Annotated in this window: 55 protein-coding genes and 1 other RNA gene (1 of these 56 running past the window's edge); 34 read left to right on the plus strand and 22 right to left on the minus strand. The window is 68.5% G+C overall.

Features of this window, described 5'->3' with window-relative positions; all coding sequences use genetic code 11:
* Both AC4NMM_RS01440 and AC4NMM_RS01445 read left to right on the plus strand, forming a co-directional pair.
* A partial coding sequence (locus AC4NMM_RS01440) for an HVO_2922 family protein (RefSeq protein ID WP_491923349.1) occupies positions 1-398 on the plus strand: 398 nt, incomplete at its 5' end.
* Between the two features lie 88 nt (positions 399-486).
* Positions 487-1,668 (plus strand): DNA primase, encoded by a 1,182-nt coding sequence (locus tag AC4NMM_RS01445; RefSeq protein ID WP_491923350.1) that lies wholly within the window; start codon positions 487-489, stop codon positions 1,666-1,668.
* 39 nt (positions 1,669-1,707) lie between these two features.
* Here the strand turns inward: AC4NMM_RS01445 and AC4NMM_RS01450 are convergent, their stop codons facing one another.
* From AC4NMM_RS01450 to AC4NMM_RS01470, 5 genes are all read right to left on the minus strand, one after another.
* Positions 1,708-1,923 (minus strand): DUF7472 family protein, encoded by a 216-nt coding sequence (locus tag AC4NMM_RS01450; RefSeq protein ID WP_096394406.1) that lies wholly within the window; start codon positions 1,921-1,923, stop codon positions 1,708-1,710.
* A gap of 61 nt (positions 1,924-1,984) precedes the next feature.
* Positions 1,985-2,176, minus strand: a complete 192-nt coding sequence (locus AC4NMM_RS01455) for a hypothetical protein (protein ID WP_096394407.1) — start codon at positions 2,174-2,176, stop codon at positions 1,985-1,987.
* 123 nt (positions 2,177-2,299) lie between these two features.
* Positions 2,300-2,644 (minus strand): 50S ribosomal protein P1, encoded by a 345-nt coding sequence (gene rpl12p, locus AC4NMM_RS01460; protein WP_096394408.1) that lies wholly within the window; start codon positions 2,642-2,644, stop codon positions 2,300-2,302.
* 16 nt (positions 2,645-2,660) lie between these two features.
* Entirely contained in the window at positions 2,661-3,707 is a 1,047-nt protein-coding gene (locus AC4NMM_RS01465) for a 50S ribosomal protein L10 (protein WP_491923351.1), read from the minus strand.
* Positions 3,704-4,342: a 50S ribosomal protein L1 gene (locus tag AC4NMM_RS01470; protein WP_096394410.1), complete on the minus strand. Its 639-nt coding sequence runs from the start codon at positions 4,340-4,342 to the stop codon at positions 3,704-3,706. The genes AC4NMM_RS01465 and AC4NMM_RS01470 overlap by 4 nt, the downstream gene beginning before the upstream one ends.
* Before the next feature lie 318 nt (positions 4,343-4,660).
* Between AC4NMM_RS01470 and AC4NMM_RS01475 the strand changes: the two genes are divergently transcribed.
* Together AC4NMM_RS01475 and AC4NMM_RS01480 are read left to right on the plus strand one after the other, a co-directional pair.
* Positions 4,661-6,205, plus strand: coding sequence for an acyl-CoA carboxylase subunit beta (locus AC4NMM_RS01475; RefSeq protein ID WP_096394411.1), 1,545 nt, complete (start codon positions 4,661-4,663; stop codon positions 6,203-6,205).
* Entirely contained in the window at positions 6,205-6,540 is a 336-nt protein-coding gene (locus AC4NMM_RS01480; RefSeq protein ID WP_231899163.1) for a DUF8022 family protein, read from the plus strand. Before AC4NMM_RS01475 ends, AC4NMM_RS01480 begins: the two co-directional genes overlap by 1 nt.
* A 227-nt stretch (positions 6,541-6,767) precedes the next feature.
* Here the strand turns inward: AC4NMM_RS01480 and AC4NMM_RS01485 are convergent, their stop codons facing one another.
* Complete coding sequence (locus AC4NMM_RS01485) at positions 6,768-7,019, minus strand: DUF7987 family protein (RefSeq protein WP_491923352.1); 252 nt, start codon at positions 7,017-7,019, stop codon at positions 6,768-6,770.
* Positions 7,020-7,277: 258 nt separating this feature from the next.
* On the opposite strand from AC4NMM_RS01485, the gene AC4NMM_RS01490 reads away from it, so the two are divergent.
* The 3 genes from AC4NMM_RS01490 to AC4NMM_RS01500 all read left to right on the plus strand — a co-directional run bounded on the left by AC4NMM_RS01490 (position 7,278) and on the right by AC4NMM_RS01500 (position 10,618).
* On the plus strand, positions 7,278-7,403 hold the full coding sequence (locus AC4NMM_RS01490) for a hypothetical protein (protein WP_004597641.1): 126 nt from the start codon (positions 7,278-7,280) through the stop codon (positions 7,401-7,403).
* Positions 7,404-8,636 carry an RNA-guided endonuclease InsQ/TnpB family protein gene (locus AC4NMM_RS01495; RefSeq protein WP_096394413.1) on the plus strand — a complete coding sequence of 411 codons (1,233 nt, stop codon included), beginning with the start codon at positions 7,404-7,406 and terminating at the stop codon, positions 8,634-8,636. It begins immediately after the preceding gene.
* A 71-nt stretch (positions 8,637-8,707) separates the two neighbouring features.
* On the plus strand, positions 8,708-10,618 hold the full coding sequence (locus AC4NMM_RS01500; RefSeq protein ID WP_491923353.1) for an acetyl-CoA carboxylase biotin carboxylase subunit: 1,911 nt from the start codon (positions 8,708-8,710) through the stop codon (positions 10,616-10,618).
* A gap of 770 nt (positions 10,619-11,388) precedes the next feature.
* On the opposite strand, the gene AC4NMM_RS01505 is transcribed toward AC4NMM_RS01500, so the two are convergent.
* The 3 genes from AC4NMM_RS01505 to AC4NMM_RS01515 form a co-directional block, all read right to left on the minus strand.
* Positions 11,389-11,805, minus strand: coding sequence for a hypothetical protein (locus AC4NMM_RS01505; RefSeq protein WP_491923354.1), 417 nt, complete (start codon positions 11,803-11,805; stop codon positions 11,389-11,391).
* A 533-nt stretch (positions 11,806-12,338) separates the two neighbouring features.
* On the minus strand, positions 12,339-13,181 hold the full coding sequence (locus AC4NMM_RS01510) for a beta-keto acid cleavage family enzyme (protein WP_491923355.1): 843 nt from the start codon (positions 13,179-13,181) through the stop codon (positions 12,339-12,341).
* Positions 13,178-13,411 (minus strand): hypothetical protein, encoded by a 234-nt coding sequence (locus AC4NMM_RS01515; RefSeq protein ID WP_491923356.1) that lies wholly within the window; start codon positions 13,409-13,411, stop codon positions 13,178-13,180. The genes AC4NMM_RS01510 and AC4NMM_RS01515 overlap by 4 nt, the downstream gene beginning before the upstream one ends.
* 128 nt (positions 13,412-13,539) lie before the next feature.
* Here AC4NMM_RS01515 and AC4NMM_RS01520 point away from each other — a divergent pair, with 128 nt between their 5' ends.
* The 3 genes from AC4NMM_RS01520 to AC4NMM_RS01530 all read left to right on the plus strand — a co-directional run bounded on the left by AC4NMM_RS01520 (position 13,540) and on the right by AC4NMM_RS01530 (position 15,103).
* A complete protein-coding gene (locus AC4NMM_RS01520) occupies positions 13,540-13,887 on the plus strand; it encodes a hypothetical protein (RefSeq protein WP_096394418.1) in 348 nt (115 codons plus the stop codon).
* Between the two features lie 145 nt (positions 13,888-14,032).
* Positions 14,033-14,503, plus strand: coding sequence for a TRAM domain-containing protein (locus AC4NMM_RS01525; RefSeq protein ID WP_096394419.1), 471 nt, complete (start codon positions 14,033-14,035; stop codon positions 14,501-14,503).
* Positions 14,504-14,617: 114 nt separating this feature from the next.
* The gene (locus AC4NMM_RS01530) at positions 14,618-15,103 is read left to right on the plus strand and encodes a Tfx family DNA-binding protein (protein WP_096394420.1); all 486 of its coding nucleotides are present in this window, start codon (positions 14,618-14,620) and stop codon (positions 15,101-15,103) included.
* 25 nt (positions 15,104-15,128) lie between these two features.
* Here the strand turns inward: AC4NMM_RS01530 and AC4NMM_RS01535 are convergent, their stop codons facing one another.
* Entirely contained in the window at positions 15,129-16,190 is a 1,062-nt protein-coding gene (locus AC4NMM_RS01535; RefSeq protein WP_491923357.1) for a succinylglutamate desuccinylase/aspartoacylase family protein, read from the minus strand.
* 157 nt (positions 16,191-16,347) lie between these two features.
* Here AC4NMM_RS01535 and AC4NMM_RS01540 point away from each other — a divergent pair, with 157 nt between their 5' ends.
* Both AC4NMM_RS01540 and AC4NMM_RS01545 read left to right on the plus strand, forming a co-directional pair.
* A complete protein-coding gene (locus tag AC4NMM_RS01540) occupies positions 16,348-17,175 on the plus strand; it encodes an MBL fold metallo-hydrolase (RefSeq protein ID WP_096394422.1) in 828 nt (275 codons plus the stop codon).
* A 61-nt stretch (positions 17,176-17,236) separates the two neighbouring features.
* Positions 17,237-18,325: a molybdopterin-dependent oxidoreductase gene (locus AC4NMM_RS01545; RefSeq protein WP_491923358.1), complete on the plus strand. Its 1,089-nt coding sequence runs from the start codon at positions 17,237-17,239 to the stop codon at positions 18,323-18,325.
* Between the two features lie 31 nt (positions 18,326-18,356).
* Here AC4NMM_RS01545 and AC4NMM_RS01550 read toward each other — a convergent pair whose 3' ends face one another.
* Complete coding sequence (locus AC4NMM_RS01550) at positions 18,357-20,825, minus strand: DEAD/DEAH box helicase (RefSeq protein ID WP_491923359.1); 2,469 nt, start codon at positions 20,823-20,825, stop codon at positions 18,357-18,359.
* A gap of 316 nt (positions 20,826-21,141) precedes the next feature.
* Here AC4NMM_RS01550 and AC4NMM_RS01555 point away from each other — a divergent pair, with 316 nt between their 5' ends.
* Positions 21,142-21,603, plus strand: coding sequence for a DUF5807 family protein (locus tag AC4NMM_RS01555; protein ID WP_491923360.1), 462 nt, complete (start codon positions 21,142-21,144; stop codon positions 21,601-21,603).
* Positions 21,604-21,621: 18 nt separating this feature from the next.
* Here AC4NMM_RS01555 and AC4NMM_RS01560 read toward each other — a convergent pair whose 3' ends face one another.
* The 4 genes from AC4NMM_RS01560 to AC4NMM_RS01575 form a co-directional block, all read right to left on the minus strand.
* Positions 21,622-23,271 carry a long-chain fatty acid--CoA ligase gene (locus AC4NMM_RS01560; RefSeq protein WP_491923361.1) on the minus strand — a complete coding sequence of 550 codons (1,650 nt, stop codon included), beginning with the start codon at positions 23,269-23,271 and terminating at the stop codon, positions 21,622-21,624.
* A gap of 417 nt (positions 23,272-23,688) precedes the next feature.
* Positions 23,689-24,912 carry a hypothetical protein gene (locus tag AC4NMM_RS01565; RefSeq protein ID WP_157745947.1) on the minus strand — a complete coding sequence of 408 codons (1,224 nt, stop codon included), beginning with the start codon at positions 24,910-24,912 and terminating at the stop codon, positions 23,689-23,691.
* Positions 24,913-25,173: 261 nt separating this feature from the next.
* Positions 25,174-26,472, minus strand: a complete 1,299-nt coding sequence (gene metX / locus AC4NMM_RS01570) for a homoserine O-acetyltransferase MetX (RefSeq protein WP_096394431.1) — start codon at positions 26,470-26,472, stop codon at positions 25,174-25,176.
* 4 nt (positions 26,473-26,476) lie between these two features.
* Positions 26,477-27,808 carry an O-acetylhomoserine aminocarboxypropyltransferase/cysteine synthase family protein gene (locus tag AC4NMM_RS01575; RefSeq protein WP_096394432.1) on the minus strand — a complete coding sequence of 444 codons (1,332 nt, stop codon included), beginning with the start codon at positions 27,806-27,808 and terminating at the stop codon, positions 26,477-26,479.
* A 199-nt stretch (positions 27,809-28,007) separates the two neighbouring features.
* On the opposite strand from AC4NMM_RS01575, the gene recJ reads away from it, so the two are divergent.
* A complete protein-coding gene (gene recJ / locus AC4NMM_RS01580; RefSeq protein WP_096394433.1) occupies positions 28,008-29,426 on the plus strand; it encodes a RecJ family nuclease in 1,419 nt (472 codons plus the stop codon).
* A 52-nt stretch (positions 29,427-29,478) separates the two neighbouring features.
* Here the strand turns inward: recJ and AC4NMM_RS01585 are convergent, their stop codons facing one another.
* Together AC4NMM_RS01585 and AC4NMM_RS01590 are read right to left on the minus strand one after the other, a co-directional pair.
* Complete coding sequence (locus AC4NMM_RS01585) at positions 29,479-30,999, minus strand: molybdopterin-dependent oxidoreductase (protein WP_491923362.1); 1,521 nt, start codon at positions 30,997-30,999, stop codon at positions 29,479-29,481.
* A 156-nt stretch (positions 31,000-31,155) separates the two neighbouring features.
* Positions 31,156-31,719: a HalX domain-containing protein gene (locus tag AC4NMM_RS01590; protein WP_096394434.1), complete on the minus strand. Its 564-nt coding sequence runs from the start codon at positions 31,717-31,719 to the stop codon at positions 31,156-31,158.
* A gap of 144 nt (positions 31,720-31,863) precedes the next feature.
* Between AC4NMM_RS01590 and AC4NMM_RS01595 the strand changes: the two genes are divergently transcribed.
* Positions 31,864-32,595, plus strand: coding sequence for an RAD55 family ATPase (locus AC4NMM_RS01595; protein WP_491923363.1), 732 nt, complete (start codon positions 31,864-31,866; stop codon positions 32,593-32,595).
* A gap of 27 nt (positions 32,596-32,622) precedes the next feature.
* On the opposite strand, the gene AC4NMM_RS01600 is transcribed toward AC4NMM_RS01595, so the two are convergent.
* Positions 32,623-32,961, minus strand: a complete 339-nt coding sequence (locus tag AC4NMM_RS01600) for a helix-turn-helix domain-containing protein (RefSeq protein ID WP_017343751.1) — start codon at positions 32,959-32,961, stop codon at positions 32,623-32,625.
* A gap of 185 nt (positions 32,962-33,146) precedes the next feature.
* Between AC4NMM_RS01600 and AC4NMM_RS01605 the strand changes: the two genes are divergently transcribed.
* The 4 genes from AC4NMM_RS01605 (at position 33,147) to AC4NMM_RS01620 (ending at position 35,924) form a co-directional block, all read left to right on the plus strand.
* Positions 33,147-33,485 carry a hypothetical protein gene (locus AC4NMM_RS01605; RefSeq protein WP_096394436.1) on the plus strand — a complete coding sequence of 113 codons (339 nt, stop codon included), beginning with the start codon at positions 33,147-33,149 and terminating at the stop codon, positions 33,483-33,485.
* Between the two features lie 363 nt (positions 33,486-33,848).
* Positions 33,849-34,451: a flagellin gene (locus tag AC4NMM_RS01610; protein ID WP_491923364.1), complete on the plus strand. Its 603-nt coding sequence runs from the start codon at positions 33,849-33,851 to the stop codon at positions 34,449-34,451.
* Positions 34,452-34,453: 2 nt separating this feature from the next.
* Complete coding sequence (locus AC4NMM_RS01615) at positions 34,454-35,071, plus strand: flagellin (RefSeq protein WP_491923365.1); 618 nt, start codon at positions 34,454-34,456, stop codon at positions 35,069-35,071.
* 82 nt (positions 35,072-35,153) lie between these two features.
* Entirely contained in the window at positions 35,154-35,924 is a 771-nt protein-coding gene (locus tag AC4NMM_RS01620) for a DUF7500 family protein (protein ID WP_491923366.1), read from the plus strand.
* A gap of 19 nt (positions 35,925-35,943) precedes the next feature.
* Here the strand turns inward: AC4NMM_RS01620 and AC4NMM_RS01625 are convergent, their stop codons facing one another.
* Entirely contained in the window at positions 35,944-36,396 is a 453-nt protein-coding gene (locus tag AC4NMM_RS01625) for a zinc ribbon domain-containing protein (RefSeq protein ID WP_491923367.1), read from the minus strand.
* Between the two features lie 208 nt (positions 36,397-36,604).
* Between AC4NMM_RS01625 and AC4NMM_RS01630 the strand changes: the two genes are divergently transcribed.
* The 12 genes from AC4NMM_RS01630 to AC4NMM_RS01685 all read left to right on the plus strand — a co-directional run bounded on the left by AC4NMM_RS01630 (position 36,605) and on the right by AC4NMM_RS01685 (position 49,399).
* Positions 36,605-38,968 (plus strand): BGTF surface domain-containing protein, encoded by a 2,364-nt coding sequence (locus AC4NMM_RS01630; RefSeq protein WP_491923368.1) that lies wholly within the window; start codon positions 36,605-36,607, stop codon positions 38,966-38,968.
* A gap of 125 nt (positions 38,969-39,093) precedes the next feature.
* Positions 39,094-39,450, plus strand: coding sequence for a chemotaxis protein CheY (cheY, locus tag AC4NMM_RS01635; RefSeq protein WP_004597560.1), 357 nt, complete (start codon positions 39,094-39,096; stop codon positions 39,448-39,450).
* Complete coding sequence (locus AC4NMM_RS01640) at positions 39,450-40,640, plus strand: chemotaxis protein CheC (protein ID WP_096394441.1); 1,191 nt, start codon at positions 39,450-39,452, stop codon at positions 40,638-40,640. Before cheY ends, AC4NMM_RS01640 begins: the two co-directional genes overlap by 1 nt.
* Positions 40,637-41,224, plus strand: coding sequence for a chemotaxis protein CheD (locus tag AC4NMM_RS01645; RefSeq protein WP_096394442.1), 588 nt, complete (start codon positions 40,637-40,639; stop codon positions 41,222-41,224). The genes AC4NMM_RS01640 and AC4NMM_RS01645 overlap by 4 nt, the downstream gene beginning before the upstream one ends.
* Positions 41,225-41,375: 151 nt before the next feature.
* Positions 41,376-43,292, plus strand: coding sequence for a FlaD/FlaE family flagellar protein (locus AC4NMM_RS01650; RefSeq protein WP_491923369.1), 1,917 nt, complete (start codon positions 41,376-41,378; stop codon positions 43,290-43,292).
* On the plus strand, positions 43,282-43,755 hold the full coding sequence (gene arlF / locus AC4NMM_RS01655) for an archaellum stator protein ArlF (protein WP_491923370.1): 474 nt from the start codon (positions 43,282-43,284) through the stop codon (positions 43,753-43,755). The genes AC4NMM_RS01650 and arlF overlap by 11 nt, the downstream gene beginning before the upstream one ends.
* Complete coding sequence (arlG, locus tag AC4NMM_RS01660; RefSeq protein WP_096394445.1) at positions 43,756-44,253, plus strand: archaellum stator protein ArlG; 498 nt, start codon at positions 43,756-43,758, stop codon at positions 44,251-44,253.
* A 1-nt stretch (position 44,254) separates the two neighbouring features.
* Complete coding sequence (gene arlH / locus AC4NMM_RS01665) at positions 44,255-45,004, plus strand: archaellum protein ArlH (RefSeq protein WP_017343764.1); 750 nt, start codon at positions 44,255-44,257, stop codon at positions 45,002-45,004.
* A 92-nt stretch (positions 45,005-45,096) separates the two neighbouring features.
* Positions 45,097-46,770, plus strand: coding sequence for an archaellum flagellar ATPase motor FlaI (gene flaI / locus AC4NMM_RS01670; protein ID WP_096394446.1), 1,674 nt, complete (start codon positions 45,097-45,099; stop codon positions 46,768-46,770).
* A 59-nt stretch (positions 46,771-46,829) separates the two neighbouring features.
* On the plus strand, positions 46,830-48,566 hold the full coding sequence (gene arlJ, locus AC4NMM_RS01675) for an archaellar assembly protein ArlJ/FlaJ (protein ID WP_096394447.1): 1,737 nt from the start codon (positions 46,830-46,832) through the stop codon (positions 48,564-48,566).
* A 126-nt stretch (positions 48,567-48,692) separates the two neighbouring features.
* The gene (locus AC4NMM_RS01680) at positions 48,693-49,070 is read left to right on the plus strand and encodes a MarR family transcriptional regulator (RefSeq protein ID WP_491923371.1); all 378 of its coding nucleotides are present in this window, start codon (positions 48,693-48,695) and stop codon (positions 49,068-49,070) included.
* A complete protein-coding gene (locus AC4NMM_RS01685; RefSeq protein WP_096394449.1) occupies positions 49,070-49,399 on the plus strand; it encodes a hypothetical protein in 330 nt (109 codons plus the stop codon). Before AC4NMM_RS01680 ends, AC4NMM_RS01685 begins: the two co-directional genes overlap by 1 nt.
* A gap of 52 nt (positions 49,400-49,451) precedes the next feature.
* Here AC4NMM_RS01685 and AC4NMM_RS01690 read toward each other — a convergent pair whose 3' ends face one another.
* Positions 49,452-50,390, minus strand: coding sequence for an NAD-dependent epimerase/dehydratase family protein (locus tag AC4NMM_RS01690; RefSeq protein WP_491923372.1), 939 nt, complete (start codon positions 50,388-50,390; stop codon positions 49,452-49,454).
* A gap of 178 nt (positions 50,391-50,568) precedes the next feature.
* On the opposite strand from AC4NMM_RS01690, the gene htpX reads away from it, so the two are divergent.
* A complete protein-coding gene (gene htpX, locus AC4NMM_RS01695; protein WP_491923373.1) occupies positions 50,569-51,441 on the plus strand; it encodes a zinc metalloprotease HtpX in 873 nt (290 codons plus the stop codon).
* Positions 51,442-52,010: 569 nt separating this feature from the next.
* On the opposite strand, the gene rnpB is transcribed toward htpX, so the two are convergent.
* Positions 52,011-52,373: RNase P RNA component (rnpB, locus tag AC4NMM_RS01700), an RNA gene on the minus strand.
* Positions 52,374-52,524: 151 nt separating this feature from the next.
* Between rnpB and AC4NMM_RS01705 the strand changes: the two genes are divergently transcribed.
* Complete coding sequence (locus tag AC4NMM_RS01705) at positions 52,525-53,127, plus strand: TIGR00296 family protein (protein WP_491923374.1); 603 nt, start codon at positions 52,525-52,527, stop codon at positions 53,125-53,127.
* A gap of 207 nt (positions 53,128-53,334) precedes the next feature.
* Positions 53,335-54,618, plus strand: a complete 1,284-nt coding sequence (locus AC4NMM_RS01710; protein ID WP_491923375.1) for an RNA-guided endonuclease InsQ/TnpB family protein — start codon at positions 53,335-53,337, stop codon at positions 54,616-54,618.
* Positions 54,619-54,629: 11 nt separating this feature from the next.
* On the opposite strand, the gene AC4NMM_RS01715 is transcribed toward AC4NMM_RS01710, so the two are convergent.
* On the minus strand, positions 54,630-54,758 hold the 3' portion of the coding sequence (locus AC4NMM_RS01715) for a nicotinate phosphoribosyltransferase (protein WP_491923376.1). The gene runs 1,032 nt beyond the window's last position; only the last 129 of its 1,161 coding nucleotides appear in the window; the start codon falls outside the window, past its right edge; it ends in the stop codon at positions 54,630-54,632.

Raw genomic sequence — 54,758 nt, forward strand, 5'->3', positions numbered from 1 at the left:
CGAGCAAGGCGACGTTCGAGCTGTTCCGCGACAGCGCCGACGAGTACCGCTGGCGGCTCCGCCACGACAACGGCAACATCGTCGCCGACGGCGGCGAGGGGTACGCCGACAAGCGCGACGCCCGCTCGGGGATCGAGAGCGTCCAGCGGAACGCGCCGGGCGCGCACGTCGTCGACGCCTCTCGCGACGAGGAAGCGCCCGACGAGGGAGGCAGCGACGCGACGTTCGAGCTGTTCCGCGACAGCGCCGACGAGTACCGCTGGCGGCTCCGCCACGACAACGGCAACGTCATCGCCGACGGCGGACAGGGGTACGCCTCGAAGCAGAAGGCGAAACAGGGGCTCCGAAGCGTCAAGTCGAACGCGCCGGGCGCGGCCGTCGAGGAGACCGACGAGTAGCCGTCGCCGGTCGGCTCCCCTCCCCTGCCGGCCCGACCGCCCGCGGACCGCACCGCTTATTCGCCGGCCCTCACTACCTCGGGCCGACATGGACGCGCTCGACGCCAAGTACCCGTTCTTCGCGAGCGCCCGCGAGGCGGTCGCCGAGGCCGCGGTGTCGCTGCCGGAGCTCGTCGCGGCCGACGCGCCGGCCGTCGACCGCGCCCGCGAGCGCGTCGAGCGCGCCCTCCTCGAGGGGACCGTCGCCGCCGAGAGCGGCGAGTTCCCCGGCGAGTCGGCGTCCGACACGCAGGCGGAGCTGCTCTCGTACCCCATCGCGCGGATCCTCGTCTCGCTGCTCGACTCGGAGCCCGCCATCGAGAAGTACGCCGCCGCGGAGGCGTCGACCGCCATGGAGCGGGTCCGCCGCGACCTCGAAGCCGACGACGAGCTGCGGTCGGTGTCGGCCGCGACGGTCTCGCTCGACGACCTGCTCGCCGAGTTCGACCTCGCGGACGCCGTGCGCCCGGACGCGACCGCGCCGGCCGGCGTCCGCGGCGGAACGGCGAGCGGCGCGAGCGGGGGTGGCCCGACCGGGACCGGTGCCGGACGCGACCCCGACCACTACCGGATCGACGTCGGTCCGTACCTCCGGCTCACCTCCCCCGAGTGGGGCGACTCGTGGCGGCTCGTCAACCGCGCGCTCGCCGACGGCGCGGTGCGCGTCTCCCGCGAGGAGCTGCTCGCGGCGCTGGAGGCCGCCGTCGAGGCGCGGGTCGCCGAGGGGCTCCCCTTCGAGCTGGGCGCCGACGAGGAGATCGCCGCGGCGTTAGAGTCGCGCGTCGCCGACCTGCGGCGGCTGCTCTCCGAGCGGACGTACGCCGAGCCGCCGGACGTCGTCGCCCCCGCGCTGTTCCCGCCCTGTATGACGAACCTGATCGAGAAGGCCGAGCGCGACGCCGCGCTCTCCGCGGCGGAGTCGTTCGCGCTGATGGCGTTCCTCGTCGGCATCGGCATGACGCCCGACGAGGTCGTCGCCTTCTGCGCGGACACGAGCCTCGACGCCGAGGGGATCCGCTACCAGACCGAGTACCTGACCGACGACCGCGGCACCCAGTACCCGCCGCCGACCTGCGAGACGCTCGCGAACTACGGGATCTGCCACAACGAGGACGACCACATGCAGGTCGCGGCCGACCCCCTCTCGTACTACGAGAAGCGGGTGGCCGCCGCCGACGACGTGACCGACTGGCGGGACGGACGGGAAGGGGACGAGCAGAGCGAGGCGTGACCGCGACGAGAGAGAAAGAAGCTGCGACCGCCCGACGGGCTACGACTCGCCTTTCGCGCGCATCAGGTACGTCCCGACGCCGGCCATGAGCAGGACGAACCCGGCCAACAGCGCGACGAGCGCGATCGCTCCCGCCTCCGGGAGGACCGTCGACCCGCCGAAGGTGACCCCGATGGCGACCAGCCCGACGATGAACACCGCGGCCGCCGCCAGCGAGACCGCGATCTGCCGACGGAGCTCCGCGTCGATTTCCATGAGTGCGGCTTTCCGTCGCCGCTAAAAAAGGACTTCGATGGGCGCTCCGCCCGCCGGTCGCTCACGTCGCCAGGTGCGTGATGTCCCGCCGTAGGGTGTATCCGCGCGGCACGCCGACGATCTTCAGACACTCGCCGCACAGCACCCGCTCGTAGTCGCGGTTGGTCTCCTTCTCCAGCAGGGAGACGTCCGCGAGCGGGAACACCGACTCGCACCGGTCGCACTCCGCCTTGTCGCCGTCGACGATCTTCATCGCCTGCCCGTTTCCGCGATCGGTATATAAAATCGCTGACGGCGTTATCACTCCGGATACTGACGCGTCGCGAAAAATTCGTGGTCGGTCGACGCGGTTGGCGCCGGGGAGTCGTGCGCCGGCTCAGCCGAAGAGCTCGCCGAGCCCTTCGCCGCCGTCGCCCTCTTCCTCGTCGTCGTCGTCCGCCTCGTCGGCGGCCTCGGCCTCGTCGTCGTCATCGTCGTCGTCGTCCGCCTCGTCGGCTGCCTCGGCGTCCGCGGAGCCGCCCGCGGACGCGCCGGCGGCCGGGGCCGCGGCGGCCGTCTCGATGGCCTCCTCGATGTCGACGTCCTCCAGCGCGGCGACGAGCGCCTTGACGCGGGACTCCTCGACGTCGACGCCGGCGGCTTCCAGCACGCCGGTGACGTTGTCTTCGTTGATCTCTTCGCCAGTCTCGTTCAGGATGAGCGCAGCGTAAACGTATTCCATTGGTGTGTACCTCGTGTTATCCGAACATCGCGCCGAGTCCCTCGCCGCCGTCGTCGCCGTCGTCGTCGGCGTCGTCGTCGGTGTCGGCCGCCTCGGCGTCTTCCGTGTCTTCGTCCGCCTGTTCCTCCTCCTCGTCGGCGTCGTCGGCCGCCGGCTCCGGTGCCGGCGCGGCCTCGACGCCCTGGAGCTCCTCGGGGAGCGCCTCCTCGTCGTCGATCTGGGTCGCGAGCGCGCGCAGCTGGGCGTCGGCCTTTCCGATCAGGTCGGGCACGACGTCCGGGCTCTCGATCTCCGCGAACAGGCCGACGGACTTCGCCTCGCCGGACGCCTTCGCGAGGAGGGCGCCGGCGGTGGCGGCCGTCGGGTACGCGGCGTTGACGGAGAGGTTACGCGCGGCGGCCGCGGCGGACCGAATCTCCGCCTCGTACTCGTCGACGTCGAGTTCGAGCTCGTCCGGCTCGAAGAGGACGCCTTCGGAGTAGACGGCGCGCAGGTCCAAGCCGACCTCCTTGGGCTCGATGCCGAGCTCGACGAGGACGTTCGCGAGGTCGTCGTCGACGACCTCGCCCTCCTCCAGCACGGTCGAGTCCTCGGTCACCTTGATCGAGCCGTCCATGATGCGGGCGGACGCGCCCACGGTCTGGAGCTCGCCGACGAACGGTCCCGGGTCGACGCCGGTGTCGCCCTCGGGGATCACGATGTCGTTGGGGGCCACCTCGCCCGCGTTAATGGGGGCGGGGGTCTTCGAGGCTTCGAGCTGCTTGAAGAGGCCGAACGGGTTGTCGTTGGTGCCGACGAGCGCCACCTGGCCGCTGACGTACTCCGTCAGCTGCTCGACGCCGTCGTCGACCTCCTCGAGCGCTCGGTTCGTGAGCGTGTTGCGGCTCATGCGGACGGCGGCCGAGCCGTGGAGCTCCCGGCGCATGGCCTGGAGCTGCCGGCTCGGAATGCCGGCCACGCCGACGATCCCGACGGACTGGTAGGAGTCGATGAACTCGACGAGCTCGTCGACCTCCTCGCGCTTCCACTCCGGGATCGTCTCGGTCTTGCGGACCGAGCTCATACGGGCACCTCCTTCGCGGGACCCATCGTGGTCTTCACGTAGATCCCGTCGATGTTGAGCGGGCCCTTCTCGAGGTTCGCTTCGAGCCGCCGGACGATGACGTCGATGTTGTCCGAGATCGCGTCGGCGCCCATGTCCTCGGCGCCGACGCGGGTGTGGAACGTGCGCCGGTCGCGCGACCGGAGCTGCACCGTGTTCTTCATCCGGTTGACGGTCTCGACGATGTCGTCGTCCGGCTGTAGTGGGGTAGGCATCTTCCCGCGCGGACCGAGGACGGTACCGAGGTACCGGCCGATGTCCTGCATCAGGTTGGCCTCGGCGACGAAGAAGTCGGTATCGTCGGCCAGGTCCTTAGCGCGGTCGTCGTCGTCTCCTAACTCTTCGAGGTCGTCGCTGTCGAGCACTTCGTCAGCGACCTCCTCTGCGCGGACGGCGGTTTCGCCCTCCGCGAAGACGACGATCTGTGTCTCCTGCCCCGTTCCAGCCGGCAGCACGACGGACTCGTCGATACGGTTCGACGGATCGTTGAGGTCGAGGTCTCGCAGGTTGATCGCGATGTCCACGGTCTCGCGGAAGTTCCGCTCGGGCGCATCGTCGAGTGCGAGAGTTACGGCCTCTTGTATTGTGTCTGCCATTTTCACCTCCGTAGTACGCAGGTCGCTCCTACGGGTCAGTGAAACAGGCGAAGCCTGTCTCATCGGAGAGAGGTCCATCGGAGGTTTAAAAGCGTCGAACCGCCCCTCCCCGTGTGAACCGGCGACAGGGCCGCTCCGCGGCGGTCGCGGGGGCGAGCGGGGTCCCGTCGGTTCGCCGTCGGCTCCGGGGTTCGGTTCGTCGTCGCCACCGCCGCTGCGGTTCGACGCGCGTCGAAGCCGAAAACGTCGGATAGGGGAACCCTTTTGACGCCGCTGTCCGACCGACGAGGTAATGACTCAGGGTGGTCCGGCGTGACGATGGACGACCGCATCGAGGACCTCCGCGAGCGCCGCGAGCGCGCGGCAAAGGGCGGGGGCGAGGAACGGATCCAGTCGCAACACGACAAGGGGAAGATGACCGCCCGCGAGCGGATCGACTACTTCCTCGACGACGGGACCTTCCACGAGTTCGACCGGTTCCGGACCCACCGCAACCACACGTTCGGGATGGAGGAGAAGCAGATCCCGGGCGACGGCGTGGTGACCGGCTACGGCGAGGTGAACGGCCGGAAGACGTTCGTGTTCGCGCACGACTTCACCGTCTTCGGCGGGTCGCTCGGCGAGGTGTTCGCCGAGAAGGTGTGCAAGGTGATGGACAAGGCGATGGACGTGGGCGCGCCCGTCGTCGGCCTCAACGACTCCGCCGGCGCCCGGATCCAGGAGGGGGTCGCCTCGCTCGGCGGCTTCGCGGAGATCTTCCGGCGCAACACGGAGGCGTCCGGCGTCATCCCGCAGATCTCGGCGATCATGGGGCCGTGCGCCGGCGGCGCGGTGTACTCGCCCGCCATCACGGACTTCACGTTCATGGTGAAAGACACCTCGCACATGTTCATCACCGGGCCGGACGTGGTCGAGACGGTCACCGGCGAGGAGGTGAGCTTCGAGGAGCTCGGCGGCGCGGTCACCCACTCCTCGACCTCCGGCGTCGCGCACTTCGCCGAGGAGAGCGAGGAGGAGGCGCTCGACGACATCGCGCGGCTGCTCTCGTACCTCCCGGCGAACAACGTGGAGGACCCGCCGCGCGTCGAGCCGTGGGACGACCCCGAGCGCGCCGACGAGGAGCTGGAGTCGATCGTCCCCGACGCCCCCCGGAAGCCGTACGACATGAAGGACGTGATCGGCAGCGTCGTCGACGAGGGCTCCTTCTTCGAGGTGCACGAGAACTTCGCGAAGAACATCGTCGTCGGCTTCGCCCGGCTCGACGGCCACTCGATCGGCGTCGTCGCGAACAACCCCCGCGTGAACGCCGGCACGCTCGACATCGAGGCGAGCCAGAAGGGCGCGCGGTTCGTCCGCTTCTGCGACGCGTTCAACATCCCCATCCTCACCTTCGAGGACGTGCCCGGCTTCATGCCCGGCACCGACCAGGAGCACAACGGGATCATCCGCCACGGCGCGAAGCTGCTGTACGCCTTCTCGGAGGCGACGGTACCTCTCCTGACCGTCATCACCCGGAAGGCGTACGGCGGGGCCTACTGCGTGATGTCCTCGAAGCACATCGGCGGCGACGTCAACTACGCGTGGCCCACCTCGGAAATCGCAGTGATGGGACCGAAGGGCGCGGTCAACGTCCTCTACCGCGAGGAGCTGTCCGAGGCCGACGACCCCGACGCGCGCAGACAGGAGCTCATCGACGAGTACCGCGAGGAGTTCGCGAACCCCTACACCGCCGCGGACCGCGGCTTCGTCGACGACGTCATCGAGCCGACCGAGACGCGCGCCCGCCTCGTCGAGGACCTGAAGATGCTGAAGGGGAAGAGCACGGACCAGCCCGCGAAGAAGCACGGCAACATCCCGATCTGATGGCCGCAGAGGACGACTCCGCCGACACGGACGCGCCCGCCGACGGGGGGACCGCTGTGCCCACCGACGGGGCGACCCCCGCGCTCGCCGGCCTCTCGATCCCGGACGACGCCGGCGACGACGAGGCGGCCGCCATCGCCGCCGCGGTCGCGGCGCACGTCCGAGACGGCGAACTCGCTGCCGCGGCCGCCGCGAGCGACGGAGACGAGGGGCGCGACGAGGACCGCTGGGGGCTCGCCGGTCGGATCGATCGGCTCCACCGCCGTCGGGTGCGCGTCCCCGCCGACGCGCCTCCGGACCCGTGGACAGCGGTCGGTCGCAGCGACCGGTTCTGAGCCGCGGGCGCGCCGCGCTGATTCTGCCGACTCGGTCACGAGCAGCGTCGCTGATCGGGTAGTCGACACGTCGAACGGCGTCGCCGGACGCGGGGGCGCCCGGCCGCGTACATTCCCCCGACAGCGCGGCGTCGACCCGTCGCGCCGTCGACCCCGATCCGCCTCAGGGCGCGTCCGGAGATACGTCCGCTGACATATATAACTGTGGTAGTCACTCCCGCGGTCGCTCAGCGCGTCCCGTCGTCGCCGGCGTCCTCCCTCGCAGTCGCGGCGGCCGACTCGTCACCGTCGACGGGGTCACTCGGTCCGCTCCGGTCGCCGAGCAGTCGGTTGAGGACGACTGGGACGACGCCCACGAAGACGAGGAGCGCGCCGACCCGGACCGGAAGCGACGCGTCGGTCGCGACCGTGAGGCCGAGGTAGACGGCGGCGCCGACCAACACCGACGGCAGCACGTAGGGGTTTCCCGCGTCGAGCATACCTCATCGTGGCGTCCGCAGTCCTTTTAATTGTTTTCAGGCGCTAAGCCCGCTTTCTCAACGAACAACGCAGGCCGAAGACCGAGTCGCGTAGTATAGAGGGAATACAGCGTCTCCAGAAATTGGAGATCTCTAGAGTGTTAACGAATCGCAAAATGATTCGTTCACGCTGTTATCGTCTCACAAACACTCCGCGACGACTGGCCCGCAGCCCTCACCCCCGCAAACTACTTGTATGTAAATTACGTAAGTTATGATATGGCAACGCGAAAGACCATTTCCATCCGTGACGATCAAGAGGAGTGGATTCAGGACAATCACCTGAGCCTCTCCTCATTCGTCCAAGAGAAACTGGACGAACTCATCGAGGAACGAGAGTCATAGATGTACTACGGCTACAAGTATCGACTTAACCCACCGGAAGCCCTTACCGAGACGCTTCTACACCACGTCGATACTTGTAGGCAACTCTACAACCACGTCCTCTACAAACTCAACGAGACAGACGAGATTCCAGCACGTTACAAGGTACAGGGACAACTCCCCGACCTCAAATCGTGGTGGGATGACCTGAATGACGTTCACTCGAAAGTCCTCCAAATGGTCGTCAAGCGTGTCTACGACAACCTCTCTACGCTCCGTGCGCAGAAGGAGAACGGACGCGCCGTGGGGATGCTCAAGTGGAAACCGCCTCAGGAGTATCGGTCGCTCACCTACAACCAGTCCGGCTTCGAACTCAAGAATACGAGTGGTCGGCCTGTCTTGCGGTTGAGCAAAATCGGCGAGATCCCGATTCACCTCCACCGAGACATCCCCGAGAACGCGACCATTAAGCAGGTCACGGTCAAACAAGAGCCCACGGGCGAGTGGTACGCCACGTTCGGTATCGACGTGGACGAAGCTACGTCAGAGAAACCGGAGAATCCTAGGGATGTGGTGGGTATTGACGTAGGTATTGTCAAGTACGCTCACGACACGGACGGCACTGCTGTCGAGTCGCCAGACTTCTCCGACGAGCGTGAGCGGTTGGAACGCGCTCAACGCAACCTCTCGCGGAAGGAACGCGGCTCTAATAATTGGGAAGATCAGCGCGAGATGGTCGCTCGACGCCACGCCGACCTGAAACGCAAGCGTCGAGATTTCCTCCACAAATTGTCGAACTACTACGCCCGAGAGTACGACTTGGTGGCCGTCGAGGACTTGGACGCGAAGGGACTAATCGAACTACCGGGCAACTCTCGGAACCGTGCCGGGGCCTCGTGGGGAACGTTCCTGCGAATGCTCGAATACAAATGTGAGCGTGAGGGGACGCACTTCGTTGCCGTAGACCCCCGTGGAACGACGAAAGAATGCGCGTCATGCGGGACAGAGACGGACAAACCGCTGTGGGTGCGTGAGCATTCGTGCCCATCATGTGGGTTTGTGGCGGACAGAGACGCGAATGCGTCGTGGAACATTCTTTCTCGCGGACTCGACAAAGTAGGAGTGGGACACTCCGAATCACCGCCTGTGGAGACTGCGCTCCCTACGGACACCACTTCGGTGTCTGCAAAGCGCGTCGTGGAAACAGGAAGCCCCACCCTCAAGGAGCGAACCGCGTCAGCGGTAAGCGAGTAGGATGGAGTAGTTCACTCGTCTCGGCACGGACCGACAGAGTTTGGTAGCAGTTGGTGGAAGAACCGACAGGAATGTTCGATAAGGTTCTCGTGGCGAACCGCGGCGAGATCGCGGTCCGGGTGATGCGCGCCTGTGCGGAGCTGGGCGTCGACACCGTCGCCGTGTACAGCGACGCCGACAAGCACGGCGGCCACGTCCGGTACGCGGACGAGGCGTACAACGTCGGGCCCGCCCGCGCGGCCGACTCCTACCTCAACGGCGAGGCGGTCGTCGAGGCGGCGCGGTCGGCCGGCGCCGACGCGATCCACCCCGGGTACGGCTTCCTCGCGGAGAACGCCGACTTCGCGGCCCGCGTCGAGGCCGCAGAGGGGATCACGTGGATCGGCCCCGCGAGCGACGCGATGGAGCGGCTCGGGGAGAAGACGCACGCGCGACGCGTGATGGACGACGCCGACGTGCCGATCGTCCCCGGGACGACCGAGCCCGTCACCGACGTCGAGGCCGTCACGGAGTTCGGCGACGAGCACGGCTACCCGGTCGCGATCAAGGCCGAGGGCGGCGGCGGCGGCCGCGGGATGAAGGTCGTCGAGAGCGCCGACGAGGCCGAGGAGGCGCTCGAATCCGCAAAGCGCGAGGGCGAGGCGTACTTCTCGAACGACTCGGTGTACCTCGAGCGCTACCTCCAGACCCCCCGCCACGTCGAGGTCCAGATCGTCGCGGACGACCCGGCGGCCGCGGGGTCCGACGGCGGGAGCGGCGACGGGGACGCCTCGGTGACCGAGAGCGACGTGGTCCACCTCGGCGAGCGCGACTGCTCGCTCCAGCGCCGCCACCAGAAGGTGATCGAGGAGGGGCCCTCTCCCGCGCTCTCCGACGAGTTGCGCGAGGAGATCGGGGAGGCCGCTCGCCGGGGCGTCGCCGCCGCCGACTACTCCAACGCCGGGACGGTCGAGTTCCTCGTCGAGGAGGACCCCGACCGCGACCCGTCGGAGCCGCTCGGCCCGGAGACGCCGTTCTACTTCCTCGAAGTGAACACGCGGATCCAGGTCGAACACACCGTCACGGAGGAGTTGACGGGGATCGACATCGTCAAGGAGCAGCTCCGGGTCGCGAGCGGCGAGGGGCTCTCCGTCTCGCAGGACGACGTCGAGCTGGAGGACCACGCGATCGAGTTCCGGATCAACGCCGAGAACGCCGCGAACGAGTTCCAGCCCGCCAACGAGGGGTCGCTGGAGACGTACGACCCGCCGGGCGGGATCGGCGTGCGCGTCGACGACGCGCTCCGGCAGGGCGACGAGCTCGTCACCGACTACGACTCGATGATCGCGAAGCTGATAGTCTGGGCCCCGGACCGCGAGGAGTGTCTCGCGCGGTCGAAGCGCGCGCTCGCGGAGTACGACCTGGAGGGCGTCGTCACCATCGTCCCGTTCCACCGGCTCATGCTCGACGACGAGCGGTTCGTCGACGGGACGCACACCACGAAGTACCTCGACGAGGAGCTCGACCGCGAGCTGGTCGCCGAGGCGCAGGAGAAGTGGGGCACGGAGTCCGCTTCGGCCGCGTCGGACGACGACGAGGAGGTCACCGAGCGCGAGTTCACCGTCGAGGTGAACGGGAAGCGCTTCGACGTCGAGTTGGAGGAGCGCGGCGCGCCCGCGATTCCGGTCCCGGAAGGCGGCGCCGGCGGGGGCGGTGGCGGCCAGCAGCGCCCCCCGCAGGCGAAGCCGGACGACGGCGGGGACGACGGCGGCGTCGACGTCGCGGAGGGCGGCGAGTCGATCGACGCGGAGATGCAGGGGACGATCCTCTCGGTCGATGTCGCCGAGGGCGACGAGGTCGCCGCCGGCGACGTGGTCTGCGTCCTCGAGGCGATGAAGATGGAGAACGACGTGGTCGCCGAGCGCGGCGGCACCGTCGCGAGCGTCCACGTCGGCGAGGGCGACAGCGTCGACATGGGCGACGTGCTGATCGTGCTGGAGTGAGGTCGGAGTTCTCCGGACGTGGCTGTTTATAAATAGTGGACGGCGTTACGGTGAGACGTTCTGAGGCTTAGCTTTTCACTTGGCTTCGCTGAAATCCACAGTGAGTGACATACGTAGCTCTCTGCCGGTCAGTACAGACGTATCGACGGGCGATTTCGGGAGTGAGTATCGTAGATCGGCGGTGGCGGGAGTATATTTAAAACGCGATGAGAGATGGCGATGATCGCTTATAAAAGAACACCGCGGTGCGGTGGCGCGCCTGCGAGCGGCCGCCATCGGCGGCCGCGAGCCAGCCCGCGAGGGACGCCGCGAGCGGAGCGAGCGGCGAGGCTGGGGTGGTGTGAGGCTGCGGTCCCGTGAGCGACCGGAGGGAGCGAGCGGGAGTACGGAAGTCGCAGCCCGCGCAGCGAACGGAGTGAGCGAGCAGGACCGTCTTCCGGTGGTGCTGAGCGGTGCGGGGGAGGGACTCAAAGGGGCAGTCGCGAGGGCGAAGCACGCCGCAGTAAGCACCGCAGGGAGCGAGTGAAACGAGCGACTGAGGAGCACAGCAAGGCGCGCGAGCCGTCGCGACTGGGGCTTTGGAGATCATCATCCCAGCAGTCAATCACTTATAAACGGGCGACAGCAACACCGCGATCCTCTTTATAAACGGCCTCACTCACGATGTACTACACGTACTCCCGCTACCGATCAGGAAGCGAGCGCTTTTGCGGCTAATTCAGTCGCGCAACCCCGGCAGTTTCAAACGTAGAGTATTCTGTACAGAGAGCCTATCCAGCAATTCGTCGGACCGCGGTTCCGATGGTAAAGCCGAGCGTCCCCACGATCGCCGCGGCAACTGCGCTTCCGACGATGGCGTATCTGACGAGCCACAGCAGCCCAGGTTTGGCTCCGCTCAGTCCGATACCACCGTAGTTCAGGATGACGCCGGCGACCCCGGCGAACACGAGCAACCAACTCACCCCGAGCCCTCCGTTGGAGTACGCTTGGACCGCGACGAAGATCGTGAGCAGAACGGCGTACCCCTGCCACCACAGCAGCAAATGGATCTGGGGAAAGTCTACTATTCTCACCGCCGCGAAGTAGCAGAGCGACGCAACGAAGAGTATTCCAGCACCGATACTCCACCGTCTCGCTTGTTTTCGATCCTCGCCCAGTAGGAGGGTTCGCGTGTCAACGGGAACCATACACGATCCGTCTCTTCAGGCCTAGAACATTAAGAAATTGCGACGTGACTGATTCGCACTCCTCATCGACCGGCCGTTTCAGTCGAAAATAGGATCTCAGCGCAAACATTTGTTTATAAATAGATGCCGGGAAATCGGCCGCGAGGACCGCCAAAGCCTCAACCACTCGCTTATAAATAGCCGCTACCAGGCCGAAGGTGAGCACCGCCAAAGCCCCAGCCGCGAAGCCGCCGCACACTCGCTGCGCTCCTCGTTCGTTCGCTTCGCTCACTCACTTCGGTGCTTGCGTCGTCTGCGGCGGCTTCGCGCCTGCCCCTTTGAGTCCCACCCCGCACCGCACCTCTCACCTCCCCAGCCTCGTCAGTCGCCGTCGCTTCGCTCCGACGACTGACTCCCTCGCGCGTGCGACTCGCACCCTCCGGGCGCTCGTCGGCACGCGCCACCGCGTCGATCGTTTATAAGCAGTCGTCACCTTCCCCGTTCGCGCTTTTTAAATATCGTATCGCTGTCGAGGCTCGCGACGCGCACTCCCGTTATCGGCCGCGCAACCCCAGTAGCTCCCGCGTCTGATCGGGCGTCGCCACGGGCCGCCCCAGCTCCTCGGCGATCCGCGCCGCCCGCGCCACGAGCTGCTCGTTCGTCGCCAGCTCGCCCTTCTCGTAGTACCGGTTGTCCTCTAAGCCGACCCGGACGTGCCCCCCGAGCAGCAGCGACTGGGTCGTCATGGGAAGCTGATGCGGGCCGAATCCGATCACGTTGAACTCGACGCCCTCGGGGAGCGCCTCGACTCGATTAACGAGGTTCCGAGGATGCGGCGGGGTGGTGGTCCCGCCGCCGAACAGGAAGTTGAGGTACGGCGGGTCCTCGAGTTCGTCGAGGATCGCCAGCGACTCGTTGAGGTGGCCGTCGTTGAACACCTCCAGCTCGGGCTTGATGCCCCGCTCGTTCATCTCCGCGTGGAGCGACGACACCAGCTCCCGGGTGTTCTCCGATGTGAGCCGGTCGTAGCGGTTGAGCGGCCCCATGTCGAGCGACGCCATCTCGGGGGCGGGGTCGGTCCGCAGGGGTTCGTGCCGCAGGGCGTCCGGCGCCGCCGTCCCGCCCGTCGAATGCTGGAGGACCGCGTCGTCGGTCGCCTCGCGGACCGCGTCCGCGACTTCCTGAAAGCGCTCGGCCGAGAAGGCGCGCTCCCCGTTGTCGCGGCGCGCGTGGAGGTGGAGCACGCTCGCGCCCGCCTCCTCGCAGGCCGCCGCGGCCGCCGCGATCTCCGCGGGCGTCTCCGGGAGGTCCGGGTGCGCCTCCTTCCCGTGGACGCCGCCCGTGAGCGCCGCGGTGATGACCGCCGGCTTCCCGTCGAGGTAGTCGTCGTACGTCATTCCGCCCCGTCGCCCCCGCGGTCGGCGTCCTCGTCCTCCGCCGCCTCGGACTCGGGATCCACGTAGAACTCGCAGTCCGTCGCGGGGTCGAGGTCGTACCGCGCGTTACAGACGTCCGCGCGCATGGGCTGGACGAACGACTCCGTCACGGTACAGAACGCGCGGGCCGTGTCGAACGACTTCCCGTCTCCCTCCTCGCGATACGACAGGTGCTGGCACGTCTCGTCCATGGCGGACGGAGGCGGGCGAGCGGCTTGAAACCACGCGTCGGAAGTTTCGCCCCCGTCCGGCGCGGCCCGCGCCGGCCCGCCCCGATCCGACCGACGCTGTTTAACCGAACGCCCGAGAACGGGCGGGCATGGAGCCGGTCGACGACTGGCGGTCGGCGATCGAGGAGGCCGGGGAGCTGACCGGCCCGATCGCGGCGGCCATCGTCGAGGCCCACGGCGACCGCGGCCAGCGCGCCATCGAGGCGGTCGGCGAGGGGCGCGTGAAGCGCTACCGCGACTTCACCGTCGTCGTCGGCCACGAGGACGAGTACGTGGTCGAAGAGGGCGAGTGTAACTGCGCGGACGCGACGTACAACCTCGACGCGGACGACCCCGACGACCGCTGCTGGCACGCGATCGCGGTCGACGTGGCGGACGCGCTCGACGCCGTCGACCACCACGACATGTGGTACTCCGAGGTCCGCGAGTTCCTGTAGGGCCGGTCGGCGCGAGCCCCGCCGGGGTCGCCGCGCGTCGGTCCGATCGAGGTAGCCGCCGCTCGACCGCGTGAATCGGCCGTTTTCGTAAATCTCGGTCTGAGAGTCGAAAACGTTTACAACGGCGGCCGGTCTCCCCTACGGTATGGCGGACTGTCCACTCGCCGACGACTGCCCCAGCTTCGACGAACGGATCCAGGGGATGGGGTGTCAACACTACGGCAACAAAGGCGGCGCGGAGTGGTGTAACCACTACGACATGCCGATCTACGAGCTGAAACAGCAGCCGGTCCAGCCCGGCGAGGCGGTCGTCGTCGAGGTCGACGACATCCACGAGAGCGGTGCCGGCGTCGGCCGCACCGACGACGGGTTCATCGTCCTCGTCGACGGCCTCCTCCCCCCGGCGCGCGCCGAGGTCAAGATCCACCGCGTGAAGTCCAGTCACGCGACGGCCCAAGAGGTGGTCGAGCGCCTCCCCGACGACCCGGAAGCGGAGGAGGGGGACGACGAGGCCGCCGAGGGCGACGCGGCGGACGACGAGGACGACGAGCGCGGTCGCCCGGACCGCACGGACCGCGAACGGCTCGGCAGCCGCGAGAACTTCTGGGGCAAGTGACGGCGTCTCGGGGGAGCCCCGCCCCACGGACAGTCCGGACGCCGTCGATTTTCCGACCGACACGACCCCGCGGGAAACCGCCGTTTTTTGAGCGACCGGCCCGTCGGTGACCACATGGCCGCAGACGACGGGCGACCCGACCCCGCGGACGTCGACGCCGACTCGATCTTAGAGCGAGCCGGCTTCGACGCCGACGAGAGCGTGCTCACCCGTCGGCAGGCGGAGGTGCTGGCGCTCCGCGAGCGCGGGCTCCGGCAGTCGGACATCGCGGACCGGCTCGGCACCTCGCGCGCGAACGTCTCCAGCGTCGAGGCGAGCGCCCGCGACAACGTCGAGCGCGCCCGCGAAACGGTCGCGTTCGCGGAGGCGCTGTCGGCGCCGGTCCGCGTCGAGATCGAGACCGGCACCGACCTCTACGACGCGCCCAAGCGGGTGTACGACGCCTGCGACGAGGCGGGCGTGAAGGTGAACCAGACCGCGCCCGAGCTGATGAAGACGATCGGCGACCGCGCGGGCGACGCGGTCCGCGGCCGCGAGGTCCGCAGCCGACTCTTCGTCACGGTCGCAGCGGACGGACAGATCCGCGTCCGGCGGCCGTAAGACGAGGTTTCAAGCCCCTCCCGCGCTACTCCCCGTCGATCCGCTCCGCGACGCCGACGAGCGTCGCGCCCGCGGTGACGGTCGCCTCCCGGGCGACCGAGTACGCGATCCCGTCGCGGTCGGCGCGCGCGACCTGGAGCGTCTCGAACGTCGTCGGGTCGAACACCTCGCCGACCCGCTCGCCCTCGCGCACCCGGTCGCCGACCGCGAGGTCGGGCTCGGGGACGAACAGCCCGGAGTCGTCGGCGATCACGCGCCCGAGGTGGTTGCGCGCGACGACGCCGTCCCACGCGTCGGGCTCGCCCGCCAGGAGCCCCTCGTGCCGCAGCGCGCCGAGGGTTCCAGCCACGCCGGCCTCGACCGCCTCCGGGACGATCTCCTTGCTGTGCGCGAGTTCGGGCGTGATCGTCGGGATCCCCTCGCGCGTGGCGGCGACCCGGAGCTTCCCGGCGAACCCCCGCTCGTCCCACTCGGTGTCCGCGTCGTCGCCCGCGGCCTCCGCGAGCAGGAGGTCCGTGCCGAACGCCTCCGCGAGCCCGCGGCAGGCCCCGTCGCCGCGCATGTACACCGTATGCGTCGCCATCGACGGCGACCCCGTGTGGAGGTCGACGACCGCGTCCGCCGCGCCCGCGAACGCCCAGAGTCGGGCCGCCATCCGCTCGTGGAGCGACCCCTCCGGGTCGCCGGGCCAGCAGCGGTTCATGTTCGGCTGCCGCGAGTCGAGCGACTCCGGCGTCGTGTACGAGACGTGGTCGAAGGTGAGCGGGTCGGCGACGGGCACCGTCACGAGCGTGCCGGCGAGGTCGGCGGCCGTCGGACCGTGTCCGTGCCCCGTTTCGTCCCCGTCGACGGGATCGGCTCCGTCTCCGACGAGTCGCTCGTGGAGCCGCCTGAGGACCGCGGTCCCGTTCACCTCTCTCCCGTGCTGGGCGGCCTGCGCGTACACCACGGGCGCGTCGTCGGGCGCGTCGAGTTCGGGACCGTCGTCGCCGTCGACGAGTTCGCCCTCGCCGTACGCGTGGACCGTCGTCCGGATCGGCACGCCGGAGGGGAGCCGCGCGAGCGTCAGCTCTCTGCTGGTGTGCATAGTTCGGATCGGGGCGGATCGGGGTTATACCTCGGGGGTGCCGTCGCGACGCGGCCGGGCTGCGCTCGCGACGCGGCCGGAGCGCGCTCGCGGCGCTCCCCGGATCCCGCCGCTCCCGACCGCGGACGCTAAGGCCGTGGCCCGCCGAGCGCGTCCCATGCGGGTCACCCTCCTCGGGACGGGCGACACGACGGGGACGCCGACGGTCGGCTGCGACTGCGACACCTGCGAGGCGGCCCGCGAGCGCGGGGTGTCGCGGTCGCGCTTCTCCGTCCACGTCGCCAACGAGCGCACCGGCGAGTCGCTGCTCGTCGACTTCAGTCCCGACTTCAGACAGCAGTTCCTCGCGGCCGACGTCCCCCTCCCGGACGCCGGGCTCGTGACGCACATCCACTTCGACCACCTCGACGGGCTGGGGAACGTTTACCGGCTCGTCGACGGGCTCCCGGTCCACGCGCCCTCGGAGACCGACCCCGCGACCGACGAGAGCGTCGCGGAGACGATCCGCGACAAGTACGACTACCTCGAGGACCGGATCGGCGTCCACGCCCGCGACCCCTTCGAGCCGTTCGAGACCTGCGGGTTCGAGGTGCGGTTCGTTCCCGTCGATCACCCGCCGCTGCTGTGTTACGGCGTCGTGATCGAGGATCCGGAAACGGGCGCGAAGCTCTCGCTCACCGGCGACACCAGTTACGACGTCCCCGAGCGCTCCCGCGAGGCGCTCGCCGGCGCGGACCTGCTGCTCGCCGACGCCATCGTCCCCGCCTCGCTGTGCGAGCACCACCCGATCGGCGGCCGCCACGAGGGGCCGGACGGCGTCCCGCGGACGTTCGGCACGAAACACATGACTCGGGAGGGGGCGCTCGCGCTCGCCGAGGACCTCGACGCCGACCGGACGCGGCTCGTCCACCTCGCGCACTTCTACCCCGCCGACGAGGCGTTCGAGGAGCCGCTGGCGGTCGACGGCGAGACCTACGAGCTGTAGCCCGCGCGACGACCGGCCGCGGGCTGTATCCTTTTGCCTCGGTAGCGCGTACCACGCGTAGATGGCCGCCCAGGATCGCCTCCGGACCGCGCTCGACCGCCTGGAGCCGCCGCCGCGCGCGGTCGACTGGTCGCTGTTCGCGTTCGTCGTCGCCGAGGCGGGCACCGGCCTGGTCTCGTTCACCGTCGGCGTCCCCGAGGGGTGGCCCCTCTTCTGGCTCCACCGCGCGCTCGGGCTCGGGATCGTCGCGCTGCTCGGGTGGAAGCTCGCGCGGGTCCGCCGACGGCTCACCGACCCGACCCTGTGGCAGCGGTCGACCGCGCTCTCCGTCCTGACGCTCGTCGCCGCGCTCGGCGCGATCGGGACCGGCGTCGCGTGGGTGTTCGGGCTCGACGTACGGGTCTCGTACTGGACGCTGCTGTCCGTTCACGTCGGGTTCGGGCTCGCCTTGGTGCCGCTCGTGGCCGCGCACGCCGCCACCCGGTTCCGGCTCCCGCGCCGCGTCGACTTCGAGCGCCGGCGGACCGCGGTCCGCTACTTCGCGCTGCTCGCCGCGGGCGGCGCGACCTACCGGCTCCAGCAGGGGGTCAACGACGCGCTCGACACCGCGGGCGCCGACCGCCGATTCACCGGGTCACAGCCCCGCGAGGGGGACGGAAACGGGGCGTTCCCGATCACCTCGTGGGTCGCCGACGACCCCGACCCGATCGACCGCGACGACTACCGGTTGACCGTCGACGGCCTCGTGAGCGACCCCGTCGAACTGACGGCGGACGAGCTGGCGGCGGGCCACGAGACGGAGGCGCTGCTCGACTGTACCAGCGGCTGGTACACGGTCCAAGAGTGGGGCGGGACCCGGGTCGGCGAGCTCCTCGAGGCGGCCGGCGAACTCGACGACGACGCGGCCTACGTCCGGTTCACGTCCGTCACCGGCTACCGCTGGAGCCTCCCGATCCAGGAGGCCGAGGACGCCCTGCTCGCGACCCACGTCGGCGGCGAGCGGCTGAGCCACGGCCACGGCGCGCCCGCCCGACTCGTCGCGCCCGACCGGCGCGGGTTCCAGTGGGTGAAGTGGGTGACGCGCGTGGAGGTCCGGTCGGAATACGACCTCGGACAGTGGGTGGTGACGCTCGTGAGCGGGTTCGAGTGACCGCGCTCGCCGCCAACGGGAACGCGCGGCGCTACTCGTATTCGCTACCGACGACTTCGCGGATGCGCTCGGCGGTCACCGGGCCGACGCCCTCGACTTCGAGGAGGTCGTCCTCGGGCGCGGTCATCACGGCCTCGACGGTGCCGAAGTGCTCCAGCAGCGACCGGGCGGTGACGGGGCCGATGTCGGCGATGGAGGAGACGACGTACTCCTGTTGCTCGGCGCGGGTCTTCGTCGTCTTCTCGCCGTGGACGCTCACCTCTCGGTCGCGCGTCTCCTGCTCGCGCTTGGCGATCGTCGCGAGCAGTTCGGTGGTGTCGGCCTCGTCCTCGGTGCGGAGGACGCTCACGTCGAAGTCGACCGCGAGCGACGCGAGCGCGCCGCGGATCGCGTTGGGGTCGATGTCGCGCTGGCCGTAGAGGTTCGTCCCCTCGACGACCATCACGGGCCGGGCGTACGCCCGCGAGAGCTCGCCCACCTGCTCGAACATCGAGCGGTCGGCGTCGAGCATCGAGTCGACGAAGTCGGCCGCGGACTTGCGCTCGACCGCGACGCGGTCGGAGAGCACGTAGTCGCCGACCGCGAGCGTCTCCAGCCGGGTGACGAGCCCGTCGCGCGTGGAGAGGTCCTTCGCGATCGAGGAGTCGAGCTCGCGCTGGTCGACGACGACCTCGACGCCCTCGTCGACGCCCGCGGTCGCGACGACGCCGTCGTCCGCGTCCGTCTCGTCGGCCGATTCCGTCTCGTCGGTCGGTGACGCCTCGGCGTCGCCTTCGTCGCGCTCGCGCACCTCCTCGGCGAAGTCGGTGAGTCCGGCGTCGTCGTCCCCGCTGTCGTCGCTCTCCTCGTCGATCGTCTCTGCGCCGTCGTCGACTTCGGCGTCCGCGTTCTCGTCCTCGCCCCCGGACCCTCCGCCGAACGCGTCGAGGCCGGCCTGCCCGTCGCCGCCGACGGACTCCTCGATGTCGTCGGTGGCCTCCTTCAGCTCGGCGAGCTGGCTGGCCATCTTCTTCTCGCGGCGCCGGGAGATCCAGAAGAACGCCTCGTCGCGGGTGTCCTCGGCCATCAGGACGACGACCTTCCCCTCGGCCTGCCGGCCGGTCCGTCCCTTGCGCTGGATCGAGCGGATCGCGGTCGGGACGGGCTCGTAGAAGCAGACGAGGTCGACCTCGGGCACGTCGAGCCCCTCCTCGGCGACCGACGTGGAGACGAGCACCTCGAACTCGCCGGCCTTGAACTCGTCGAGCGTCTCCTGCTGCTGTGTCTGGCTCATCCCGTCGGATCCCTCCTTGTCGCCCTGCCCGACGAACTTCCGCACGTCGAAGCTGGCGGAGAGGAACTCCACGAGCGCCTCGGCGGTGTCGCGGGACTCGGTGAAGAGGATCGCGCGCTCGCCGCCGTCGATGCCGAGGGTCTCCGCGAGGAGGATCCGGGCCTTCGAGAACTTCGGGTGGAGCCCGTCGAACGACTCCGCCTTCCGCATCGCCTCGCGCACCTTGGGGTCCGCGACCATGCGCTGGCTCGCCTTCGACGCGCCCGACGAGCGCGCGGCCTCCCGCTGGCGCTCGAAGTAGCGCCGGACGGACTCGACGGACTGCGTCTCGACCAGCTCGGTCGCGCGCCGGAGCTTCATCACCTCGGCGTGGGTGGACATCCCCTTGTACCCGTCCGACTGGTCGTTGTCCATCATCTGCTTCAGCTGCCCCCGCATCTTGTTGAGGTCCTTCTGCGAGAGGTCGGGGTTCGTCGTGTTCGTCACCCCGAGCTGTTTCAGCTTCTCCAACCGGTCCGTGATCACCTCGTTGAGCGCGTCTCGGATTTCTAAGACCTCGTCCGGGAGGGTGACCTGCTCCCACTGGACGTCGGTGTCGTGGGTGTACTCGTCGACGTCGGCGTCCTCCTCGGTCATCACCTCGACGTTCACCAGCCCGAGGTTCTCACAGACCGTCTCGATCTCTTCCGTGTCGCCGCCGGGGGAGGCGGACATCCCCGTCACGAGGGGGTCGGCGGCGTCGGCGTGGTAGCGCTCCGCGATGTAGACGTACGCGTAGTCGCCGGTCGCGCGGTGGCACTCGTCGAAGGTGAGGTGGGTCACGTCCCGCAGCGAGATCCGGTTGCCGACGAGGTCGTTCTCGACGACCTGCGGGGTCGCGATCGCGATCCGGGCGTCCTCCCAGAGCGCGGCGCGGTCGTCGGGTTTCACGTCGCCGGTGAACACGACGATCTCGTCGTCCGGAATCGACAGCGCCTCGCGGTAGAAGTCGGCGTGCTGCTGGACGAGGGGTTTGGTGGGGGCTAAAAAGAGCGCCTTCCCGCCGGCCTCGTGGAGCCGCTCGGCGGTGACGAGCAGGCTGACCGTCGTCTTGCCGAGGCCGGTCGGGAGACAGACGAGGGTGTGTTCGTCGGCGGCTGCGTCCGCCAGCTGGAGCTGGTAGCGGCGTCGCTGGAGGAAGTCGTCGACGAGCAGATCCCTGTCGATCCCGGCGGCCTCGGTCGCCATCGACGGCTCTTGGCCGGCACCGGCCTAAAGCCTTCGCGAAGCGGGGTGAAAGTTATCCGTCCGCGGAGCGCTCCTCTCGGAGCTCCTCGGGAACGTCCTCGTCGACCAGCTGCGCCCACTCCGCGAGCCGGTCGCCGGATCTGGTCTGCGTACTCATCACGCGACGGATCTCCGTGATGCGTCTTAACAGTTACCCCGATTCTACATGATTTAGCACCGATCGGTGGTCGCCCGCGGTTCGACGGGCGTCGGCGCACGCGTGTTCGCTGCGGCCGCGACTCGCACGCCTTTTACCGCTCACGCGCCTCCGGCCGGCATGAGCAACCTCGACGAGTTCCTCGCGGGCGAGCGGCTCGACGACGTGGTCTTCTACCTGAGCGACGCGTACCTCGACGACGACTCCCGGCTGCGCGAGGTCGGGGAGGAGACGGACGGCGGCGTCCGCCTGATACTCGACGGCGAGACCGGTCGGTCCGCGTTTCAGGCCGGCACGGGCATGGGTGCGATGGAGTTTGCGAAGACCGCGATGGACGCCGAAGGCGAGATCGCGCGCTCGCTCGACGACGGGGCGTGTCCGTTCGCGGACGACGCGACCGACGCCGACGAGGGGTCCGACGACCCCCACGAGATCCAGTTTATATTCGCGTTCGCGGAGGCGCAAAACGAGGAGGTCGGCGGCCTCTACGCCGAGGGCGACGTCGTCCACGCGTACGCCCACTGTACGTGCGGCGAGAGCTACTCGCACAAGTGGGTCATCGGCGACCGCGACGGCGAGTAGTTCGCGGCCGCGGGCGACTTACTCCTCGGGCGCGTCGTCTTCCGGCACCGCGCCCTCGACGAGCGACTGGTCGCCGTACTGCTCCCGGAGGTCCTTCTTCGAGAACTTCCCGGTCGCGGTCTTCGGTACCTCGTCGATGAACTCCACCGCGTCCGGCACCCACCACTTGGGGTACTCCTCGCGGAGGCCCGCCTCGATCCGGTCGACGAGCGCCTCGCGCTCGACGCCGTCGGCCACGACGACGAACGCCACGGGACGCTCCTGCCAGCGCTCGTGGGGCACGCCCACCACGGCCGCCTCGCTGACGCCGTCGTAGGCCATGATCGCGTTCTCCAACTCGACGCTGGAGATCCACTCGCCGCCGGACTTGATCACGTCCTTCGTGCGGTCGACGAGCTGCATGTAGCCGTCCTCGTCGACCGTGACCACGTCGCCGGTCTTCAGCCAGCCGTCGACGAACTCCTCCTCGCTGGCCTCCGGGCGCGCGAAGTACTCCTTCGTCACCCACGGACCGCGGATCCGAAGCTCGCCGAAGTCCTCGCCGTTCCACGGCACCTCCTCGCCGTCCTCGTCGATGACCTCGAACTCTAAGCCGGGGACGACGAGCCCCTGCTTCGCGCGCTTGTTCACCTGCGTCTCGTAGTCGGCGTCGCGCAGGTCGCTCTTGAGGTGCGAGACGGTGCCGATCGGCGACAGCTCCGTCATCCCCCACGCGTGGAGCACCTCGACGCCGCGCTCGTCGTACCACTCGATCAGCGCCTGCGGCGCGGCCGCGCCGCCGACGATCACGGTGTCGAGCGTCGAGAGGTCCACGTCGTTGCCGCCCTCGACGTACTCGCGGAGGCCGAGCCACACCGTCGGGACGCCGGCGGAGATCGTCACGCCCTCCTCCTCGATCAGCGCCGCGAGGTCCGCCGGGTCCGGCGAGGGGCCGGGGTAGACGTGCTTCGCGCCCGCGGCGGCCGCGGTGAACGGCATCCCCCACGCGTTCACGTGGAACATGGGGACGACCGGCATCACCACGTCGGAGTCCTCCATCGGGATCCCCTGCGGCGTCTGGGAGGCCATCGTGTGGCTCCACAGCATCGACTGGGTGTACTCGACGCCCTTCGGCCGCCCCGTCGTGCCGGAGGTGTAACAGAGGCCGGCGGGCTGGTCGCCGTTGAGGTCCGGCCAGTCGTACTCGGTCGAGTAGTCGCCGATGAACTCCTCGTAGGCCGGCGCGTCGAGCGCCTCGATCCCCTCCGAGCCCATGGCGACGAAGTCGACGTCGTCGAACTCCTCGGCGCCCTCGGCGGCGCCCGCGATCTTCTCCGCCAGCGACGGGTCGACGAAGACGATCTCGTCGTCGGCGTCGTCGACGATGTACTGAATATGCTCGTCGGGTAGCAGGGGGTTGATCGTGTGGAGCTGCGCGCCCGTGTTCGGGACGCCGAAGTACGTCTCGAAGTGCCGCGTGTGGTTCCAGCAGAACGTCGCGACGCGGTCGCCGCGCTCGATCCCGTAGTCGTCTAAGGCGTTCGCGAGCTTGGCGGTCCGGTCGGCGTACTCGGCGTAGGTGTGCCGGGTGCGTCCCTCGTGGGTGCGCGAGACGATCTCGGTGTCGGGGTACAGTCGTTCCGCGCGCCACATGAACGGTCGCAGGGTCTGAGCGTGTCCGCCTGGCATACCTTACACACCATGAGGCCGGGAACTATGAACGTTATCATGATTGATCGTGACTCTTTGCGACTCATCCGTGAATGCCTGTCTCGCCTCGATCGCTTGCTAATAAACGGGCGACTGCGGCTTGCCGGTGAAGCCCCCGAGATCTCTCCTCGCACAGCACCTCACGCCTGCCCGGTCGCCGCGGCCGTTTTTTAAGTGGCCACGGTCTCTCTCGCGTGCGATCGCCGATCGTGTAGCGCCGGCTATCAGAGAGACCGAAGGTCCCCGTCTACCCGCGCGCTGTCGGGGCCGTTTGGCGCCGCTGAAATCCTCAGCAACTGACTGGTACCGGTTGCTCAATACAGGGACTATACTCGGCACCACTGCCGAATATCCCGGTCAAAACGACTACTCCCACACTCACCGTTGGCGTTGATATTATTCAAGGGAATCCGGCCAGGCAGACGTGGTCACGTGTTCGTCGACCCAGTAGCCGACTTCGGAACCCGCGATATCGACGACAATCGATCTAAACGAACGGTACGAGACCGGCTCGTCGAGCCGGTTCATCCGATACGAGACATCCCCTAACCAGCTATCTTTCCCGGTCTGCTCCCGGATCTTCCGATCCAAAACGTAAAGCACGGATTCCCCCTTCGAGAACGGAACGTGGTCCGAGGACCAGCTCGACGGCTCCGACAGCACCGCTGACTTGTGTTCTGACTCCGTGAAGTGATCATACGTCGTCTCCTCTGATATCAGGTCCTCACTATATGCCACCAGCGTCGCGTAGCAATCAGCGAAGCCCTCAATCGCCCACCGCATCTCCGTCGTCGTCCGATACTGTTGACAGAGATGTGCGTACTCGTGGAACCAAACCGGTTCAGGAACCGCTAACCGAGACCCGTCATACACCCAGAACTCGCCCGCTTCCGGGTGTGCGAGGCCACCACTCCGGACGGGATCCGGCGGCGAAAAGACCAAGACCGACTCGTGGGGGGAGTCGACCATGTACTGAGACGCGTTCGCGATCGCATTCAGCAGCGTTGACGGAGGGGTACTAAGCGAGGCTTGATCCGGGACGACGAGACGGAGTACCTGGCCGCCGGTATCTGTCGTATAGGACTGGTGCGGACCAAGGTAAAAGAACCCGCCTCCGACCACCCCGGGCGATGCTTGTGAAATGGCGACGCGGGCGTCGCTCGAATCGATCAAGGGCCGGACGGACGTCCAATCGCCCGCCGTCTCCCACCACAATCGGATCCGAGGCGTCGGGCCGAACACCCACGAGGCGGTGGCAGCGAAGGTGTTCTCGTAGGTCGTGTAGTCGATCGCGTCGACATCTACGATAACGGAGAGAGACGGTCGAGACGTTTCGGTATCCCAACTGTATCTATTCTTGTTATTCCGGCGTTCAAATCCATCGGTGGAATCGACGACATCAGACCGGAGATCGACGGTGACACCGGAGACGCCCTGGGGGATTTCAAAACTGATCTCGAAACAGGCTGTGCTCTGGTCGTCGGTATCACGCGATACCGATAGTGAGGTCCGCGGGGGGCCAGCGGACGTCGCGGTGTTTGCGCTGTTACTACAGCCCGATATGCCCGCGGTAGCTCCGGCAGCAATGAGATGAAGGTACTTTCGACGTGTCCGTTCCATCAGTTGTAGCTCAATTGTACTTACTACCGTGCGGTATCCTCCTGCTCGCGGACAGCGTGGCTCGGTTGAGGAGTAGTAATCGCTCGGATTAGTCCCTTGCGGCCGAGTTTGTCATCTCAACGGTTATCTATCACACTGGAATGACTTCCGGGGTACGGCTCCCGCTGCTCGGTCGATTTAACGGCTGGTCCACCGAGTTCGCGCTCTATTCGGCACGGCCTCTCCACACTGTCAGCAGTTGCGGGTTTCAACGGAGTCCGCTTATCCCCGGAACAGACTCGCGTGGACGGGCGCGTGGTCGGAGTCGGGCCGCGGGTCGTCGCCGTCGTCGCCGCCCTCGTCGGAGACCGCGCGGCCGTCGACGCCCTCGGCGAGGAAGTCGCGGACCGGCGGGCCGACGTGTTCCGGCTCGACGAGGAACGCGTCGTGGCCGTGGTCGGAGTCGATCACGTGGTGCGCGACCGGAACCGCGGTCTCGCGGAAGGCGTCGGCGAGGGAGGCGGACTGCTCGACGGTGAAGTGCCAGTCGGCGGTGAAGCTCAGCAGGAGCGTCTCGCCCTCGAAGGCGGCGAGCGCGTCGGCGTCGGTCCCGTGGCCCGCGGCGAGGTCGTACTCGTCCATCGCGCGCGTGAGGTAGAGGTAGCTGTTCGCGTCGAAGCGGTCGCCGAACCCCTCCGCCTGGTAGTCGAGGTACGACTCGACCTCGCGGTACGGGAAGAAGCCGGCCGTCGGCTCCGGGGGCAGCCCGAGGTCGCCGTCCTCGCGGGTGAGCGAGTCGCGGCCGGCCGAGCGGCGCCCGAACTTCCGCTCCATCGACGCCTTCGAGAGGTACATGATGTGCCCGATCTGGCGGGCGATGGCGAGCCCCTCGGTCGGGTCCGGCCGGTCGTCGCCGTAGTAGTGCCCCTCATTCCAGTCGGCGTCCGCGCGGATCGCCCGGCGCGCGACCGCGTCCAGCGCGAGGCACTGCGCGTCGAGGCGCCCGGCGGTCGCGATGGCGACCACGCGGTCGACGTCGTCCGGGTACCGCTTCGCCCACTCTAAGGCGTTCATCCCGCCGACGCTCCCGCCGACGACCGCGCGGAGCCGCCCCACGCCGAGGTGGTCGAGCAGGCGGCGCTGCGCCCGCGCCCAGTCCTCGACCTGGACCGGCGGGAAGGCGGTCCCCCAGCGGTCGTGGTCGGGCTCCTCGCGGAGGTCGAGGTCCGGCGGCCGCTCGCTGGCCGGGCCGGTCGTCCCGTAACAGGAGCCGGGGACGTTCGCGCAGACGACGTAGTACTCCGTCGTGTCGATCGCCTTCCCCGGGCCGACCACGTCGTCCCACCAGGCGCGGGCCTGCCCGGCCTGTCCGGCGCCGGTCGTCTCGGCGTCGCGCTCCGGCTCGGGCGAGCGCGCGACGTTCTGACTCCCGGTGAGCGCGTGGCAGATTAACACGACGTTGTCGCCGTCGAACTCGCCGTGGGTCTCGTAGGCGACCTCGAAGTCGGGGACCGACTGCCCGCACTCGAAGGTGAACTCGCCGAGCTCGGCGACCCCGTGGTCGGTCGGGACGGCGCTCATCGGTTCACTCCCCCTCCTCGCCGGTCGCGGCCCCCCCTATTCCCTCTCCCTCGCTCGCGGCGCGCTCGCCCGCGGTCAGCCCCGCGTCGAGGTCGGCGATCACGTCCTCCGGGTCCTCGATCCCCACCGAGAGCCGGAGCATCTCCGGGTAGACCCCCGCCAGCCGCTGCTGCTCCTCGTCCATCTGCGCGTGCGTCGTGGAGGCCGGGTGGATGACGAGCGTCTTCGCGTCGCCGATGTTCGCGAGGAAGCTCGTCAGGTCGACCGACTCGCAGAACGTCTTGGCGGCCTCGTACCCGCCGTCGACGCCGAAGGTGACCATCCCGCCGAAGCCGTCGAGGTACTCGGCGGCGTTGTCGTGGCTCTCGTGGTCCTCGAAGCCGGGGTAGCTCACCCAGTCGACGCGGTCGTCCCCGCGGAGGAACTCGGCCACTTCCCGCGCGTTCTCGCAGTGGCGCTCCATCCGCAGTGGGAGCGTGTTGAGCCCCTGGATCGTCTGCCACGCGTCGAAGGGCGACTGCTGGCCGCCCGTCGGGCGCACGCCGCGCTGGCGGGCGACGTTGGCGAACGCCGCGTCGCCGAACTGCTCGACGAAGTCGATCGGGTACGCGGGCGACTCCCCGTCGAGCTCGTCGTAGTCGGCGTCGGGGTGGTCCCACGGGAACTGCCCGCCGTCGACGACGACCCCGCCGACGGTCGTGCCGTTGCCGGTGATCCACTTCGTCGTCGACTCCCAGACGATGTCCGCGCCGTGCTCGAACGGGCGACAGCAGTACGGCGTCGCGAAGGTGTTGTCGACGACGAGGGGGACCGCGTTCTCGTGGGCGATCTCGGCGAGCCGCTCGAAGTCGGGCGTGACGAGCGAGGGGTTCGCGATCGTCTCGACGTGGACGAACGCGGTGTCGTCGTCGACCGCGTCCGCGTACGCCTCGTAGTCGAGCGTGTCGACGAGCCGCGACTCGATCCCGCGCCGGTCCGCGATGCTGGTGAGGTACGCCGCGGTCCCGCCGTACATCTCCGAGCTGGCGACAATGTTGTCGCCCGCGCTCGCGAGGACGGTCGCGATCGCGTCGAACGCGGCCATGCCGGAGCCGGTCGCGACCGCGTCCGACCCGCCGGAGAGGTCGGCGATCCGGTCTTCCAAGACGTTCACCGTCGGGTTCGAGAGCCGGGAGTAGATGTGGCCCTCCGCCCGGAGCGCGTACATCTCCGCCGCCGTGTCCGCGTCGTCGAAGACGTACGACGTGGTCTGGTGGATCGGCGTGGCGCGGGCGCCGGTGGCCGAATCGGGCTCGGCGCCGGCGTGGAGACTCCGGGTGTTGAACCCACGTGTCATGTTTGTTGCTCATACGTCTACGCACTTCTATAACTGTCAGTTACGGCAATTGATGCCCCTTCGGCGGAGGCGACGCGGGCGACCCGGTGCCGACGGCGTCGCGGGGGCGAGCGCGATGCTGGATTGCCCCCGCCGCGCCGGTCCGCGCCCGCCGCACCGAAGCGTGCGTTTATGCCCGATCGGGCGCCAACCGGTGGTAATGGCAGTCGCCGCTCCAGTCCCCGACCTCGACGACCGCGCGACCGACTGCGCCGACCGCCTGCGCGAGGCCGGCCGGGTGCTGCTCGCGTCGCACATCGACGCCGACGGGATCACGAGCGCCGCGATCGCGTCCACCGCGCTCGCCCGGGCCGAGATCGACCACGAGGTCGTCTTCGAGAAGCAGCTGGACGCCGACTCGATCGCCGGCATCGCCGCCCGCGAGTTCGACGTGGTGCTGTTCACCGACTTCGGCTCCGGCCAGCTCGACGTCATCGCCGACCACGAGGAGCGCGGCGACTTCGTCCCCGTGATCGCCGACCACCACCAGCCCGCCGACCGCGACACGCGCTACCACCTCAACCCCCTGCTGGAGGGGATCGACGGCGCGAGCGAGCTCTCCGGCGCCGGCGCGAGCTACCTCCTCGCCCGCGCGCTGGAGGGGCCCGACGGCGACAACCGAGACCTCGCCGCGCTCGCGGTCGTCGGCGCGGTCGGCGACATGCAGGACTCCGACGGCGAACTCGTCGGCGCCAACGAGTCGATCGTCGCCGACGGCGTCGACGCGGGCGTCCTCGAGGCCCGGACCGATCTCGACCTGTACGGCAGACAGACCCGGCCGCTCCCGAAGCTGTTGGAGTACGCCTCCGACGTGAAGATCCCGGGGATCTCGAACGACGAGGCGGGGGCCATCTCCTTCCTCACCGACCTCGACGTCGACGTGAAACGCGACGGGGAGTGGCGGCGCTGGGTCGACCTCGACGGCGAGGAGCGACAGCGGCTCGCCTCCGCACTGATGCGCCGGGCGGTCGCCTCCGGCGTCCCGTCCGAGCGGATCGAGGCGCTCGTCGGCACCTCCTACACGCTCGTCGACGAGGAGCCCGGCACCGAGCTCCGGGACGTCAGCGAGTTCTCCACGCTGCTCAACGCGACCGCGCGCTACGAGCGCGGCGACGTCGGACTCGCGGTGTGTCTCGGCGATCGCGGCGACGCGCTCGCGGAGGCGCGCCGGCTGCTCCGCACCCACCGGCGGAACCTCTCCGAGGGGCTCCAGTGGGTCAAAAACGAGGGCGTCACCCACGAGGACAACCTCCAGTGGTTCGACGCGGGGTCGCGCATCCGCGAGACGATCGTCGGCATCGTCGCCGGGATGGCGGTCGGCTCCCCGGCGGTCGACCGCTCGAAGCCGGTGATCGCCTTCGCCGAGGAGAGCGCGGAGGAGCTGAAGGTATCCTCTCGCGGCTCGCACGCGCTCGTCCGGCGGGGGCTCGACCTCTCCGCGGTGATGCGCGAGGCGAGCCAGACCGTCGGCGGCGACGGTGGCGGTCACGACGTGGCCGCGGGCGCGACCATCCCGATCGACGAGCGCGACGCGTTCCTGGCCGAGGCGGACCGGATCGTCGGCGATCAGCTCTCGTGAACGCGGTCAACGCGCTGACCGCTCACTCGCTGACCGCTCACTCGCTGACCGCTCACTCTCCGACCGTCCGACGCACCCACCCCGACGCGCCGCTCGGGACCGGGCCGGACGCCTCACTGGTCTGGCGCGTCCCCTCGCCGTCGACTGCGCGGACGACGACCTCGTGTCGCCCGTCGGGCTCGAAGACGTGGCGCCACTGCCGCCAGACGTCCGCGTCGGGCAGCGGATCGGAGAGCTCGGCGTCGGTCCACGAGTCGCCGCCGTCGGTCGACACCTCGACGCGCTCGACCCCGGGGGTCCCCGCGTACGCGTGGCCGGCCAGTTCGATCCGCCCGTCGCCGAGCTCCGTGATCCCCTCGTCCCAGAGCTTGGCCACGGTGGTCACCTCGCCGGTCCCCTCCCAGCCGCGCTCCTCCCAGTAGCCGTCGTCCTCGACATTCAGGAGCTCGATCTCCGAGAGCCACTTCACGTTCGTCTCCCCCCAGTGGCCCGGGATCAGCACCCGGACCGGGTGGCCGTGGCTGGTCGGGAGCTCCTTGCCGTTCATCCCCCACGCGAGGAACCCCTCCGCGAGGACGTCGACCGGGAACTGCACGTAGTAGCCGTCCTCGCCGCGCAGCATGGCGCAGTTACAGTCGCCCTCCGGGTCAACGGACTCCAGCAGCGGCTGGATCGGCGTCCCCGTCCAGACCGCGTTGCCGATGCGGCGGCCGTTCAGGTCCTCGCCGACGCACCGAAGCGTCACCGCGCGGTTCTCGACGGGCCGGTCGATCAGCTCGTCGAAGTCGACCGTCCGCTCGGAGCCGGTCTCGCCGGTGAACGTCAGCGACCACTCCTCGGCGGTGACCTCCGGGTCGAACTCCGCGATGTCGACGTTGTAGAACTCGCCGATCGGCGTCACCATCCCCCAGAGGTCGTCGCTCTCGAACGCCAGCGACGCCGAGTCGAGAGCTTGGAGCCGCGCGGTCGCGCCCTCCGACCGCGGAGCGTCGGAGAGTGGCTCGTCGTCCGACGCGAGCGTCCGCCGACCCACCGCGGTCGCGGCGACGAACCCGAGCGCTCCGGCGACGACGCCGAGGGTCCGGCGGCGTACCGCGTCGACGACGGCCGGTGCGTCCCTCACTGCGCCGGCGTCGCCTCCGGACGGGGTCGCGGACGACGGCAGCCACCCGATCCCGACGACGGCCGCCGCGGGGAGCGCAGCGCCCAGCGCGCCCGTCGAGACGCCCGTCAGGCCGGCGGCGAGCAGCCAGGATCCCCCTCCCGCGACCGCGGCGCCGACCGCTCGTCGGTCCGTGCGCGCGGCGAGCCGAAGGCCCGCGAACGCGACCGCCCCGAACAGTCCGACGGCGACCGCGACCGCCAGCGCGACGTGGATCAGGTGGCCGGCGTCGCCGAGCGCCTCGATCACGAGCGTCACGATCGGTCCGGGGGTCAGGTTGACGACGGTCTGGTCGATCGGTCTGACGACGAACGAGGGCGTCCACCCCACGACGAGGTACGAGCCGGCGACCGCGGCAGCGCCGGCCGCCGCGGCGAGGAGCGGTTCCCGCCGTTCGGTAACGTTGATCACGACTCTCGTTGGGGGCTCAGTCACTTGAACTGCGTCCCCGACCGGCGGGTGCTCCAGCGTCATCGCCGGTGACGAGACGTCGAACGGGTCGCCTGTAAGAAAGGGAAGGCTTCGACGAAACGCGCCGAGGGAGTGGGCGAGACGGTCGGCGTCGCGTCAGGCCTCGCCGAGGTCGCGGAACATCGCGCGGTAGTCGTCGGTCGACAGCGACTCGCCGAGGTCGTCGATGTCGGCGTCCAGCTCCTCCAGCCGATCGACGAGGTCGGCGTACGCGTCGTTCCCCTCGCGCTGCGCGGCCGGTTTCTGCGAGCTCAACACGGCGCGCTTGCTGGCGAGCGCGGCGGCCTCCTGGACGAGGTCGTCGTACTCGCTGCGCGTCAGGAGCGTGTCGATGGCCGCGAGCAGCTTCGTGCGGCTCACCGGCTTGGTGAGGTACAGATCGAACCCCATGTCGATGATGTCGAAGTCGGGCTCGACCGCGGTGACCATCGCCACGCGGCAGTCGTACCCTTCCCCGCGGATGTGGTCTAAGACGTCGTCGCCGCTCCCGTCGGGGAGTCGGCGGTCGAGGAGCACCACGTCGACGGCGGCGTCGACCCGGTCGATCGCCTCGGCCGCGGTCTCGGCGACGTCGACCGCGTACCGCTCCTCTAAGAAGCCGGCGTACAGCGCCGCGATGTCTGGCTCGTCCTCCACGACGAGTATCGACGGGTCGCTCACCGCCGATCACCGCCGGGAGCGACCGGACACGCTTCACCGGGCATACACGAACGGGCGGCGTGTCGAGAAATAAAACTGTCGCCGTCCGTTCGCCCGATGCCCTGAACCGTCTTTTATATACTCCGGCCGCCAATGGGGAGACGAATGTCAGAACTCGTCTCCACCGGGGTCGAGGGGCTCGACTCCATTCTCACCGGCGGCATCACCGAGCGGTCGACGGTCCTCGTCTCCGGGAACCCGGGCACCGGCAAGAGCATCTTCGGGATCCAGTACCTCCATCACGGCGTCTCAGAACACGACGAGCGCGGCGTCTACGTCTCCTTCGAGGAGGACGAGGCCGACATCCGCGGCGCGGCCGAGTCCGTCGGCTTCGAGGGGTTCGACGAGATGGTCGACGACGGCGACATCGTGATCCTCGACAAACGCGAGATGCTGCGGGAGACCGACTTCTCGACCGCGGTCGACCGCCTGCTCGACACCGTCGAGGACGGCGGGTTCGACCGGCTCGTCCTCGACTCGCTGTCGATGTTCCAGCTCTTCTTCGACGCCGAACAGGAGAAGCGCACGTACCTGCTGAAGTTCTCGGACATCCTCAAGGCCAACGGGCTCACCTCCCTGCTCATCAACGAGCAGGGCGCCGTCTTCCCCGACACCGAGGTCGGCTTAGAGAACTTCCTCACGGACGGGAACATCTACTTCATCCAGACGCCGACCGACTCCGGCGTCAACCGCTACGTCTGGGTGGCGAAGATGCGGAAACAGGACATCGACACCGACATCTTCCCGATGGAGATCGGGCAGGGCGGGATCACGGTCCACGAGCGCGCGGGCGGCTTCTCGATGATGGGCGGCTCCGACAACCAGCCGTCGTTCTGACGGCCGCAGAGCCCGCCGATTACCTCGTTACTCCCGCGAGGAGAGGTCGCGCCAGACGTCGTCGAGCCGGTTCTTCACCGCCGACCGCTCCTCCACCTCGACGGTGAGCCCGTCGCGGAAGTCGACCTCGACCCCGTCGACCTTCCGGCGGTACACCTTCACGCGCCGGTGTTCGTCCGAGAGCGGCCGGTCGTGTAGCTCCAGGAGGTCCGCCTCCTCCAGCTCGTTGATCCGTCGGTAACACGTCGCGATCGGGACGTCCAGCTGGTCGCTGAGGTCCTGCGCCGACTTCGCCTCGCCCGTCGCCGTCAGGATGTCCGTGTTGTATTTGTTACCGAGTACGGTGATCAGATCGTCCCCCACCATTCACGTTATCGAGATTGATTTCTTTGGTTTATAATGGTACCGGTGGTCGCCCCGATTGCCGAATGTCTCTATTCGACGTGCGGGAGGGGACCGTGACCGGTTCGGCGCTCCGCTCCGCGGAATCGTGTTATCGCCGCTGATACCCGCCACCGTGGGTTTATTACCGGCGTTCGAGCAGGTTCGGTATGGAGATAATCGAGGGGTTGTACCTGATGACGACCACCGTGCTGGCCGGCGCGAGCGCGACGCTCGTCGCGTTCGCGGTCGCGGCGTACCGCTCGTCCGGCCGCACGGCGATGGCGTACTTAGCGGTCGGCTTCGGGCTCGTCGTCGTCGCGGCGGTCGGAACGCCCGCGGCCGCCTTCCGGACGGGGTTCGGCAACGCGGAGGCGCTACTCTTGGTCAACACCGGGTTGCTCGCGGCGTCGATGGCGCTCGTCGCGGGGAGCCTCGCGGTCTACGAGCCGGGGACGCAGGAGTTCGTGATCCCCGAATCGGAACTCTCGCGCCTGCGCGATCGGTAAAGTGAAAAGCGGAGACGCGTAGAGCCGGAACACAAGCACGACGCGTGCTGTAACTTCTCCGGCGACGGTCGCCGATTATCTGGTTCGGTCTTTCTGCTAACGTCGATCGCGCTGTTCGGTTTCCGTCCGCAATTTTGTCGGTGAGCGTCGGCGCTGGACGCGGCATTCCCAGATCCAACGCTGAGAACGCTCCGCGGATTTCGTTAATTAGTTCTGTAATTATCTGACCAAAATAAATACGAAAACCGCACGACATGAGTTGTTTATCAACATGGATAACCGGGGACGTGATCTTAAGTAGGAATTCCTCATCGTCATCGATAACGCCCGCCGGGCAGGCCGGGGGCCGACGCAACACAACCAATGTTCGAAGCAATCACGGACGAGGAACAACGCGGTCAAGTGGGGATCGGGACCCTCATCGTGTTCATCGCGATGGTGCTGGTGGCGGCGATCGCCGCCGGCGTCCTGATCAACACGGCCGGATTCCTCCAGACGCAGGCGGAAGCAACGGGCGAAGAGAGTACAAGTCAGGTCTCCGACCGACTCCAGATCGTGAGTCAGTCCGGGAACGTGACTGACAACGCTACCGGTAACTACCGAGTTATCGATGAACTGAACCTCACCGTGGCGCAGTCGCCAGGTGCGGGCAACATTGACCTCAATGAGACGACTGTCGAACTGGTCGGTACCGGTGGACAGGAGTCCTTCGAGCTCGGTGGACCCGAGTCGACTATCAACATCTTCACCGGCTCTAGCGACGATGTCGTGCTGACCTCCAGTAGTGACCGTGCGGACATCGGCATCAACCTCAACGCAACGAATTACAACGAAGACGACGGTAAGGTGCTCGAGGGCGGCGACAGCCTGAGTGTCACGTTCACGACGCCGTCGGGAGCGACGACTACGGCTGAACTGCGCGTCCCGACGACGCTAACCGACGAACAGGATTCGGTGAGGCTGTAACAATGTTCGAGTTCATCACTGACAACGACGACCGCGGTCAGGTTGGTATCGGGACCCTCATCGTGTTCATCGCGATGGTGCTGGTGGCGGCGATCGCCGCCGGCGTCCTGATCAACACGGCCGGGTTCCTCCAGTCACAAGCGGAAGCGACCGGACAGGAGAGTACGGACCTCGTCTCCGAGCGGATCGACGTGACGAGCGAGGTTGGAATCGTCGGTAACGCATCCAACGGAACGCTTGAGGAGATCCGCGTCAGCGTGGCTGGCGCCGCCGGTTCCGACCAGATCGATCTGAGTGAAACCACTATCGAGGCAGTCGGGCCGAACGGACAGGAGAATCTCGTGTTCGCGAATCCCAGCGGCGTCGACGACCTCAATAACACTCAGTTCGCGGTCAGGGACGATGACGGCTTCGTTTCCTCGGATAACGCGGTCCTCGACGGGGACTCCCAGCTGACGATCATCCTGAACCCCGACGCGAGTCCGTTCGGTGCGGATGAGCCCTTCGGCGAGGGACAGACCTCGTCGCTCGAGATCGTCTCGCCGTCGTCGGCGACGACCTCCGTCTCGCTCGATTCGCCCGACCTCTACGAGGAGGACGGCGAAGCGGTCCGGCTCTAACGAGTTTCGAACCGAAGTTCGACAGCTTGCGGCGGCTCGGCCGCCCGCAACACCTATTTTTCGGCGTGCGCTACCACGACCCATGAGCGACGACGACGCCGTCCCGGCCGACCCGGAGGAGCTCGACTTCACCGACGACGAGGACGTCGTCGAGATCGGGGAGGGCCGCTACGTCGTCGGGACGAACGGCCGCCCCAACGTCGGCCGCTCGCGGGGCCAGCGCCGCGCGCCGCCCGACGACGACTCCGGGTTCACCGCCGCGGACCCGGCGAGCCCGGAGGAGCGGCGCCCCGCGGGCGACGACCCGCGGTCGAGCGCGGCCGGGCCCGGCGTCGGCGAGCGCGGACAGCAGGGTGGCGGCGGACAGCCCGGCGGCGGTCAACCCGACGCACAGCCCGGCGGGGGACAGCAGTCCGCGGGGCAACCGACCGGCGGTGGCCAACCGCCGCCGAACGCGCAGGGAGGGCGTCGCAACCGGGCCGCGGCGGGCGGCAACGCGGTCGACTGCCAGTCGGTGAGCCGGTGGCTGGCGAACTCCTTCGACGGCGACGGGTTCGACTACGGGATCGACGCGACGCTCCACGCGAACGGCGACACCACCCGCCAGCGGATGGTGTCGAACGACGTGACGGCGACGTTCGACACGCTGATCACCTGGTTCGCATCGAACGCCGGTCCGAGTTCGCCGACGCCGGAGGCGATCGGCCTGCTGCTCGCGGCCTCCGAGACCACCGTCGACCTGCCGCCGGTGGTGATCAAGCGGTTCGCGGCGAGTCAGGGCCTCTCCGCGAGCGACAGCATCGGCGACCTGGTGCGCGCCGCCGAAGAGGAAGGCGGGTTCAGGATTGAGTGACTACCGGAGGAGAGACCCGTTACCCCAACAACACGAACAGCGCGATCCCGATCAGCGCGAACACCGCGTAGATTCCCGCCATCACCTCGCGTTTCAGCGGGCTCCCGAGCGGCTCCGCGGTGAGCCGCCGGATCGGCGGGAGAATCGCGATCCCGCCGAGGATCAGCGGCCACGACTCCGGCGCCGGGACCCGCGTGAGCGCGACGACGACCGTCCCGTACCCGAGGACGTACGACCCCCGGCGCCAGAGCTGCTCGCGGTCGGTCAGGTCCTCCTTCGACGGGAACGCGTCATTCCCGCCCGAGCCGCCGCCGTCGGATCCGCCACCGCCGCCCCCCGCGACCTGTTCCGCCTGTCGCTGAACGTACTCGTCGAGCTCCTCGGCCGCGTCCTCCGTCTGCGGGGCGCCGCACTGCGCGCAGTACCGCGCGTCGTCGTCGACCGGAGCGTCACAGCGGGGACACGATGGCATCTTGGCGTGGATCGGGCGCCGCCCGGGCTTAATTCTTCGGACCGAGGAGTCCGCTCACGTCGGGCGATTCCCGTGTTTTCCGCTCCGCCGCACCTGATCGCGTTACAATCCCTGATAATCGGGTGAGTACGCTTTAGTCGGTGACTCGCCGAGTCGTCGCCAACCAAGCGCGGGCCGTCGTCCGGCCCGCACTCGTTGACCAGCCCTCATGACGATGGACCACGATCACGCGACCGACACGCGCTCGACGGACTCGACGGTGACCGACTGCGACCGGACGGTCGACTCCGGACCCGACCGGCGGTTCCGACCCGACGAGATCGGCCCATCGGCGTTTCAGACGAGCGTGATCGCCCTCGTCGTCCTCGTCGCGCTCGCCGGCGTCGTCGCGACCGCTCCGGCCGCGGCGGGCCTCGCGCCCGGGTCGTCCGCGCCGGCCGTCGAGGCTGGACCGACGGCGCCCGTCGCGGTCGAGGCTCCCGGGCCGACCGGTCCGGCGGACCGTCCGGAGATCGACGGTGGGTTCTCTCGACCGACGTACACCGGCGTCGCGGGCGACCCGATCGAGGTCAGCTTCACCGCCGAAAACCCGGACGGCCCGACGTACCTGCTGATCGGCGGGAACCGGCTCACCGACACGGGGGAGCCGGTCGGCTTCGTCGACGTGGTCAAGGTCTCTGGCACGAGCGACATCACGATCAACACCCGGACGCTCGGCACCGACGCGAGCAACGTCGAGAGCTGTGGTCTCGAAGACACGTCGTGTGACCTGAACTTCGTCGACGAGAACGGAGACCCGGTCGCCGAGAACCTCAGCGCGCTCCCGAGCGCGACCGGCGCAGGGGGGCTCGCTCGTCCGCTCGTCCCGCAGCGGTACCGGCTCGCGATCACCAACGGGACGTTCGTCGTGGAGGACTCAGGCGTGGTGACGCCGACCGCGAGCGCGGATCAGGCCGACCTCCTCTTGGAGAAGCCGAAGTTCCGCGAGGAGGTCGAGGTGTTCACCACCGCCGACCGGGACGCGCTCGGCGAGGACGTCGACGCCGAGTCGCTCGACGTGCTCCGGGAGAACGGGCTCGACCGGTCCGTCGTGACGAAGGGGAACCGGATCGTCCTCGGGTTCGAGTCGACGGGCATCTGGGGGGCGCTGTCGCACTTCGCGGCGGAACGCGACGCGGGACCGATCGAGGCCGCCGAGGCGGTCGACCACCGAGTGTTGGCCGACCTCTTGGAGAAGGAATCGGGCGTGTCGCTCCGCGTCCGACAGACGAACCCGGGGATGAACGAACCGCCCGCGACGCTCGACCTCTCGCGCGCCGACGCCGAGGACGTCTCGCTCATCTTCGCGGAGGCGACCGAACTGGCGACCCCGGACGCGCCGGGCCGCTTCTACCTCGTGATCGACACGAGCGACGGCGACCACTTCACCGAGGAGCCCGAACCGGGCGACGAGTTCGCCGTCGAGTTCGCGCTGGAGGGCACCGAGGGCGAGCGGTACGCGTTCGCCGACGGCGGTGAGCCGCCGGGCGCGTTCAACGCCAGTTCGGCTTTCGACGGCGGTTCGGAGCAGTTCCCCTACTGGACGGCCGGCGACAGCACGGTCCGCGCCGAGGCGTCGTTCACCGTCCGGGAGCGGTACCTTCGGTACGACCACGTCACCGACGACGGCGACCTCCTCGTCGAGATTGAGGACGGACGGCTCACGGGAACGACGTCGCTGCTACCGCGGCGGGAGATGACCGCGACGTTCGTGAACGACGCCGGCGACGCCCCGTTCCGAACGGAGTCACCGCTCGAAATCGGGGACGGGAACTTCACGATCGCTGTCGACCTCGAGGAGGTTTCACCCGGGACGCGGCTGAACTACGAGCTGTACGAGGGATCCACCCTCCGCGACAGCCGGACTGTCATCGTCGTCGGCGACGCCGACAACCCGGACGAACTGGTGATCGACGACGCCCCCGAGAACGTCACCGTCACCGAGGGCGGGAACCTCTCCGCGCTCCGGGTCGTCGCGCGCAACGCGGGCGGCCTCACCGGCGAGGGTGAACTCACCCTCACCGTCGACAACGGCAGCGCGGTGGGGTCGTGGGGAGTCCGGCTCGAACCGGGCAAGTCCCGAACGTACGCGTTCGGCTCCGTGACGGTCGACCTCGACCCGGGAACCTACCCGTTCACCCTCCGGCTCGACGGCGACACTCACGGCGGGACGCTCGTGGTCGAACAAGACCCGGCGACGACGACGATCGACGACGAGGGCGACGGGAGTACCGAAACCGGCACCGACACCGGCGACGGCGGCGCGGACGACGGCACCGACGTCGACGGGAGCGGCGACGACGGCGACTCGGAACCGAACTCGACCGCCCCGAACGGGTCGGACTCCGGCGCCGACTCGAACGACACCGAAACCGACGGCGACGGGGGCCCCGGCGCGACGAGCGACGGCGACGCACCCGCCGAGCAGGAGACTGACTCCGTCGGCATGCTTCCGCTGCCGTTCGGGACGCGCGAGGCGTTCGGCGGCACCGTGCTCGTCGGCGCGATCCACCTCCTCGGCCACTGGGTCTGAGGCCCTCCTCGGCCACTGACTCGAGACGCACTCCCCTTTTCGCCGGGGACGTCCCGGCTCCGTTCTCATCGCTGAGAACCGCGGGGGAGCGATTAAGTGATCGCTGCGCCCGGTTTCAGACAACAATGGCTACGCGGGTACTCATCGCCGACGACTCGGAGTTCATGCGGAACCTCCTCCGGGAGATCCTCGAAGGCGAGTTCGAGATCGTCGGGGAGGCGGAAAACGGCGTGGAGGCGGTGAACATGTACGAGGAGCACGGGCCGGACCTCGTGATGATGGACATCGTGATGCCGATCCGCGACGGGATCGAGGCGACGACGGAGATCCTCGAAGAGAACCCCGACGCGACCGTGATCATGTGTACCAGCGTCGGGCAGGAGGAGAAGATGAAGGCCGCTATCAAGGCGGGCGCGGAGGGGTACATCACGAAGCCGTTCCAGAAGCCGAACGTGCTCGACGCCATCGGCTCGGCGGTATAATGCGCGTCGACGTCCGCGCGCTCGGCGCCTGCAACCGCCTCGCGGAGCGGGGGGCGAAACAGGCCGCGGGCGCGCTCTCGGACCTCACCGGGACCGACCTCGCGGTCGAGGTGACGGGCGCGAGCGTCGCCAGCGGCGAGGACCTCGCGGAGTCGTTCGCGGGCCGGGAGTCGATCGGCGTGAGCGTCGGCCTCCGCGGCGGGCTGGACGGCGAGGCGGTCCTCGCGTTCGACGCCGCCAACGTCGACGCCCTGCTCTCGCTGCTCCCCGGGGGGCAGTCGATGGAGCGCAGCGCGGTGACGGAGGTCGGCAACATCGCGCTCGGCGGCTTCCTCGACGGCTGGGCGAACTACCTCGGAAAGGCGATCGACATGTCGCCGCCGCGGTACTTCGAGGCCGACGGCGCGGCGGTGTTGCCGGACGGCGCGCTCGCCGGCGACGGCGTCTTCCTCTTCGAGAGCCGGCTGGACGCGACGACGACGGACCTCGACTTCTCGATCTACATGCTCCCCGACTCCGGGCCGTTCCGCGACCTCATCGTCGGGAAGACGGCGCCCGCGGCGACCGCCGGCGGCGAGGCGGACGGCGGGACGGCGAGCACGGCGGTGCCGTACGAGTCGCTGTCGACGTTCTCGTCGCTGGCGAAGAAGGGGTCGGCGAACGCCGCCGACAACATCGCGATGATGACCGGGTTAGAGACCAGCGTCGACGTGAGCCGGCTCCGGTTCGTCCCGCTCGCGGACGTGCCCGCGGAGGTCGGCACCGAGCCGCACGCGGGCACGGTGTTCGAGCTTCAGGGAGAGCCCAGCGGCTACCTCGCGATCCTCTTCGAGGAGTCCTCGGCGGCGGCCGTCGCCGACGCGATGCTTCCGATGGACCCCGACGAGCCCCTCGGCGACATGGCACAGAACGCGCTCTGCGAGCTCGGCAACGTGATGACGAGCGGGTTCATCGACGGGTGGGCGAACGTCCTCGGCACGTCGATCACCCACTCGCCGCCGGAGTTCGTCCACGACATCGGCGCCTCGACGATCAGCCCGCTGGTCGCGAAGCTGAGCGAGCGGCAGGACTACGGGTTCGTGATCGACACCGCGATCCAGACGGAGGGGATCCAGGCGCGGTGCGACGTGTACGCGCTCCCCGACGAGCGCGAACTGGCTCGGGCGCTCGACCGGCTTTCGGAGCCGTGACCCGCTCGCTCTCCGACGATCGGCCGGACGAGCCGGCGGACCGAACGGAGAGCGGTGGGGACGCGGTCGCCGACGCGGAGCCCGCCGCCGTCACCGGCGGCGCGGCGGCCGACGACCCCGGCCGGATCAAGGTCGGCGTGGGCGAGCTCGCGGTCACCGACGGCGACGCCCTGCTGACCACGAGCGGGCTCGGCTCCTGCGTCGCGGTCGCGCTCGTCGACGAGCGGGCGGGCGTCCGCGGCCTCCTCCACGCCATGTTGCCCGCGGGCGAGGGCCGCACGACGGCCGTCTCGCGGCCCGCGAAGTACGTCGACACCGGGATCGACTCGCTGATCGGGGCGCTCGACGACGCCGGCGCCGACCCCCGCCGGCTGGAGGCGCGCGTCGCCGGCGGCGCCGAGATGCTGGACCTCACCGACGCGGTCGGCCCGCGGAACGTCGAGCGCGTCGGCGAGGTGCTCGACGCCGCGGGCGTCCCCGTCGTCGCCAGCGACGTCGGCGACGCCGTCGGACGGACGGTCCGATTCGGTCCGGACGGTCGGCTCGTCGTCCGGGCGGCGGACGGCTTCGAACGAGCGATCTGACCGTCGATCGGAACTGGTTTCGCTTCTGGTCGCTTCCGGATTTCTCCGTTCTCACCCCACTCAATCGACGATACTCGTGTCTCGGCGTGCTTTCTCACGGCTGATATTTTGAGGGGTGAATTGAAGTGGGTTCTGCGGGTGGTACACGGTAATGGGCCTCGAACTACCGGTGTGGGGAGCTCCAACCGCCGCCTGGGCAGTCGCCACGCTGGGGCTCGTCGGTGCGAGCGTCCTCGACAGGTTCCTCGACGACGACGGATCCGACGACGACGGTTCCGGAGGTATGGACGGCGACGACGATCCCTTCGGCGGCGACATGGGCGGCGGCGACATGGGCGGCGGAGGGATGGGTGGCGGCATGGGCGGTGGCGGCGGTGGCGGCGACGGCTTCGACGACTTCGACGGCATGGACGAGTGGGACGACGAGTTCGACGACGGCGGCGGTGGCGGCGGCGGCGGCGCGGCCACCGACGAGCTGGAGAACCGGCTCGACGAGCTCGAAAACGAGGTCGCGTCGCTCTCCTCGACCGTCTCGACGGTCCGCTCGGAGAACGAGGAGATCTCGAACGCCGTCGACGACATCGAGGAGGACGTCCGCAACCTGCTCGACATCTACGAGATGGTCACCCGCGGCATCAACCCGTTCGTCGACGACGGCGGCGGCTTCGACAGCGTCGAGGGGGGCGGCGAGGGCTCGTTCGGCATCTTCGACGACGACGACGGCGGCGAGGAGGAGGACCTCGACGAGGACGTCGCGAACGCCGACGCGGACGGGTTCTTCGACGACGACCTCCTCGACGAGGAGGCGGAAGACGACGAGTTCGACGACCTCGACGAGGACGACGGCGGCGACGAGTTCGACGACCTCGACGGCGACGACGGGTTCGACGACCTCGACGGCGACGACGGGTTCGACGACCTCGACGACGAGTTCGACGAACTGGACGACGACAGCACGGACGACGCCGCGTCCGAGACCGAAGCGGCGGACGACGGAGACGACATGAACGACGATGGAAAGAGTTTCAGCGAACTGAAAGAAGAGTACGACTCCGGGGAGGCCGACTGGGCCGAGGAGGGCGACGACGCCGCGGACGAGGACCCGTTCGAGGACGGGGACGACTCGTTCGCCGACCCCGGCGACGAAACCGACTCGTTCGACGACGACGGCGGCCTCGGGGACGACGACCTCGGCGGCGCCGAGGACGCCGGCGTCGACTTCGACGAACCGGCGGACCCGGAGCCGGCGGGCGGCGCGGCCGACCCGGAGCCGACCGGCGGCGCCGATCCGGAGCCGGCGCCCGACCGCCGGCCCGGCGGCGACCCCGCGGAGGCCTCCGGCGGCTTCGAGTACGTCGGCGAGGACGACCTCTCGGGGAGCGGCGGCCGCGGTAAGCCGTACCTCACCGAGCTCCCCGGCGACTACGTCGGCGACCTCCTCGTGATGGAGTGGCTGGAGTTCCTCGTCTCCGAGAGCGACGTCACCGACGCGGTGCGCGCGATCAACTACTACGAGCGGATCGAGTGGATCGGGCCCGACGCCGCCGCGCGGCTCCGGGACTTCCTCTCCGGGTTCGGCACGATCGACCGCAACCTCGTCGACCGGCCGGGCACCGACCGGCTCGTCCGCGAACACCACACCCGCAGCCTCCGGTACGTGACCCAGCTCAACGGCACCAGCAGCCACACGGTCCTGTTGGACCGCTGGGACGACCTCGCCGGCGGCTCGCTCGTCGGCGGCGGGCCCGTCAACGGGCGCCGCGGCGGGCGCGTCGATTCCGGGCGCAACGGTCGCAACGACCGCAACGATCGGTCGGCATCGAAGCGGAACGGTCACGACGAGTCCGGCCGGCGGGACGCGCCCGACGAGCGCGAGCGACGGACGAACGGCGCGGACCGCGACCCGGCGGAGCGCGACGATGCGGCGCGCGAGGCGGAGGCGGACCGACGCGACGGGCACCGCGACGACCGGCGCGACCGGAACGGTTCCGCGCGACCGATGAACGATCCGAATCCCCGTTCCGACCGCGCCGATCCGGCCGACGGAGGGTGGGGAGATGGGCGTTAGCGTCTCCGCGTCCACGGCCATCATCGTCGCGGGGCTGTTCTTCGCGTTCACGACGTTCTACCCCGTGGCGGCCAACGGGCTCGACCGCGTCTCCGACGCCCAACACGGCATCAACGAGCGCGCGTTGGAGCGGCAGAACACCGACTTCGCGGTGACGAACGCGACCTACGACACCGACACCGAGACCCTCACCGTCAACGCCACCAACGAGGGGGCGATCGGCCTCGTCGCGGGCGACGCGACGCTCGTCGTCGGTAACGAGTACGTCGACGTGGGCGGGGCGAACGTGTCCACGACCGTCGACGGCGACGGCGACACCGCGCTCTGGCTCGGCGACGAGACCCTCACCGTGCGGGTCACACAGGGCGAGACGGAGACGACGATCGATGACGGCACGCGGGTCGTCCTCGTCGTCGAGTCCGGCGTCCGCGACGCCGCGACCGTGACGGAGGTGGGCGCGTAGATGGCAAGCGTCCCCGTCTCCCACCTCATCCTGTTCATCGCGAGCCTGGTGATCGCCGCCGGCGTCGTCGGCACCATCACGACCGGGGTCGACCGGGTGAGCGCCGCCGTCGAGGACGCCGGCCTCGACGCGACCGAACAGCTCCGGACCGACGTGACGATCATCTCGGACCCCAGCGCGGGGGTGTACAACGCGAGCGGCGACCAGAACGTCACGCTGTTGATAAAGAACACCGGGACGTATCGGTTGGCGCCCGACGGCTCCGACCTCGACGTCGTCTTCAACGGCGCGTACGTCCGACCGGACGCGCTCTCCGGGGAGCTGGTCTCCGCCGACGGCGCGAACGCGTGGAGCCGCGGCGACGTGTTACGGCTCACGATAAACGTCAACGCGATCGACGGGTCGAGCGACGGGCTCGTCGACGGCGACCACCGGGTGTTCATCACCGTCAACGGCGACGAGGAGCTGTTCCAGTTCCGCGTGGAGGGGGGTAACTGAGATGCCCCACGACAACCTCCTCTCCCTCGGCCTCGGCGACCGCGACCGGCTCAACAAGGAGCTGGGCGGCGGTATCCCCCGCGGCAGCATCGTCCTCATGGAGGGCGACTACGGCGCGGGCAAGAGCGCAATCTCCCAGCGGTTCGCCTACGGCCTCGTCCAGGAGGGCGCCTCCGTCACGATGATGTCGACGGAGCTCACCGTCCGCGGGTTCATCGACCAGATGCACTCGCTGGAGTACGACATGGTGAAGCCGCTCCTCCAGGAGGAGCTGCTCTTCCTCCACGCCGACTTCGACTCCGGCGGCGCCTTCTCCGACGGCGACGGCGAGCGCAAGGAGCTGCTCAAGCGGCTGATGGAGGCCGAGGCGATGTGGAACTCCGACGTCGTCTTCCTCGACACGTTCGACGCCATCTTCCGGAACGACCCCACCTTCGAGGCCTTGGTGCGGAAGAACGAGGAGCGACAGGCCGCCCTGGAGATCATCTCCTTCTTCCGCGAGATCATCTCGCAGGGGAAGGTGGTCGTGCTCACCGTCGACCCCTCGGCCGTCGACGACGACGCCATCGGCCCCTTCCGGTCGATCGCGGACGTGTTCCTCCAGCTCGAGATGATCGAAGTCGGCAACGACATCCGCCGGCAGATCAACGTGAAGCGGTTCGCGGGCATGGGCGAGCAGGTCGGCGACACGATCGGGTTCTCGGTCCGTTCCGGAACCGGAATCGTCATCGAGAGCCGCAGCGTCGCCTAACACATGACCCGCCGACGCACAGCCGGTCCGCGCGCGCGGACCGCGACCACCGCGACCGGGCGTAGGCCCGCCACGACGACCGGGTGTAGGAGATGACCGAACACGGCACCGCAAAACCGTCCGAAGAGCTCCGGAAGGCGGCCATGCGGCGGCCGCACCTCCGGGAGCACCTCCGCGAGTTCAAACAGATCACGGGGGAGTTCCCGCAGTTCATCGAGGAGCCGAAAGACGAGTACGAGTCCGACCGGCCGAACGTCATCTACCCGGTCGGCGGCCCCATTTACAGCCACATCTACGGCGACCTCGGGCAGGACACGAAGTACTACGCCATCGAGCCGGAGGTGTCCGGCCCGCAGGCGGAGATCCTCAACGAGGTGAAAAACCGGCTGCTCACCGTGAGCGGCCAGCACACCGCGCCGGAGAACGAGGCCGAGTACGACGACCTCATCGAGGAGCTGTTAGAGGAGGTCACGCACGTCGACGACAGTTCCACCGGCTGGCGCCGCGGGCTCTCGAAGCTGAAGAACTTCGGGAAGCTGTCGGTCACCGAGGAGACCTACGAGAACATCCGCTACCGGCTCAACCGCGACATCGTCGGGCTCGGACCGCTCGAACCGGTGATGCGCGACCCGGCAAACGAGGACATCCACGTCATCGGCCCCAAGGAGTGCCACGTCGACCACGGTACGTTCGGCATGCTGGAGACGACCGTCGACTTCGGCACCCCGAAGGAGTTCGACAACTGGCTGCGCAACATGGGCGAGCGGATCGGGGACCCGCTCTCCGACTCCGACCCCATCGTCGACTCCACGCTGCCGGACGGGTCGCGTATCAACATCATCTACTCCGACGACGTGTCGCTGAAGGGCTCCTCGCTCACGATCCGGCAGGGCGAGGAGGTCCCCCTGTCGATCAACCAGATCACCAACTGGGGGACGCTCTCGCCGGAGCTGGCGGCGTACCTCTGGCTCTGCCTGGAGAACGAGCAGACGGTGTTCGTGGTCGGGGAGACGGCGTCCGGGAAGACGACGACGCTGAACGCCATCCTCTCGTACATCCCGGACGACTCGAAGATCTACACCGCGGAGGACACCGCGGAGGTCATCCCGCCGCACAGCACCTGGCAGCAGCTGTTGACCCGGGAGGGGGGCGGCGAGGGCTCCTCCGACGTGGACATGTTCGACCTCGTCGCCGCCGCGCTGCGGTCGCGTCCCGACTACATCATCGTGGGCGAGGTCCGCGGCGCCGAGGGTCGCATGGCGTTCCAGGCCGCCCAGACCGGCCACCCCGTGATGCTGACGTTCCACGCGTCCGACATCGTCTCGATGATCCAGCGGTTCACCTCCGAGCCGATCAACGTCCCGGAGACGTTCATGGACAACGCCGACGTGGCGCTGTTCCAGAACCGCGTGAAGCAGGGCGACCAGGTGCTGCGCCGCGTGACGAGCGTCCAGGAGATCGAGGGGTACTCCAAGGAGATGGAGGGGGTCGTCACCCGCGAGGTGTTCAGCTGGGACCCCGTCGAAGACGAGATCGTCTTCCAGGGGATGAACAACTCCTACGTGCTCGAAGAGCAGATCGCGACCCTGCTGGGGTACGCCGACACCCGCGACATCTACGACGACCTCGACTTCCGCGCGGAGCTGATCGAGCGGATGATCCAGGAGGGAATCCTCGGCTACCACGAGGTGAACGACGCGATCAACTCCTTCCAGCGCGACGGCGTCGAGGGGCTCCCCTTCGACATGCACCGGAACACGAGGTAGCGACGATGAAGGGCGCACTGACGGCGGCCGGCGAGCCGACGACGGAGGTGAGCTGACCGATGGCCGTGAAACGGATGGGCGACGGGCTCGCGACGGCCGCCAAGCTGACCTCCGAGGTGATGGAGTCGTACGAGCAGCTCGACATCTCCAAGGGGAAGTACGTCGGCCTCGTGTTGCTGCCGGCCGTGTTCGTGTTCCTCGGGAGCGTCGTCGGCCTGGTCGCGCTTCCGCTCCCCTTCGCCGCCCGGGTCCCGATCCCGATGTTCGGCGGGCTCGTGCTGTTCGCGGCCGTCATCTACCCGAAGATCTACCTCTCCAGCCTGGAGACGAAGATCGACAACCAGCTGCACCTCGTGATGACCCACATGACGGTGCTGTCGACGACGAACATCGACCGGATGGAGGTGTTCCGGACGCTGGCGCAAGAGGAGGAGTACGGCGTCGCCGCCGAGGAGATCGGCCGCGTCGTCCACCTCGTCGACACGTGGAACCAGAGCCTCGACGACGCGTGTCGCCGCCGCGCGCAGGAGGTCCCCTCCGACGCGATGGCCGACTTCTTCGACCGCCTCGGCTACACGATGGGGGCGGGGCAGTCGTTAGAGGAGTTCCTCGTCTCCGAGCAGGACGTCATGCTCGCGCAGTACGAGACCCGCTACGAGTCCGCGCTCTCGAACCTGGAGGTGATGAAGGACCTGTACATGTCGATGATCCTCTCGATGACGTTCGCGCTGGTGTTCGCCGTCGTCCTCCCGATCCTCACGGGCAACGACCCGACCGCGACGGTCGCGGCCGTCATCGTCCTCTTCGTCTTCGTTCAGCTCGGCTTCTACGCGATGATCCGCGCGACGTCGCCGTACGACCCGATCTGGTACCACCCGGACGAGCGCGCGCCCGGCGACCTGAAGCTGTGGGGCTCTCTGATCGGCGGCGGCGGGCTCTCCTTCGTCCTCATCGGGATCACGGCCGCCGGGATGTTCGGCTACGGTCCCGGCCTCCCCGGCCTCCTCTTCTTCCTCGACGACGTGCGGCTGCCGCTGTACCTCTCGGTCCCCATCTCGCCGCTCATCATCACCGGGGTGGTCCTCCGGAACGAGGAGCAGGCGATCACGGCCCGCGACGGCGAGTTCCCGTCGTTCGTGCGCGCGCTGGGCGCGACCGAGAGCGCGAAGCAGTCGACGACCACGGACGTGCTGACGACGCTGCGCGACAAGAACTTCGGCGAGCTCTCCGAGGCCATCGAGCGGCTCTACCGCCGCCTCAACATGCGGATCAGCACCGAGGGCGCGTGGCGAGCGTTCACGCGCGACACGCGCTCGTACCTCATCCAGAAGTTCTCCGAGATGTACCTGGTCGGCCGGCGGATGGGCGGGGACCCGAAGATGCTCGGCGAGCTGATCTCGAAGAACATGAACGCCGTCAACCAGCTCCGCGAGCAGCGCCGCCAGGCGGCGATGACGTTCATCGGGCTGCTGTACGGGATCACGGCGGCCGCGACGTTCGCCTTCTTCATCGGGCTGGAGATCGTCGCGATCTTAGCCGACCTCACCTCCGACTTCGGGCTCGACCAGATGGACATCGGCCAGATCGTCTACCCCGGCGCGTACGACATCCCGCTCATCGAGTACCTCCTCCTGACGGTCGTGCTGTTCAACGCGGCGCTCTCCTCGCAGATGATCCGCCGGATCGACGGCGGCAACCCCGCGAACGGCTACATCCACTTCGTCCTCCTGACGTGGCTCGGCGCGGGCACCGCCATCGCGACGCGGACGCTCGTCAACGCCATCCTGTCGATCTGAGGAGTCGTCCCGGGTCGCCGATCCGGGACCGCCGCGGCCGGGGCCGCGTTGCCGCTCTCACCGGCCCACGGGACCGATTACCCACAGCGTTATTACTCTTGTCGACGTAAGATTACACACAGTTACATGCCGGTCGACTTCGAGAGCTACCGTCCCACGGATCTCCCGGACGAAGACACCAACGGGCGTCGGATCCTCGAGTTCCTCGCTCGGAACCCGGAGCTGGGATTCCGGCCGAGCGAGCTCGCGGAAGAGATCGATGTCCCCCGCGGGAGCGTCGGCACGACCCTCAGGCGACTCGAACAGCGGGGGCTCGTCCGGCACAAGGGCGAGTACTGGGCCATCAACGCCGAGGCGTACGACGCCCACACCGCGGCCCAGATCGGTCTCCGCGCGGTCGCGGACGCGTTCGCGGGCGACGGCTACGACCGGACCGACGACTGGGACGCCGACCTCCCGGATCTCGACGCGGACGAGTCGGGAGACGAATCGACCGACGGCTGATGTATCGACGCGGAACCGTGGTCGTCGCGTCGGACCCGTTCGGCGACGCGCCGCGGCGGCCCTACCTGATCGTCAGCGACGGCTCCCACCCGTTCGCGGGTGAGCAGTACATCGGGGCGGGGATCTCGACCAAGGAGTACGACGCGTCGGTGCCGCTCGCCGGCGCGTTCGCCGAGGGAGGGCTCGACCGAGAGTCGTTTGTCGCTCCGTGGGCGGTCGTGTCGCTGCGCGAGGCGACTGTCGACCGGGCGGTCGCTCGGGTCGAAGACGAGGTCACCGAGACGACGGTTCGTCGGATGGCGCGGTTCGTCGGCTATTCCGACGATTGAGGCCTTGTTCGGCCGAACCTCTGTTTGGGAACGCGAAGGGGCTCCACCGGATCTACCCCTCGAACAGCGTCGGCTCGGCGACCGCCTCGGCGGCCGCGTCGCGCCACGCGCGCGCCGGCGTCCACCCGAACAGCCGCTCGGCCTTTCGGATCGCGTACGCGCCGCGGTCGTCGCCTTCGGTGAGTTCGCTCTCGTCGACCGCGCAGGCGTCCGGAATCTCGCCGTACGACTCCCGCAGGAGGTCGAGCAGGGGCCGGCCGAGCGCGTTGTCGGCCGCGACGCAGTTGACCGCCTCGTGAGTTCCGGGGGCGACCGCGGGGCCGTCGCCGAGAAGGTCGGCGAGCGCGGTCGCGACGAGGTCGGCCACGTCGCGGACGTCGACGTACGACCAGAAGTTGCCGGCGCCCGCGTCGAGGTCGGTCACGTACTCCTCCGCGCGGCAGGCGTACTCGCCGGGGTACTGGATCCACGACGGGCGCAGTGAGACCGCGGGCACGTCGTGGCGGCGCGCGACAGCGCCCGCGGCCGCCTCCGCGGTCACCTTCGAGAGCCCGTACGGGTCCTCGGGGCGGAGCGGGTGGGCCTCGGTTATCGGTAGCTCGTCCGGGAACGGGGTCGGATCGGCGAAGAAGAAGCCGTAGGCGCCGTCGCTGGAGGCCTGGACGACCGGGGCGTCTGCGCGGCCGGCGGCGTCGAGGACGTGCTTCGCGGCGAGCGCGTTCGTCTCGAACACCCGCCCCTCGGGGTGGGTGCCGGCGACCGGGATCGCGGCCCAGTGGACGACCGCGTCGGGGTCGACGGCGGCGACGACGTCGAGCGCCTGGTCGCGCTCGGCGAGGTCGGCCGCGCGGAACGAGACGTTCGGGGCCGGGTCGACGCCGAGCCCGGGGTGGTCGTAGTCGACGACGACGACCTCGTAGTCGCCGGCGAGGCGGTCGACGACCCAGCGCCCGGAGGCGCCGCGGCCGCCGGTGACGAGGACGGTTTCCATGGATCGGCGTCGCCGCCGCCGGGCAAAAGCGCACCGTTGGCGTGGAGCCGCGCGCCGCGGTTCGGGGGTCCGGCCCGCCCGCGGACGGCGGGTTCCGGCTGGGGGGTTCGCGGCTCCGGCAGGCCGGATCGTTCGCGGCTCCGGCAGGCTTTAACGCGCCGAGCGGTAACTCCCGGGCATGGACTGGAAGACAGACTGGGGACTCCGTGGACGGATGGGGTTCACGATGTTCCTCCTCTTCGCCCTCTACGTCGTGTTCATCGGCGTCCTGATCGAGGTGTTCAACGTCGGGATCATCTTCACGCTCGCGATGTTCGGGATGTTCTCGCTCGCGCAGTACTTCTTCAGCGACAAGCTGGCGCTGCGGAGCATGGGTGCCCGCGAGGTCGACCCCGACGAGTATCCGGACCTCCACCGCCGGATCGAGCGCCTGAGCCAGCAGGCCGATCTGCCGAAGCCGACGGTGGCGGTCGCGGACACGCAGGTGCCGAACGCGTTCGCCACCGGCCGGAACAAGAAGAACGCGACCGTCGCGGTGACGACCGGGCTGCTCCAGGCGCTCGACGAGGACGAACTCGACGGCGTCCTCGCCCACGAGCTCGCCCACGTCAAGAACCGCGACGTGATGGTGATGACCATCGCCTCGTTCCTCTCGACGATCGCCTTCTTCATCGTCCGGTGGGGGTGGCTGTTCAGCGGCGACAACCGGCAGGGCGCGCCCGTCATCGTCGCGATCGTCGCGTCGCTTCTGGTGTGGGTGATCTCGTTCCTCCTGATCCGCGCGCTCTCGCGCTACCGCGAGTACTCCGCCGACCGCGGCGCGGCGCTGATCACCGGGCAGCCCGGCGCGCTCGCCTCGGCGCTGATGACGATCGACGGCCGGATGGACAAGGTGCCCGAGGAGGACCTCCGCGAGGAGGCGGAGATGAACGCGTTCTTCATCATCCCGATCAAGGCCGGCTTCGTCGGGAAGATCGCCTCGACGCACCCCTCGACGGAGAACCGCATCGAGAAGCTCCGCGAGCTGGAAAAGGAAATGGAGACGGCCTAAGACGGATTTGTCTCGGAGTTTCTAGTCGGTCATTTATAAGCCGTTGAGCGCGGACAGGTGACAAACATCGCCGAAGTCCCAGCCGCTTATTTATAAATCGTTGCGGGCAGATCCGTGACGAACACCGCCGAAGTCCCAGCGGCTTGTTTATAAATCGTTGCGGGCAGATCCGTGACGAACACCGCCGAAGTCCCAGCGGCTCGGCTGTACGATGGTGCGATTTATAAACGACCGATCGACGCGAACACCACCGAAGCCCCAGTCGCGAGGGCGGCGCACGCTCGCTGCGCGCCTCACTCGGTCGCTCACTCCGTTCGCTCCCTCGTTCGGTGCTTACGTCGCCTGCGCCGCCCTCGCGACTGCCCCTTCGATTCCCACCCCCACAGCACCGCAACCGCGCCTCACGCCTCCCCAGCCTCGTCGCTGGCACCCTCCGCTTCGCTCCGGGAGCCAGCGACTCCCTCGCGCGTGCTCCTCGCAGCCGCCTTCGGCGGCCGCTCGGAGGCACGCGCCACCGCTCGTTCATTTATAAATAATCGCGAGAGTCGCGCCGCTGGTCGGTGTGAGCGGACTGAGGGGAGTAAGCCCCCTTCGGTTCGTCCCGACATTCGGCTGAGCGTCCGCGCCGCGGCCGGACTACCTTGTGGCGCGGACTTGCACCGGCGAGGATTCGCCGTTCCATCCGTTCCCGCCCGTCGACCCTCGTCGGGTTAACTCCCTCCCCTTGCGGGTCGGTTCGCGCGTTCGCGGGTGACCCCGCGAACGCCGTCGGTCGCCGAGGCGACCGCACGCGACTCATCGGTCGAGGCGGGGGGTCTCGTTGCTGTTCCAGAGCCAGCCGTCTCCGACTCCGGGCGTGTGCCCGGTCGCCCGTCCGGCCGGTGGGGGGACTTTCCTCATGCCAAGGGCACGGGAGTCGGGCTCCCTCTGTCCGGTCCGTCCTTTCGCCCGCCGGCGAATAAGCGGTTCGGTCGGGGGCGCCTTCGGGCCGTTCGCGGCGGGTTTCGCCGGAGATGCCGCGAGCCCCGCGAGAACGGTGCCACAAGGGAAGCGTTCAAGTCGTCAGCACTGTAATGGACTCTCATGTCCGAGGCTCAGACCGTTCAGCTGTCGTACGACGACGGTGCACGAGCGGTCGAACTCGCGCGGGAGGCGGTCGAGTCGTTCGTTCGACACGGGCAACGCGAACAGCCCGGCAGCATGCGAGAGGCGTTCTACGCCCGCACGGGCGCCTTCGTCCGGCTCCAGTCCACCCGGGGTCGCGGCCGCCTCCGCGGCTGCGCCGGCGCGCGGGACACCTCAGATCAGCTCGGCCACGCCATCGTCGAGGCCGCGATCAAGGCGGCCTCCGGCGACTCCTGCGGCTCCGAGGTGGAGCCGAAGGAGCTCGACAACATCTCCGTCTCCGTGTTCGTCGTCTCCAACACCGTCCTCACGAACGACCCGGCCGAGGACCTCGAGATCGGCACCCACGGCGTCGCCGTCGACAGCGGCAACGCCCACGGCTGGCTCTACCCGACGGTCCCCGTCGAGAACGGCTGGTCGGCCGCGGAGTTCCTCTCGCGCACCTGCCGCAAGGCGAAGCTCTCGCCCACCGCGTGGCAGGAGGAGGACACGATGGTGACGCTCATCGAGGGGCAGGTGTTCCGGGAGCGCGCCGACGGCGGCGCCGTCGAGGAGCTGTAGTCGGCCCGCTTTTTCCGAATCGCCGGCCGCGCGTCCCGTTTCAGCGTAATTCAAGGTGGAGCCCCCGACCTCAAGGAGCGACCGAAGGGAGCGAGTAGGTCGGGGAGGAAACCGACATGATACCGTCATTACCACGTTCCACACGTGGCTAACTCTCCTCCAAAAACAGTATTATTATAAAGACTTAGCGTGACATCTGAATTACGGATGGAGGTACGTCGCACGGTCCCCGTCAAACTCGACGTGGCCGACAGCGACGCCGCCTTCCTCCACGAAACCATCTCCGAGTTCCTGTGGGCCGCCAACTACGTCGTTGACCACGCCTGGCAAGGTGAGTACAAGACGACGAGCAAAGCCCAACTCCAGCGTGAAACCTACGACGACGTGCGGGCCAAAACGAGGCTCCAAGCGAATCTCGTCCAGAACGCTCGCAACAAGGCCGCCGACGCCGTCCAGAGCGTTGTCGCACGCTGGAAACAGGGTGACTACGCGGGAAAGCCGCGCTTCTCCGCCCCGACGCTCGTCTACGACAAGCGATGTGCGACGTTCAACGACGACCACGCGACGCTCTCAACCGTTGAGGGACGTATCACGGCTGAGTATGTCCTTCCTGACGAGAGTAGAGAAACGCCCCACGCGGAGTATCTGTTCAACGACGACTACGACGTGACGGGCGCGGAACTCCACTACCGCGACGGTGAATTCTACCTTCACGTCCGCACAAAGGCGGACGTGGAGTTCGAGACTGCCGACGAAGGCAACGACGAGCACAGCACAGTCCTCGGCGTTGACCTCGGCATCGAAAACGTCGCCGTCACGTCAACCGGCACGTTCTGGAACGGAGCAGAGTTGAACCACTGGCACCGCGAGTTCGAAAAGCGGCGCGGATCGCTCCAACAGCGTGGGACGCGAGCCGCTCACGAAACTATCCAGTCGGTCGGACGCACCGAGACCGGACGCTACGACCACTTTTTACACACCGTCTCGAAAGAACTCGTCGCAGAAGCAGTCGAACACGACTGTGACGTGATCGCGTTCGAGAACCTGACGGGAATTCGTGAACGAATGCCGAACGCCAAGAAGTTCCACGCATGGGCGTTCCGACGCCTGTTCGAATACGTCGAGTACAAAGCCGAGATGGTCGGCGTCTCGGTTGAACAGGTGAGTCCCGCCTACACCTCCCAGCGGTGTTCCAAGTGCGGATTCACTCACGAGAACAACCGCCCGACCTCAGACGGGCAAGACATGTTTGAGTGCCTGAAGTGCGGATACTCACCGCACGCGGACTATAATGCGGCGAAGAACATCGGTCTGAAGCATCTCCGCTCGACGCAAACGTCGTCGGGCGGAGGCGCACCCGTAAACGTGCGCTTGAATCGCGGGACGTTGAACGTGAACGGCGATTACGAGCCTGCCAGCGATGGCCAGAACGGGAGTCCACGCGAAAGCCCTACCCTCAACGAAGCGAACGGCAGCGCCGTGAGCGAGTAGGGTAGGGTAGTTTACTCGCTCGTTCCGTACTCAACTGCTTCCGCGTCCGCGAGCGCCCGCTCCGTCGCCGCCGACAGGTCGAACGCGCCCTCGGCGACCACCTCCCCGTCGCGGATCACGGGCTCCATGAGCGACTCGGC

It is taken from the genome of Halorubrum sp. SD41, from assembly GCF_058630335.1.

What these genes read in the sequence shown, in the direction of transcription:
- AC4NMM_RS01445 (WP_491923350.1), top strand. Translation starts at nt 487, where the DNA reads ATGGACGCGCTCGACGCCAAGTACCCGTTCTTCGCGAGCGCCCGCGAG.
- AC4NMM_RS01450 (WP_096394406.1), bottom strand. Translation starts at nt 1,923, where the DNA reads ATGGAAATCGACGCGGAGCTCCGTCGGCAGATCGCGGTCTCGCTGGCG.
- AC4NMM_RS01455 (WP_096394407.1), bottom strand. Translation starts at nt 2,176, where the DNA reads ATGAAGATCGTCGACGGCGACAAGGCGGAGTGCGACCGGTGCGAGTCG.
- rpl12p (WP_096394408.1), bottom strand. Translation starts at nt 2,644, where the DNA reads ATGGAATACGTTTACGCTGCGCTCATCCTGAACGAGACTGGCGAAGAG.
- AC4NMM_RS01465 (WP_491923351.1), bottom strand. Translation starts at nt 3,707, where the DNA reads ATGAGCTCGGTCCGCAAGACCGAGACGATCCCGGAGTGGAAGCGCGAG.
- AC4NMM_RS01470 (WP_096394410.1), bottom strand. Translation starts at nt 4,342, where the DNA reads ATGGCAGACACAATACAAGAGGCCGTAACTCTCGCACTCGACGATGCG.
- AC4NMM_RS01475 (WP_096394411.1), top strand. Translation starts at nt 4,661, where the DNA reads ATGGACGACCGCATCGAGGACCTCCGCGAGCGCCGCGAGCGCGCGGCA.
- AC4NMM_RS01480 (WP_231899163.1), top strand. Translation starts at nt 6,205, where the DNA reads ATGGCCGCAGAGGACGACTCCGCCGACACGGACGCGCCCGCCGACGGG.
- AC4NMM_RS01485 (WP_491923352.1), bottom strand. Translation starts at nt 7,019, where the DNA reads ATGCTCGACGCGGGAAACCCCTACGTGCTGCCGTCGGTGTTGGTCGGC.
- AC4NMM_RS01490 (WP_004597641.1), top strand. Translation starts at nt 7,278, where the DNA reads ATGGCAACGCGAAAGACCATTTCCATCCGTGACGATCAAGAGGAGTGG.
- AC4NMM_RS01495 (WP_096394413.1), top strand. Translation starts at nt 7,404, where the DNA reads ATGTACTACGGCTACAAGTATCGACTTAACCCACCGGAAGCCCTTACC.
- AC4NMM_RS01500 (WP_491923353.1), top strand. Translation starts at nt 8,708, where the DNA reads ATGTTCGATAAGGTTCTCGTGGCGAACCGCGGCGAGATCGCGGTCCGG.
- AC4NMM_RS01505 (WP_491923354.1), bottom strand. Translation starts at nt 11,805, where the DNA reads ATGGTTCCCGTTGACACGCGAACCCTCCTACTGGGCGAGGATCGAAAA.
- AC4NMM_RS01510 (WP_491923355.1), bottom strand. Translation starts at nt 13,181, where the DNA reads ATGACGTACGACGACTACCTCGACGGGAAGCCGGCGGTCATCACCGCG.
- AC4NMM_RS01515 (WP_491923356.1), bottom strand. Translation starts at nt 13,411, where the DNA reads ATGGACGAGACGTGCCAGCACCTGTCGTATCGCGAGGAGGGAGACGGG.
- AC4NMM_RS01520 (WP_096394418.1), top strand. Translation starts at nt 13,540, where the DNA reads ATGGAGCCGGTCGACGACTGGCGGTCGGCGATCGAGGAGGCCGGGGAG.
- AC4NMM_RS01525 (WP_096394419.1), top strand. Translation starts at nt 14,033, where the DNA reads ATGGCGGACTGTCCACTCGCCGACGACTGCCCCAGCTTCGACGAACGG.
- AC4NMM_RS01530 (WP_096394420.1), top strand. Translation starts at nt 14,618, where the DNA reads ATGGCCGCAGACGACGGGCGACCCGACCCCGCGGACGTCGACGCCGAC.
- AC4NMM_RS01535 (WP_491923357.1), bottom strand. Translation starts at nt 16,190, where the DNA reads ATGCACACCAGCAGAGAGCTGACGCTCGCGCGGCTCCCCTCCGGCGTG.
- AC4NMM_RS01540 (WP_096394422.1), top strand. Translation starts at nt 16,348, where the DNA reads ATGCGGGTCACCCTCCTCGGGACGGGCGACACGACGGGGACGCCGACG.
- AC4NMM_RS01545 (WP_491923358.1), top strand. Translation starts at nt 17,237, where the DNA reads ATGGCCGCCCAGGATCGCCTCCGGACCGCGCTCGACCGCCTGGAGCCG.
- AC4NMM_RS01550 (WP_491923359.1), bottom strand. Translation starts at nt 20,825, where the DNA reads ATGGCGACCGAGGCCGCCGGGATCGACAGGGATCTGCTCGTCGACGAC.
- AC4NMM_RS01555 (WP_491923360.1), top strand. Translation starts at nt 21,142, where the DNA reads ATGAGCAACCTCGACGAGTTCCTCGCGGGCGAGCGGCTCGACGACGTG.
- AC4NMM_RS01560 (WP_491923361.1), bottom strand. Translation starts at nt 23,271, where the DNA reads ATGCCAGGCGGACACGCTCAGACCCTGCGACCGTTCATGTGGCGCGCG.
- AC4NMM_RS01565 (WP_157745947.1), bottom strand. Translation starts at nt 24,912, where the DNA reads ATGGAACGGACACGTCGAAAGTACCTTCATCTCATTGCTGCCGGAGCT.
- metX (WP_096394431.1), bottom strand. Translation starts at nt 26,472, where the DNA reads ATGAGCGCCGTCCCGACCGACCACGGGGTCGCCGAGCTCGGCGAGTTC.
- AC4NMM_RS01575 (WP_096394432.1), bottom strand. Translation starts at nt 27,808, where the DNA reads ATGACACGTGGGTTCAACACCCGGAGTCTCCACGCCGGCGCCGAGCCC.
- recJ (WP_096394433.1), top strand. Translation starts at nt 28,008, where the DNA reads ATGGCAGTCGCCGCTCCAGTCCCCGACCTCGACGACCGCGCGACCGAC.
- AC4NMM_RS01595 (WP_491923363.1), top strand. Translation starts at nt 31,864, where the DNA reads ATGTCAGAACTCGTCTCCACCGGGGTCGAGGGGCTCGACTCCATTCTC.
- AC4NMM_RS01600 (WP_017343751.1), bottom strand. Translation starts at nt 32,961, where the DNA reads ATGGTGGGGGACGATCTGATCACCGTACTCGGTAACAAATACAACACG.
- AC4NMM_RS01605 (WP_096394436.1), top strand. Translation starts at nt 33,147, where the DNA reads ATGGAGATAATCGAGGGGTTGTACCTGATGACGACCACCGTGCTGGCC.
- AC4NMM_RS01610 (WP_491923364.1), top strand. Translation starts at nt 33,849, where the DNA reads ATGTTCGAAGCAATCACGGACGAGGAACAACGCGGTCAAGTGGGGATC.
- AC4NMM_RS01615 (WP_491923365.1), top strand. Translation starts at nt 34,454, where the DNA reads ATGTTCGAGTTCATCACTGACAACGACGACCGCGGTCAGGTTGGTATC.
- AC4NMM_RS01620 (WP_491923366.1), top strand. Translation starts at nt 35,154, where the DNA reads ATGAGCGACGACGACGCCGTCCCGGCCGACCCGGAGGAGCTCGACTTC.
- AC4NMM_RS01625 (WP_491923367.1), bottom strand. Translation starts at nt 36,396, where the DNA reads ATGCCATCGTGTCCCCGCTGTGACGCTCCGGTCGACGACGACGCGCGG.
- AC4NMM_RS01630 (WP_491923368.1), top strand. Translation starts at nt 36,605, where the DNA reads ATGACGATGGACCACGATCACGCGACCGACACGCGCTCGACGGACTCG.
- cheY (WP_004597560.1), top strand. Translation starts at nt 39,094, where the DNA reads ATGGCTACGCGGGTACTCATCGCCGACGACTCGGAGTTCATGCGGAAC.
- AC4NMM_RS01640 (WP_096394441.1), top strand. Translation starts at nt 39,450, where the DNA reads ATGCGCGTCGACGTCCGCGCGCTCGGCGCCTGCAACCGCCTCGCGGAG.
- AC4NMM_RS01650 (WP_491923369.1), top strand. Translation starts at nt 41,376, where the DNA reads ATGGGCCTCGAACTACCGGTGTGGGGAGCTCCAACCGCCGCCTGGGCA.
- arlF (WP_491923370.1), top strand. Translation starts at nt 43,282, where the DNA reads ATGGGCGTTAGCGTCTCCGCGTCCACGGCCATCATCGTCGCGGGGCTG.
- arlG (WP_096394445.1), top strand. Translation starts at nt 43,756, where the DNA reads ATGGCAAGCGTCCCCGTCTCCCACCTCATCCTGTTCATCGCGAGCCTG.
- arlH (WP_017343764.1), top strand. Translation starts at nt 44,255, where the DNA reads ATGCCCCACGACAACCTCCTCTCCCTCGGCCTCGGCGACCGCGACCGG.
- flaI (WP_096394446.1), top strand. Translation starts at nt 45,097, where the DNA reads ATGACCGAACACGGCACCGCAAAACCGTCCGAAGAGCTCCGGAAGGCG.
- arlJ (WP_096394447.1), top strand. Translation starts at nt 46,830, where the DNA reads ATGGCCGTGAAACGGATGGGCGACGGGCTCGCGACGGCCGCCAAGCTG.
- AC4NMM_RS01680 (WP_491923371.1), top strand. Translation starts at nt 48,693, where the DNA reads ATGCCGGTCGACTTCGAGAGCTACCGTCCCACGGATCTCCCGGACGAA.
- AC4NMM_RS01685 (WP_096394449.1), top strand. Translation starts at nt 49,070, where the DNA reads ATGTATCGACGCGGAACCGTGGTCGTCGCGTCGGACCCGTTCGGCGAC.
- AC4NMM_RS01690 (WP_491923372.1), bottom strand. Translation starts at nt 50,390, where the DNA reads ATGGAAACCGTCCTCGTCACCGGCGGCCGCGGCGCCTCCGGGCGCTGG.
- htpX (WP_491923373.1), top strand. Translation starts at nt 50,569, where the DNA reads ATGGACTGGAAGACAGACTGGGGACTCCGTGGACGGATGGGGTTCACG.
- AC4NMM_RS01705 (WP_491923374.1), top strand. Translation starts at nt 52,525, where the DNA reads ATGTCCGAGGCTCAGACCGTTCAGCTGTCGTACGACGACGGTGCACGA.
- AC4NMM_RS01710 (WP_491923375.1), top strand. Translation starts at nt 53,335, where the DNA reads ATGGAGGTACGTCGCACGGTCCCCGTCAAACTCGACGTGGCCGACAGC.